47 protein-coding genes are annotated in these 57,671 nt (G+C 59.5%); 30 read left to right on the top strand and 17 right to left on the bottom strand.

The genetic code is table 11. The annotated features are described in order from the left end of the window. Positions 1–2 precede the first annotated feature (2 nt). The 6 genes from cydB to AKG12_RS18205 all read right to left on the bottom strand — a co-directional run bounded on the left by cydB (position 3) and on the right by AKG12_RS18205 (position 8,205). Positions 3–1,160 carry a cytochrome d ubiquinol oxidase subunit II gene (gene cydB / locus AKG12_RS18230; protein WP_046801703.1) on the bottom strand — a complete coding sequence of 386 codons (1,158 nt, stop codon included), beginning with the start codon at positions 1,158–1,160 and terminating at the stop codon, positions 3–5. A 6-nt stretch (positions 1,161–1,166) separates the two neighbouring features. After that, a complete protein-coding gene (locus AKG12_RS18225) occupies positions 1,167–2,744 on the bottom strand; it encodes a cytochrome ubiquinol oxidase subunit I (RefSeq protein WP_052819960.1) in 1,578 nt (525 codons plus the stop codon). 65 nt (positions 2,745–2,809) lie between these two features. Further along, entirely contained in the window at positions 2,810–4,501 is a 1,692-nt protein-coding gene (gene cydC / locus AKG12_RS18220) for a thiol reductant ABC exporter subunit CydC (protein ID WP_052819959.1), read from the bottom strand. Continuing rightward, positions 4,498–6,288 carry a thiol reductant ABC exporter subunit CydD gene (cydD, locus tag AKG12_RS18215; RefSeq protein ID WP_052819958.1) on the bottom strand — a complete coding sequence of 597 codons (1,791 nt, stop codon included), beginning with the start codon at positions 6,286–6,288 and terminating at the stop codon, positions 4,498–4,500. Before cydD ends, cydC begins: the two co-directional genes overlap by 4 nt. Before the next feature lie 17 nt (positions 6,289–6,305). Further along, complete coding sequence (locus AKG12_RS18210; protein WP_046801699.1) at positions 6,306–6,884, bottom strand: GbsR/MarR family transcriptional regulator; 579 nt, start codon at positions 6,882–6,884, stop codon at positions 6,306–6,308. Between the two features lie 289 nt (positions 6,885–7,173). After that, on the bottom strand, positions 7,174–8,205 hold the full coding sequence (locus tag AKG12_RS18205; protein ID WP_052819957.1) for an L-idonate 5-dehydrogenase: 1,032 nt from the start codon (positions 8,203–8,205) through the stop codon (positions 7,174–7,176). Positions 8,206–8,422: 217 nt separating this feature from the next. Here AKG12_RS18205 and AKG12_RS18195 point away from each other — a divergent pair, with 217 nt between their 5' ends. The 3 genes from AKG12_RS18195 to AKG12_RS18185 all read left to right on the top strand — a co-directional run bounded on the left by AKG12_RS18195 (position 8,423) and on the right by AKG12_RS18185 (position 11,305). Further along, entirely contained in the window at positions 8,423–9,178 is a 756-nt protein-coding gene (locus tag AKG12_RS18195; protein WP_052819956.1) for an SDR family oxidoreductase, read from the top strand. A gap of 88 nt (positions 9,179–9,266) precedes the next feature. Beyond that, positions 9,267–10,160, top strand: coding sequence for an NAD(P)-dependent oxidoreductase (locus AKG12_RS18190; protein ID WP_052819955.1), 894 nt, complete (start codon positions 9,267–9,269; stop codon positions 10,158–10,160). A 158-nt stretch (positions 10,161–10,318) separates the two neighbouring features. After that, positions 10,319–11,305, top strand: coding sequence for an aldose 1-epimerase (locus tag AKG12_RS18185; RefSeq protein ID WP_052819954.1), 987 nt, complete (start codon positions 10,319–10,321; stop codon positions 11,303–11,305). A gap of 18 nt (positions 11,306–11,323) precedes the next feature. On the opposite strand, the gene AKG12_RS18180 is transcribed toward AKG12_RS18185, so the two are convergent. Continuing rightward, positions 11,324–11,785 (bottom strand): Lrp/AsnC family transcriptional regulator, encoded by a 462-nt coding sequence (locus AKG12_RS18180; protein ID WP_046801735.1) that lies wholly within the window; start codon positions 11,783–11,785, stop codon positions 11,324–11,326. Between the two features lie 167 nt (positions 11,786–11,952). Between AKG12_RS18180 and AKG12_RS18175 the strand changes: the two genes are divergently transcribed. From AKG12_RS18175 to AKG12_RS18130, 10 genes are all read left to right on the top strand, one after another. Next, entirely contained in the window at positions 11,953–12,666 is a 714-nt protein-coding gene (locus AKG12_RS18175; RefSeq protein ID WP_046801694.1) for an aspartate/glutamate racemase family protein, read from the top strand. Continuing rightward, a complete protein-coding gene (locus tag AKG12_RS18170; RefSeq protein ID WP_052819953.1) occupies positions 12,667–13,437 on the top strand; it encodes a class II glutamine amidotransferase in 771 nt (256 codons plus the stop codon). A 441-nt stretch (positions 13,438–13,878) separates the two neighbouring features. Continuing rightward, entirely contained in the window at positions 13,879–16,341 is a 2,463-nt protein-coding gene (locus AKG12_RS18165) for a glycogen/starch/alpha-glucan phosphorylase (RefSeq protein WP_080842888.1), read from the top strand. After that, complete coding sequence (gene glgB / locus AKG12_RS18160) at positions 16,341–18,548, top strand: 1,4-alpha-glucan branching protein GlgB (RefSeq protein WP_052819952.1); 2,208 nt, start codon at positions 16,341–16,343, stop codon at positions 18,546–18,548. The genes AKG12_RS18165 and glgB overlap by 1 nt, the downstream gene beginning before the upstream one ends. 21 nt (positions 18,549–18,569) lie before the next feature. Beyond that, positions 18,570–19,832 carry a glucose-1-phosphate adenylyltransferase gene (gene glgC, locus AKG12_RS18155; RefSeq protein ID WP_046801691.1) on the top strand — a complete coding sequence of 421 codons (1,263 nt, stop codon included), beginning with the start codon at positions 18,570–18,572 and terminating at the stop codon, positions 19,830–19,832. 5 nt (positions 19,833–19,837) lie between these two features. Continuing rightward, positions 19,838–21,280, top strand: coding sequence for a glycogen synthase GlgA (gene glgA / locus AKG12_RS18150; protein ID WP_046801690.1), 1,443 nt, complete (start codon positions 19,838–19,840; stop codon positions 21,278–21,280). A gap of 4 nt (positions 21,281–21,284) precedes the next feature. Continuing rightward, positions 21,285–22,913 carry an alpha-D-glucose phosphate-specific phosphoglucomutase gene (locus tag AKG12_RS18145; RefSeq protein WP_052819951.1) on the top strand — a complete coding sequence of 543 codons (1,629 nt, stop codon included), beginning with the start codon at positions 21,285–21,287 and terminating at the stop codon, positions 22,911–22,913. A gap of 231 nt (positions 22,914–23,144) precedes the next feature. Then, entirely contained in the window at positions 23,145–25,100 is a 1,956-nt protein-coding gene (glgX, locus tag AKG12_RS18140; RefSeq protein ID WP_052819950.1) for a glycogen debranching protein GlgX, read from the top strand. 54 nt (positions 25,101–25,154) lie between these two features. Beyond that, positions 25,155–25,643 carry a MaoC family dehydratase gene (locus tag AKG12_RS18135; RefSeq protein ID WP_046801687.1) on the top strand — a complete coding sequence of 163 codons (489 nt, stop codon included), beginning with the start codon at positions 25,155–25,157 and terminating at the stop codon, positions 25,641–25,643. 24 nt (positions 25,644–25,667) lie between these two features. Then, a complete protein-coding gene (locus tag AKG12_RS18130; protein WP_052819949.1) occupies positions 25,668–26,720 on the top strand; it encodes a DUF2332 domain-containing protein in 1,053 nt (350 codons plus the stop codon). Here AKG12_RS18130 and AKG12_RS18125 read toward each other — a convergent pair. The 5 genes from AKG12_RS18125 to AKG12_RS18105 are packed head-to-tail and all read right to left on the bottom strand — an operon-like array spanning position 26,717 to position 32,210. Further along, positions 26,717–27,271: a sarcosine oxidase subunit gamma gene (locus AKG12_RS18125; RefSeq protein WP_052819948.1), complete on the bottom strand. Its 555-nt coding sequence runs from the start codon at positions 27,269–27,271 to the stop codon at positions 26,717–26,719. The two genes, AKG12_RS18130 and AKG12_RS18125, sit on opposite strands and share 4 nt — an antisense overlap. Next, positions 27,264–30,224 (bottom strand): sarcosine oxidase subunit alpha, encoded by a 2,961-nt coding sequence (locus AKG12_RS18120; protein ID WP_052819947.1) that lies wholly within the window; start codon positions 30,222–30,224, stop codon positions 27,264–27,266. Before AKG12_RS18120 ends, AKG12_RS18125 begins: the two co-directional genes overlap by 8 nt. After that, positions 30,221–30,535 (bottom strand): sarcosine oxidase subunit delta, encoded by a 315-nt coding sequence (locus tag AKG12_RS18115; RefSeq protein ID WP_052819946.1) that lies wholly within the window; start codon positions 30,533–30,535, stop codon positions 30,221–30,223. Before AKG12_RS18115 ends, AKG12_RS18120 begins: the two co-directional genes overlap by 4 nt. An 11-nt stretch (positions 30,536–30,546) precedes the next feature. Further along, on the bottom strand, positions 30,547–30,957 hold the full coding sequence (locus AKG12_RS18110) for a hypothetical protein (RefSeq protein WP_046801681.1): 411 nt from the start codon (positions 30,955–30,957) through the stop codon (positions 30,547–30,549). Continuing rightward, positions 30,957–32,210, bottom strand: coding sequence for a sarcosine oxidase subunit beta family protein (locus tag AKG12_RS18105; protein WP_046801680.1), 1,254 nt, complete (start codon positions 32,208–32,210; stop codon positions 30,957–30,959). The genes AKG12_RS18110 and AKG12_RS18105 overlap by 1 nt, the downstream gene beginning before the upstream one ends. 318 nt (positions 32,211–32,528) lie before the next feature. Between AKG12_RS18105 and rpsU the strand changes: the two genes are divergently transcribed. Both rpsU and AKG12_RS18095 read left to right on the top strand, forming a co-directional pair. Next, positions 32,529–32,756 (top strand): 30S ribosomal protein S21, encoded by a 228-nt coding sequence (gene rpsU / locus AKG12_RS18100; RefSeq protein ID WP_006313768.1) that lies wholly within the window; start codon positions 32,529–32,531, stop codon positions 32,754–32,756. Positions 32,757–32,891: 135 nt separating this feature from the next. After that, positions 32,892–33,788, top strand: a complete 897-nt coding sequence (locus AKG12_RS18095) for a tetratricopeptide repeat protein (RefSeq protein WP_046801679.1) — start codon at positions 32,892–32,894, stop codon at positions 33,786–33,788. 75 nt (positions 33,789–33,863) lie between these two features. Here the strand turns inward: AKG12_RS18095 and AKG12_RS18090 are convergent, their stop codons facing one another. After that, positions 33,864–34,130, bottom strand: coding sequence for a DUF6074 family protein (locus tag AKG12_RS18090; RefSeq protein WP_052819945.1), 267 nt, complete (start codon positions 34,128–34,130; stop codon positions 33,864–33,866). 339 nt (positions 34,131–34,469) lie between these two features. Between AKG12_RS18090 and AKG12_RS18085 the strand changes: the two genes are divergently transcribed. After that, positions 34,470–34,748, top strand: a complete 279-nt coding sequence (locus tag AKG12_RS18085) for an exopolysaccharide production repressor protein (RefSeq protein WP_046801677.1) — start codon at positions 34,470–34,472, stop codon at positions 34,746–34,748. A 109-nt stretch (positions 34,749–34,857) separates the two neighbouring features. After that, positions 34,858–35,850 carry a glycosyltransferase family 2 protein gene (locus tag AKG12_RS18080; protein WP_052819944.1) on the top strand — a complete coding sequence of 331 codons (993 nt, stop codon included), beginning with the start codon at positions 34,858–34,860 and terminating at the stop codon, positions 35,848–35,850. Between the two features lie 189 nt (positions 35,851–36,039). Here AKG12_RS18080 and AKG12_RS18075 read toward each other — a convergent pair whose 3' ends face one another. Both AKG12_RS18075 and AKG12_RS18070 read right to left on the bottom strand, forming a co-directional pair. After that, a complete protein-coding gene (locus AKG12_RS18075) occupies positions 36,040–37,008 on the bottom strand; it encodes a polysaccharide pyruvyl transferase family protein (RefSeq protein ID WP_052819943.1) in 969 nt (322 codons plus the stop codon). A gap of 51 nt (positions 37,009–37,059) precedes the next feature. Then, positions 37,060–38,025: a glycosyltransferase family A protein gene (locus AKG12_RS18070; protein ID WP_052819942.1), complete on the bottom strand. Its 966-nt coding sequence runs from the start codon at positions 38,023–38,025 to the stop codon at positions 37,060–37,062. Between the two features lie 119 nt (positions 38,026–38,144). Between AKG12_RS18070 and AKG12_RS18065 the strand changes: the two genes are divergently transcribed. The 10 genes from AKG12_RS18065 (at position 38,145) to AKG12_RS18020 (ending at position 50,640) form a co-directional block, all read left to right on the top strand. Then, positions 38,145–39,623 carry a lipopolysaccharide biosynthesis protein gene (locus tag AKG12_RS18065; RefSeq protein WP_052819941.1) on the top strand — a complete coding sequence of 493 codons (1,479 nt, stop codon included), beginning with the start codon at positions 38,145–38,147 and terminating at the stop codon, positions 39,621–39,623. 409 nt (positions 39,624–40,032) lie between these two features. Continuing rightward, entirely contained in the window at positions 40,033–41,142 is a 1,110-nt protein-coding gene (locus AKG12_RS18060; RefSeq protein ID WP_225244834.1) for an acyltransferase family protein, read from the top strand. Positions 41,143–41,146: 4 nt separating this feature from the next. After that, positions 41,147–41,938, top strand: a complete 792-nt coding sequence (gene exoK / locus AKG12_RS18055) for an endo-1,3-1,4-beta-glycanase ExoK (protein ID WP_052819940.1) — start codon at positions 41,147–41,149, stop codon at positions 41,936–41,938. Between the two features lie 65 nt (positions 41,939–42,003). Then, the gene (locus AKG12_RS18050; protein ID WP_052819938.1) at positions 42,004–43,185 is read left to right on the top strand and encodes a glycosyltransferase family protein; all 1,182 of its coding nucleotides are present in this window, start codon (positions 42,004–42,006) and stop codon (positions 43,183–43,185) included. 17 nt (positions 43,186–43,202) lie between these two features. Beyond that, on the top strand, positions 43,203–44,201 hold the full coding sequence (locus tag AKG12_RS18045) for a glycosyltransferase family 2 protein (protein WP_052819936.1): 999 nt from the start codon (positions 43,203–43,205) through the stop codon (positions 44,199–44,201). Then, positions 44,198–45,142 carry a glycosyltransferase family 2 protein gene (locus AKG12_RS18040; protein ID WP_052819934.1) on the top strand — a complete coding sequence of 315 codons (945 nt, stop codon included), beginning with the start codon at positions 44,198–44,200 and terminating at the stop codon, positions 45,140–45,142. Before AKG12_RS18045 ends, AKG12_RS18040 begins: the two co-directional genes overlap by 4 nt. Continuing rightward, the gene (locus tag AKG12_RS18035; protein WP_052819932.1) at positions 45,142–46,137 is read left to right on the top strand and encodes a glycosyltransferase family 2 protein; all 996 of its coding nucleotides are present in this window, start codon (positions 45,142–45,144) and stop codon (positions 46,135–46,137) included. Before AKG12_RS18040 ends, AKG12_RS18035 begins: the two co-directional genes overlap by 1 nt. Positions 46,138–46,204: 67 nt before the next feature. Further along, a complete protein-coding gene (locus AKG12_RS18030; protein WP_052819930.1) occupies positions 46,205–47,110 on the top strand; it encodes a UTP--glucose-1-phosphate uridylyltransferase in 906 nt (301 codons plus the stop codon). 108 nt (positions 47,111–47,218) lie between these two features. Beyond that, positions 47,219–49,567 carry a polysaccharide biosynthesis tyrosine autokinase gene (locus AKG12_RS18025; protein WP_046801666.1) on the top strand — a complete coding sequence of 783 codons (2,349 nt, stop codon included), beginning with the start codon at positions 47,219–47,221 and terminating at the stop codon, positions 49,565–49,567. A 128-nt stretch (positions 49,568–49,695) separates the two neighbouring features. Further along, positions 49,696–50,640, top strand: coding sequence for a 2-hydroxyacid dehydrogenase (locus AKG12_RS18020; RefSeq protein ID WP_052819927.1), 945 nt, complete (start codon positions 49,696–49,698; stop codon positions 50,638–50,640). 22 nt (positions 50,641–50,662) lie between these two features. On the opposite strand, the gene AKG12_RS18015 is transcribed toward AKG12_RS18020, so the two are convergent. Continuing rightward, positions 50,663–53,638: a PAS domain S-box protein gene (locus AKG12_RS18015; protein WP_052819925.1), complete on the bottom strand. Its 2,976-nt coding sequence runs from the start codon at positions 53,636–53,638 to the stop codon at positions 50,663–50,665. A gap of 354 nt (positions 53,639–53,992) precedes the next feature. Between AKG12_RS18015 and AKG12_RS18010 the strand changes: the two genes are divergently transcribed. The 3 genes from AKG12_RS18010 to AKG12_RS18000 all read left to right on the top strand — a co-directional run bounded on the left by AKG12_RS18010 (position 53,993) and on the right by AKG12_RS18000 (position 57,160). Continuing rightward, positions 53,993–54,991, top strand: a complete 999-nt coding sequence (locus AKG12_RS18010) for an ABC transporter substrate-binding protein (protein ID WP_046801663.1) — start codon at positions 53,993–53,995, stop codon at positions 54,989–54,991. Between the two features lie 227 nt (positions 54,992–55,218). Beyond that, positions 55,219–56,106, top strand: coding sequence for an ABC transporter permease (locus tag AKG12_RS18005; RefSeq protein ID WP_046801662.1), 888 nt, complete (start codon positions 55,219–55,221; stop codon positions 56,104–56,106). Further along, on the top strand, positions 56,099–57,160 hold the full coding sequence (locus AKG12_RS18000) for a quaternary amine ABC transporter ATP-binding protein (RefSeq protein WP_052819923.1): 1,062 nt from the start codon (positions 56,099–56,101) through the stop codon (positions 57,158–57,160). The genes AKG12_RS18005 and AKG12_RS18000 overlap by 8 nt, the downstream gene beginning before the upstream one ends. On the opposite strand, the gene AKG12_RS31075 is transcribed toward AKG12_RS18000, so the two are convergent. Then, the coding region (locus tag AKG12_RS31075; protein ID WP_285277762.1) for an NAD(P)/FAD-dependent oxidoreductase at positions 57,157–57,671 on the bottom strand (515 nt) is incomplete at its 5' end. The two genes, AKG12_RS18000 and AKG12_RS31075, sit on opposite strands and share 4 nt — an antisense overlap.

The raw sequence follows: 57,671 nt of genomic DNA, 5'->3' as shown, positions 1-57,671 counted from the left end.
TATCAATAAGCATGGCCGCTGTCGTCGCGGATCGCCTTTTCATCCACCTTGCCCCACAAGACGCGATAGACCCATGAGGTATAAGCGACGATGATCGGAACGAAGATGAGGGTGACGACCAGCATGTTGAACAGCGTCATATGGCTGGACGAAGCATCCCACACCGTCAGGCTCGACTTCGGATCGACCGAAGACGGCAGGATGAAGGGAAACATCGAAAGCCCGACGGTGGCGATGATGCCGAAAATGGCAAGCGAGCTGGCAAGCAGCGCCATCACCTCCCTGCGCAGTCTCAGCAATATGAAGGCGACCAGCGGGAAGGCCAGACCGAGTGCCGGCGCCAGCATCGTCCATGGATGCGCCGCGTAATTGGAGAACCAGACGCCGGTTGCGACCTCTACCGTCTTTGCCAAAGGATTGGACGGCCCGTCGGTCACGACTTCCGAGGTGAAACGATAACCATCGACACCAAACCACAGCAGAATGCCGCCGAGTGCGAAAAGAACGGTGGTGGCGAGTGCCGCGATGCTGCCGAAATTGCGGGCGCGGGTGGCAACCGGACCTTCGGTTTTCAGCACCAGCCAGGCCGCCCCATGCATCACCAGCATGGCGACGGAAACGAGGCCGCAGAGGATAGCGTAGGGGTTCAGAAGCTCAAACAGCGTCGTGCCGTCGTAAAAAATCCTGAGGTCGTCATTAAAATAGAACGGGACGCCCTGCAGCACATTGCCGATGGCCACGCCGAAGATCAGCGCCGGCACAAAGCCGCCAACGAACAAGGCCCAGTCCCAGCCGCTGCGCCATGCCGTGCTCTCGCGCTTGGAGCGGTATTTGAAACCGACAGGCCGCAGGATCAATGCAAACATGATGGCGGCCATCGCCAGGTAAAACCCTGAAAACGACACCGCATAGAGCGGCGGCCAGGCGGCGAAGATCGCACCCGCGCCGAGGATGAGCCAGACCTGGTTTCCTTCCCAGACCGGGCCGATGGAGTTGATGACGACACGCCGCTCAATATCCGTTTTCGCGACGAAGGGTAGTAGCGCGCCGGTGCCGAGATCGAAACCACCCGTTACGGCAAAGCCGATAAGCAATACGCCGAGCAGCAGCCACCAGATGATGCGAAGGATTTCATAGTCGATGAGTTGGTGCAGGATCATGATCGTTTACTCCGCAGCGACGAGTTTTTCAGGAACGAGCGGCGCTTCCGGATCATGGTCCGGATCAGGCCCCTTGCGGATTGCCTTCAGCATCAGCCCCATCTCGACGATGAACAGCACCGTGTAGATGGCGATGAAACACAGAAGCGTAATCAGAACCGTCGAGGCGCTGAGGCTCGAAACGGCTGCCGCCGTTGGCAGCACACCCTCGATGATCCACGGCTGACGCCCGAATTCGGCCACCACCCAGCCCATTTCGGCGGCAATCCACGGCAGCGGAATGGCGAAGACGGCCACCTTCAGCAACAGCGGATAACGGTCCAGCCGCCGGCGGGCCGAAAGATAAAAGAAGGTCGCCGTCAGAAGGATGAAGAACATGCCGAGACCGACCATGATACGGAAGGCCCAGAACAGGGTCGGCACATGCGGGATCGTATCAGCCGCCGCCTTGGCGATCTGCTCTTCTGTCGCCTGACGCGGATCGTCGACATAACGTTTCAGCAACAGGGCGTAACCAAGCTCGTGGCCGAGTTCGGCAAAGGTGCCGTTCACCTCTTCGGGCAGCTGCGCGCCCTTGCCGCTGGCGCGTATCTGCATCAGCGCATCATAGGCCTTGATACCGTCGCGGATACGGGTCTTCGCCTGTTCCACCAGATCGTTGATGCCGGGAATTTCCGTATCGAGCGAACGGGTGCCTATAAGTCCCATTACCCACGGAATCTTCACCGCGAAATGCGTCTCGCGCGCTTCCTGATCGGGAAAACCTATTGCCGTGAAGGGCGCCGGTGCCGGTTCCGTTTCCCACATGGCCTCGATGGAGGCGAGCTTCATCTTCTGGTGTTCCGTGGAGAGGTAACCGCTTTCGTCCCCCAGCACGACGACCGAAAGGGCTGACGCGAGACCGAAAGAGGCGGCAACCGTCATCGACCGTTTGGCGAGATCGACATGGCGACCCTTCAGTACATACCAGGCGGAAACGCCGAGCACGAAGATGGAGGCCGTGACATAACCTGCGGAAACCGTGTGAACGAATTTCGCCTGCGCGACCGGGTTGAACAGGACCGCGGCGAAATCCGTCACTTCCATGCGCATTGTCTGCGGGTTGAAAGCCGAGCCCGTCGGGTTCTGCATCCAGCCATTGGCGATCAATATCCACAGCGCCGAGAAGTTCGAGCCGATCGCCACGCACCATGTCGCAACGAGATGACCGAGTTTCGACAGCTTGTCCCAGCCGAAAAAGAACAGACCGACGAAGGTGGCTTCCAGAAAGAAGGCCATCATGCCCTCGATAGCCAGCGGTGCGCCGAAAATATCACCGACATAGTGGCTGTAATAACTCCAGTTCATGCCGAACTGAAATTCCATGACGATGCCTGTCGAAACACCCAGCACAAAGTTGATGCCGAACAGCGTGCCCCAGAATTTCGTCATCTGCCGCCAGATCACCCGGCCGGTCATGACATAGACCGTTTCCATGATGGCGATGACCACCGACAGCCCGATCGTCAGGGGAACGAACAGAAAGTGATATAAAGCGGTAACCGCGAATTGCAGGCGCGACAGCGCCACGATGTCGAGTTCCATGTTTTTACCCCACCTTTATGGAAAGCCGGCCTTCTGTTACGAAATGACGCCGGCCCCGAAAATACTCAGTCCCGACGTAATGTTTGCAGCACTACGTCGTATTCCGGCGTCCCGCTTTGACATTCATCAAATTGGCGCCCGTCTTTCAGCACGATGATGCGGTCAGTGAATTCCGCCTCGCGGCGATTATGGGTGATCATCACGACAGTCTTGTCTTCGGCCCTCGCAAACAGCCGGCTGAGCACGTCGCGGGCCGTCTCGCCGTCCAGTCCCTCCGTCACCTCATCCAGAAGCCAGAGCGGCTTGTCGATGAGCAGGAAACGGGCAAGCGCCAGCCGGCGCGACTGGCCACCGGAGAGCCCCTGCCCCGCCTCTCCAAGCCTCGTCTCCAGCCCGGCGGGCAGTGTTTTGACGTGTTCGGCAAGGCCTGCGGCGTCAAGGACGTCCCACAATTCACGCTCGGTCGCAGCGGGTTTCGCCAGCCTCAGATTATCGGCAATGCTATCGCGGAAAAGCTGGCTCCGCTGTGTCATGAGCGAAGAGGGCAAGGCGCGCACTGTACCTGCCGATGGCTGCAATTCACCCGCCAGAAGCTGGATGAGGCTGGTCTTGCCCGCACCGCTCGGGCCGATGATTGCGACCTTTTCGCCAGCGGCAATGGCAAGATTGATATTCGTCAGGACCGGCTTGTCGTTGCCGTGCCGCTCCAGACGCACGCCTTCAAGCCCGGCAGCCACGTCGCTGGCGGGCAAAGCAGGACAACGGACCTCAGCCGGCGCTGAAAGGCGCGGCGCGATGCGCCTTGCGGAAAACAACGTACGGCCAAGTTCCATCGCGCCGCGCCGCAGCGTCGTGAAAGGCTCCAGCGCGGCAAAACAGACGAGCAGCCCGAGTGCGGCGGCCGGGGCACTCACCGTTCCCTGTTCCGCCAGCCAGGCCATGCCGAGCAGAGCCGCGCTCAGAAGGACCGCCGTTGCAAGACCGAAGGAAAAACCGGCATTCGTTTCGATGCGGTTCAAGGCCTCGTCGCAGGAAAGCAGGTAGTCATCGGCGCGCTTCACCGCTAAGAGCTGGGCGGAAAGGCGACCTGCCGTGAGCAATTCCGTCTGCCCGTTGACGAGATCTGCCGTGCGGGCGCGCAGCGCTTCAAGCCCGACCGCCCGCCGGCGCGAGAATTTCTCTGCCCGCAGGGCGGAGCGCACCGAAATGCTGAGCCCTGCCGTAATGAGAAAGAGCGCCGCCAGAATGCCCGCAAGCGGATTGAGGAATGCAAGCCCGATGCCGGTTGCGACAGCCGCAAGGACCGCGACGGCGGCAGGCACCAGCACGCGCAGATACAGCGAATCCAGCGCGTCAATATCCGCGGTCAACCGGTTCAGCAGGCGGGCGGGCCTCGCTTCCAGATTTTGCGCCGCCTGCGGCGCTGCAAAGCCCCGAAACAGCTTTTCGCGTAACGCCGCAAGCACGGAGAGCGTGGCTTCATGGGTGGTCATGCGCTCGCCATAACGGGCGGCGGTACGCGACAGCGCCAGAAGACGAATGGCCGCCGAGGGCGCAAAAACATCAAACGCATAGGCCGTTGCCGGAAGCAGACCGGCAATGGCGGTGGCGGTGATAAACCAGCCGGACACACCCAGAAGGCCGATGCCAGCCAGCACCGTGGTGGCCGCCAGAACCGCACCGGCAAGCAGCATGCCGCGACGCGCCGACCAGAAAAGTGCGATAACCGGTTTCAATATGGCAAAACGCGCAATCATGACCGATCCCCCGAACGGATCGCCGCCATATCCACGACCCTGTCCATGCGCGCGGCCAGCACCGGATCATGGGTTGCGACGATCAAAGTCCTGCCTTTTGCCAGATGCAACAGATTTTCCGTGATGAGAGCGGCGGTTTCCCGGTCCAGATGCGCCGTCGGCTCGTCGGCCAGAATGAGACGTGTCGCGGAATCGGCGAAAGCGCGCACAATGGCCAGCCGCACCGCTTCACCACCGGAAATGCCATGGCCGCCATCACCGACGAGCAGATGTTGCCGGGCGGACGACAGTCTTTCGAGACCCGTCTGCTCCAGCGCTGTCTCGACCATATCCTGCGTGATGCCGGGGCGGCCGAAACGGATATTTGCCGCAAGCGAACCGGCAAAAAAGAACGGCTTCTGGCCGATCCAGCCAATGGATGTTCGCAGGGTATCAGCCGTCTTGTCATCAAGGGCGACGCCGCCGATTTTTATCGTACCGCTTCCGGCAGAAGCCAGCCCGGCGATCAGCGACAGGACCGTGGATTTGCCGCAACCCGATGGCCCGAGAAGCGCGACCGTTTCGCCCGCTCGAATGCTGAGGTTGAAATCGCGGAGCACGGGGGGCGAGGCAGGATAGGCAAAGGACAAATCATCCACCTCTACCGCACCGGGGCTGGGCAATGCACCCAACGCCGCATCCCTGCCCTCACCCGCAATGGCCGCACCGCCCTGCGTCAACTTGTCGAGCGCACCGAGCGCGGCTTCGCCCGCCGCCCGGTCGTGCCAGACCGCGGATAATTCTCGCAGCGGCTCGAAAAAGGCCGGGGCCAGAAGCAGGATGAACAGACCCTCGGCAAGTGTCAGCTTCTGTCCCCACGCGCCGAAATCAAGAAAACCGAGCAGATGAAAACCGATGTAAACGGCAGTCATGGCAACGCCGAGCGCGGCGAAAAGCTCCAGCACCGCCGAAGACAGAAAGGCGATCCTCAGAACCGCCATCGTCCGCGTCTTGAGGTTCTGCGCATCGGCGCTGAGGCGCCCGGCAGTCAGATCGACGGCTTCCAGCGCGCGGATCGTTTCCAGCCCGCGCAGGCGATCCAGCAGGAACGCATTCATATTGCCGGTCTCCGCCAGCTGCTTTTCGCTGGCCGCCTTGGCCTGCCAGCCGATCAGCGCCATGAAAAGCGGGATGGTCGGCATGGAAAGCAACAGCACCAGCGCCGCAATCCAGGTAAAGGGCAGGATCGCCAGCACAAAAACCAGGGGAATGATGGTGGCCTTCATCCGGGCCGGCTGGAAACGGGAAAGATAGGGCACCAGCGATTCCGCCGCCTCGGCCACGACACTTGCCGCCTCGCCGGAAGCCGTACGCGACAGATCGAGCGGTGAAACCTTCGCCACTGCCTGAAGCGCTTCCAGCCGACGTTGTGACAATGCCGCACGCGCAGCACGAAACGATAGTCTCGCGGCGATTTTCTCCAGCCACGCCTTCAGGAGACCCAAAATGAGAACCGCAACGGCAACTGGAACAATCGCTGTCATCGGCTCGCCATCGGCGATTTTTCCGACTGAAAAGGCAAGGAGGCCTGCCTGCGGCAACCAGATAAGGGCCGCCAGAACATGCAACAGGGCAACGGATCTACCTACCGCCGGTGCGCGCGTCGTTTTCACTGCGGTCTTGTCGCGGGAGGACTTGCGGCTGGCGGTGCCGAAGAAGCGCCGCCTCGGTGTTTCAGGTGAGACCGCAACCGGCACAGGACAGTCTGCGCCATTGCTATCGGCCGACTGGCGGATTTGTGCGGACATGTTCACGACCGATCTCCTCACCTGTCCTTCTTCGCGCCGCGGGGTCTGGCGAGAGAAACGATCTTGTCCTTCGCCTCCAGCAGCTTCGTGACTTTTGAGCCGAGCGCCAGAAGTGAAGCCAACCTCTCCGTCTCCAGCCGCTTCACATCGTCATACCAGCCGGTGAGCTGCTCGATCAGCGTCTTCATCTCGTCTATGCGCTTTTGCGCATGCCGCTCATCTTCGTTCTCCGGCGTCTCCATCAGAATTTCGCGCAGTACGCTCAGGGTAGGATCAATTTCGCGCTTCTTGCGCTCTTCGGCAAGCGTGCGGAGAATTTGCCAGACATCCTCCGGCGTCGTGAAAAAATCGCGCCGGTCGCCCGGGAAATGCTTGAGAATTGCAAGGTTCCACGCCTGAAGCTCTTTCAAGCTCATCGAGACGTTGGAACGGGAAATGCCAAGCGCCTCAACAATGTCGTCCGCGCAGAGCGGCTGCGGCGATATGTAAAGCAAAGCATAGACTTGGCCGACCGTGCGGTTGATGCCCCAGCGGCTGCCCATCTCACCAAAATGCAGCACGAAGGACTGAACGAGCGGTGACAGGCTGGTCGGCATTTCTTTGTTTCCTGAATTTTCAGTAATTTCTGAAATTTCGATAACGCAAAAAATGGCAGGCGGCAAATCACCTTTTTGACCTGCGTCAAAATGTGCAGTTCGACGGGGGATAAGTCAGCAGATGCAGAGCCGGACAGCCGGGGAGGAACAGGAAGCCTCTCGCAGAGAATTGATGATACCGATAACATCAATGATGGTCTGCTAAGGCTGAAATCTCTCGATGAAAAACCGGCGGTGGAACCATCCACCGCCGGTTAAAGCGCCCGCGCGAAAATATGCGGAAAAGGGCTTAAGAAAAAGCGATCTGGACTTTCATGGCCCGACTGCGGTCGGAGGCGAATTCAAAGGCCGAGATGGCGTCGTCGAGATCGACGGTCTGGGTGATGAATGGCTTGACGTCGATCAGGCCCTTGCGCATCAGCTCGACGCCGGTGGCGAATTCCTCGTGGAAGCGGAAGGAGCCGCGCAGATCGAGTTCTTTGGCGGTAATCGCCATCATCGGCAGGCTCATATCACCACCCAGCCCGAGCTGGACGATGATGCCGCGCGGCCGGAGCGCAGCGATGCCGCCGGCAAGCGCTACGGCAGCGCCAGAGCATTCATAGAGAACGTCGAAAGTCCCCTTGTTCACACCATAAGCGGCAAGCGCGTCGGGCTCATCCTTGCTGTTGATGACACGATCCGCACCCGCTTCGCGCGCCTTGGCGAGCGTGAAATCGGAAAGGTCGGTCGCGACGATTTCGGCAGCACCCGCCCGGCGCGCAGCGAGGATGGACAGGATGCCGATGGGGCCGCAACCCGTCACCAATACGCGTTTTCCCAGCAAATCACCGGCGCGGCGGGTGGCATGCAGCGTCACCGCCAGCGGCTCCGCCATGGCAGCCTCGCCAGCGCTCAGACCGTCAGCCGGCACGCATTGCAGGGCATCTGCAACCAGAACCTCCCGGAAAGCGCCCTGAATATGTGGGAAAGGCATGGCGCTGCCATAAAAGCGCATATTGAGGCACTGGTTGTGCAGGCCTTCCTGGCAAAACCGGCAGGTTCGGCATGGGCGGGAAGGCGAAACCGCGACCAGACCGCCAAGCTTCAGGCCTTCCACGCCTTCACCCAGTTCCTCGACAATGGCCGACACCTCGTGCCCCAGCACCATCGGTTCACGGAGGCGTACCGCGCCGAAACCACCATGGTTGTAATAGTGCAGATCGCTGCCACAAATCCCGCCACGGACCAGACGAAGCCGCACTTCTCCCGGCCCCGGCGCTTCCTCCGGCCGCTCCTCAATGCGCACATCCTTTGCCCCGTGGGCGACAATCGCTCTCATCAATAACTCCGTTCAACCGCGCGCCACTGCGGCGCGCAAAAATTTCCGCATCCAGATCGCGGCCGCAAGACCATATTTACCGGCCTGCAGCCTCCTCCCGCGCCGGATCCGTACCGAAACCGGGCGTTTAAGCCTTGACATCCACGCCTGAAAGGGCTGAATGTTATCGATAACATAAACCTGCACAGATACAATGTCGAGAGACTGGAGGAACACAGTGGGCCTTAATTTGTTCGATCTTTCCGGCCGCCGCGCCCTGATCACGGGTTCATCCCAGGGCATCGGCTTCGCGCTGGCGCAAGGGCTGGCGGAAGCCGGAGCGGAAGTGGTGCTGAACGGGCGCGACGAAGCCAAGCTGAAAGCCGCCGCCGCCGGCATCAAGGGTGCGAAAACGCTTGCCTTCGACGCCACCGATCATGAAGCAGTGCGCAAGGCTATCGACGGTTTCGAGGCGGAAATCGGTCCCATCGATATTCTGGTCAACAATGCCGGCATGCAGCATCGCACGCCGCTGGAGGATTTTCCGGCGGATGCCTTCGAGCGCCTGCTGCAGACCAACATCGCCTCGGTGTTCCACGCCGGACAGGCGGCGGCACGCCATATGATCAGCCGCGGCCGTGGCAAGATCATCAACATCGCCAGCGTTCAGACCGCTCTTGCCCGCCCCGGCATCGCGCCCTACACCGCCACCAAGGGTGCTGTCGGCAATCTGACGAAAGGCATGGCGACGGACTGGGCGAAATACGGCCTGCAATGCAATGCCATTGCGCCGGGCTATTTCGACACACCTCTCAATGCGGCGCTGGTGGCCGACGAGACCTTCTCCGCATGGCTTGAAAAGCGCACGCCCGCCGGTCGCTGGGGCAAGGTCGAAGAGCTTGTCGGCGCCTGCATTTTCCTGTCGTCCGACGCCTCGTCATTCGTGAACGGCCATATTCTCTACGTCGACGGCGGCATCACCGCCTCGCTTTGAAAAACATCATTCCGGATGGCAGGCTGCGGCCGCCATCCGGAATCGGACCGACGACACCACGACACTTTGGGAGGAGGCCGTGAACACCATGACCGAGAAGAACAAAGTCGCCCTCATCGGCGCAGGCGCGATGGGTGGGGCAATCGGCACGCGGCTGATCGAAACCGGCAATCAACTGACGGTTTTCGATCTGGATGCGGAGAAGGTGGCGGCGCTGACCGGCCTCGGCGCGCGAAGCACCGGCACCGCGGCGGAAGCGGCATCCGCCTCCGATGTCGTGATCCTCAGCCTCAATTCGCCGAAGATCGTCCGTATCGCCGTTTTCGGCAAGGATGGCGTGGCGGTGGGTGCAAAACCCGGCACGCTGATCATCGACATGTCCTCCATCGATCCGGAGGCGACAAAGGAACTGGCGGCCGAAGCCGCAGAAAAGGGGCTGCGCTGGGTAGATAGCCCGCTCTCCGGCGGCGCGCCCAAGGCGCTCATCGGGCAGTTGACGCTGATGGCAGGCGGCAGCGAAAAAGACGTGGCCGATGCCCATCGCGTGCTTCAACATGTGGCCAGCAATTTTACCCATATGGGACCCTGCGGCGCAGGCCAGACAACCAAGCTCATCAATCAGGTTCTCTGCGGCCTGAACTTCCTGGCCGTGGCGGAAGCAACGCAGCTTGCGCTCGATGCCGGCGTCGATGCCGCCAAGATACCGCAGGCGCTGAAGGGCGGCCGGGCGGACAGTGCCATCCTGCAGGAATATATGCCGCGTTATGTGGCCAAGGACTACCGTCGTACCGGTCGTATCGACAATATGGTGAAAGACCTGAACGGCGCGCAGGATCTGGCCCGACGCACCAACACGGCCATGCCCTTGACGGCGCTTTGCGCCGAGGTGCACCGAATGCTGACGGCAGCGGGACTGGGCGGTGAGGATCAAGCCGCCCTGATGGAATTTTTCAGCGGCGCGAAACGGACCTTTCCGGACTGAGTTCCATCACAGGGGCGGCCAAGCCTCGAAATAACGGAAGTCGCGCTTGCTGCGACCTCTTCCAGCCATTGCGAAATATTGGCACAGCGAAGATTATCTGCGAATCGGGGCAGTCGTCCCGATGATCGCAAACATATGCATCAAAGGACAATTTCCCGATGACCACCTCCGCGACAGGCACGGGGATTGCCGCTGTTACGGTTTCCGGCGAGAGCTTCAGCGCCGAGATCGCTTATGAGGGCGCTACGCTTTTGAGCTGGCGACCGCGGCTTGCGGATGGCTGCGAAGGCGAAAACCTTGTCGACGGCTACTTGACGCCGGCGGAGCTACACTCACAGAACGGCGTGAGAAACGGGATTCTTGCGCCCTTCGCCAACCGCATTCCCAACGGCCAATATGACTTCGGCGGGAAGATGCACCACATCAAGCCGGTTCTTGCCCACGAGGCCTTGGTCTTCCACGGATTTGCCAGAGCCCTGCCCTTTGCCCTCGAACAATCTTTCGAGAAAAACGGCGCGCATGTGCTCATTTTTCGCAGCGAAATATCGCCGTCCGATTTCAGGGGCTATCCCTATCGGCTCATCATCGAGGTAGAATATCGCTTTGACGGCCAGGCGGTCAGCATCGACATACGCGGCGTCAATCACGGCGACCAGCCTTTGCCCTTCGCAGCCGGCTGGCATCCCTATTTCCGCCTGCCAGGCCCGTCATCCATTGACGATCTCCATCTGACGCTACCATCGCGAACGGCCATCGTGACCGACGATCATCTAATCCCACTGCATGACGGGCAGGCAGAAATTATCAAACGCGACGACAGCCGCTTTCTAGTCGCAACGCCAATCGCCGACCATGTGCTGGATCTTTGCTTCACCGACCTCATCGCGTCCGAAAACGGGCTTTTCGAGACCCGGCTCGAAAACCGGCACGATGGTTCGAGCCTTACGGTTTGGCAGGAGCGGGGCCACATGCATGTCTTCACCGGCGACACGCTGGCCCGTGACAGGCGAAAATCAATCGCGCTAGAACCGGTAGAGATGCCCACCAATGCCTTCAACCACCCGGAACTGACGGCAGCAGTGACACTTCAACCGGGCGAGACACGAAGCTTCCGTTTCGGCGTCCATTTCGAGGCGGCGCGCTGAGAAGGGCCCAATGATCCCTCAAATATGCGTTGTCGGCAGGGAAGACGACAGCTTCACCGTCTCCATGGAGATATAGGCGGACATGTCATAAAGCTGGACGCGGCGCAGGATCTGTTTGTAGACCGTATCGTAATATTCGACATTCGGCAGCACCAGCTTCAGAATATAATCGAAATTGCCGGTGAGCCGGTGAACCTCGACGATTTCAGGTATTGTGCTGACGGCGGCATGGAACTGGTCCAGCCAGTCTTCCGCATGCAGGCCGGTTCTCACCAGCAGGAAAACCGTGGTCGGCAGGTTGATCTTTCGCCGGTCAAGCAGCGCCATCGTGCCCGTCACATAACCTTCCGCACGCAGGCGCGTAATGCGCCGCGAGCAGGCGGATAGCGACAACGAAACCTCCTCAGCTATATCGGAGAGCGGCGTTTCGGCATTCTCCTGGAGAATCGCAAGGATTCGGCGGTCACGGTCATCAATCATCGCCAAACAATGCACTGGTTAACGCAATGACGCAATAAATTTGCACATCGGACCTATATAGCGCCTGATATTTGCATAAGCACATCTAAATCCCTGAAAAAACGCATGCCGTTTTCGTCCTTGCGATGGCATTCTTGTCTTCAATCAAACTTGATAAGGGAACTCTTATGAAACGCATCGGTCTGATCGGCGGCATGAGCTGGGAATCCACCGCAACCTATTACCGCATGATCAATGAAGCCGTGCGCGACAGCCGCGGCGGGCTGGTCTCTGCCGATATCGTCATGCATTCGCTTGATTTTTCCGAAGTCGTCGCCCTTCAAAAGGCCGATCGCTGGGATGAGGCCGGTGCACTTCTGGGCGCCGCCGGCGCACGCCTTGCCAATGCCGGTGCCGATTGTGTGCTCATCTGCACCAACACCATGCACCTCGTCGCAGAAACGGTCGAGAAGATGTCGGGCGTCGCCCTCATCGACATCATCGACGAAACCGCCGCAGCCTTGAAGGCGGATGGACGCCGCAAGCCGCTGCTTCTCGCCACCCGCTACACGATGGAACATGGCTTCTACACCGACCGCATGCGCCGCCACGGTGTTGATGTGGTTGTGCCCGATGCGGAAGACCGGGCCGCGATCCATGACATTATTTTCGGTGAACTCTGCCAGGGCGAGATCAAGTCCTGCTCGCGCGAACGTTATCTCGCGGTCATCGAGAAGGCCCGTGCACTCGGTGTCGATTCCGTCATTCTCGGCTGCACCGAGATTTCGCTGCTGATCGACCCCGATGCCCTGCCGCTGCCGGGTTACGATTCGACCGCCATTCACGCGAAGGCCGCCGTCGGTTTCGCGCTCGGAAACAAGGCCTTCAACAGAGCCGCATGAATGTGTCGCCTCTTTGCCTATTCCGGTAAACCGGTCTGGCTCGACAGCCTGCTGATCGAGCCGGAAGCATCGCTGGTCAGCCAGTCCATGGCCGCACGGGAAGCGAAAACCGTCGTCAACGGCGATGGTTGTGGTCTTGGATGGTATGGTGAACGCGGAACGCCCGGCGTTTTTCGCGACACCAGACCCGCCTGGTCCGACGCCAATCTCGCGGCACTTTGCCACCAGCTGCGCTCGGGCATGTTCATGGCGCATGTTCGCTCCGCCACGTCAGGCGAGGTTTCCCGCGCCAATTGCCACCCCTTCGCACATGGGCAATATCTGTTCATGCATAACGGCCAGATCGGCGGTTACGAGCAGATAAGACGCGACATCGATTCCCTCATACCCGACGATATCTATGCGTCGCGACGCGGCACCGGCGACAGCGAAGCAATCTTCCTGATCGCCGCCGGCCACGGCCTTGTCATCGACCCCATCCGCGCCATTTCAACCGCGCTGCGCCTCTGTCAGGAAAAGATGATCGCTGCGGGCGTTTCCTCCGCGCTGCGGTTCAGCGCCGTGCTGATGGATGGCGATTGTCTGCATGCTTTCCGATGGTCCAGCGATGACAAGCCGCCGACGCTTTACTGGCGCGGGCTGGATGAGGGAATTGCACTGAGTTCGGAACCGTTTTCCTTCGATTGCACCCCGTGGTGCGCCGTTCCGCCGAATACGAGAGTGACGATCCGCGCCGGCGAGATGACGACGGAACCTTTTTTCCTGTCATAAATACCGGTTTTTGCGACGATCAGGGCCTTTTTCCGCGCTCGCCACCCAGAGCGAGCGCCGTCACGACGCCGTCTCGTTTATTTTCATTGAATTTTCCAGGCCGCGAAGGCTAGTGTGTGATCCGATAGACCGAAACAGATTTCAGGGCCGGTGAACCACTTCAGAAATTATTGCAGCCTCTCTCCCTTTTTTGAACGATGCCCGGCATCGCAACGACCACGCAAACCCGTTCAAGAACGGCGCATAAAGAGCGCGCAATGCCTTTGGCGATCCTCGGGATGCTGAAGGAAAAGTCTTATTTTTCATAATATTAAGCCCTCCAACTTTCCGCGAAAATTGCTGTTGCCACGCCTCCATATCGATGCATAAACTGGCGTCAGTAAAGGCAAACCGGATCGACCTCATCAGACCCTCTCCTCCCACCAAGGTGCTGACCGACCAATGATCAATAATCTCAACGCCGCCGATCTTCCCCGCCCCGCCCCGCGCAGTTCCAATCCGGAAATCATGGCGGCGGAAATCATCGAGCGACTGACTTACCGTATCGGCAAGGACGTCAAGGTAGCCAAGCCGCATGACTGGCTGACCGCAACCATTCTCGTCGTTCGCGACCGCATCATCGACAAATGGATGGAATCCACCCGCAAGGCCTACGCCAACAATTCCAAGCGCGTTTATTATCTGTCGCTGGAGTTCCTGATTGGCCGCCTCATGCGCGACGCCATTTCCAATATCGGCCTCATGCACGAAATCCGCGATGCGCTGTCCTCGCTCGGTGTCGACCTCGACGTCATTGCCGGGCTGGAGCCGGATGCCGCACTCGGCAATGGCGGCCTTGGCCGTCTCGCCGCCTGCTTCATGGAATCCATGGCAACTGTCGATATTCCCGCCTATGGCTACGGCATTCGTTACGTGCACGGCCTCTTTCGCCAGCAGATGGCGGATGGCTGGCAGGTGGAACTGCCGGAGACCTGGCTGGCGCACGGCAACCCCTGGGAATTCGAACGCCGCGAAAGCTCCTATGAGGTCGGCTTCGGCGGATCGGTGGAAACCATCGGCGGCTATGAAGACCCGCAGCGTTTCGTCTGGAAGCCGGCCGAACGCGTCATCGCCATGGCTTATGACACGCCGGTCGTCGGCTGGCGCGGCACCCGCGTCAACACGCTGCGCCTGTGGTCGGCACAGCCGATCGACCCCATTCTGCTCGCCGCTTTCAATGCTGGCGACCATATCGGCGCATTGCGCGAGAGCAACAAGGCGGAAAGCCTGACACGCGTTCTCTACCCTGCGGATGCAACGCCGGCGGGCCAGGAACTGCGCCTGCGGCAGGAGTTCTTCTTCTCCTCCGCCTCGTTGCAGGACATTCTGCGCCGTCATCTGCAGCAATATCCTGATTTCACTTCGCTGCCGGACAAGGTTTCGATCCAGCTCAACGATACGCATCCGGCCATTTCCATCTGCGAAATGATGCGCCTGCTCTGCGATGTGCATGGCCTTGAATTCGACGAGGCCTGGAAGATCACACAGGGGACTTTCTCCTACACCAACCACACGCTTCTGCCGGAAGCACTGGAAAGCTGGCCGGTGCCGCTGCTCGAGCGTCTTCTGCCAAGACATATGCAGATCGTCTATGCGATCAACGCCAATACGCTGGTCTATGCCCGCAAGGAAAAGAAGATGGCGGATCAGCAGATCCGTTCGATCTCTCTCATTGATGAAGGCGGCGAACGCCGCGTGCGCATGGGCAACCTCGCCTTCATCGGCTCGCATTCGATCAACGGCGTTTCCGCCCTTCATACGGAGCTGATGAAGGAAACGGTGTTTGCCGACCTGCACGGCCTTTACCCTGAGCGTATCAACAACAAAACCAACGGCATCACGCCACGCCGCTGGCTGATGCAATGCAATCCGGGCCTGACAGGGCTGGTGCGCGAAGCGATCGGCGACGACTTCCTCGACGATGCGGAAAAACTCACCGCGCTCGACCGCTTTGCCGACGATGCCGGTTTCCGCGAAAAATTCGCCGAAGTGAAGCGTCTGAACAAGGTGCGCCTTGCCAATACTGTGGCGCAGCGCATGGGCATCCGCGTCGATCCTTCGGCCATGTTCGACATTCAGATCAAGCGCATCCACGAATATAAGCGTCAGCTTCTGAACCTTATCGAAACGGTGGCGCTTTACGACCAGATCCGTTCCCATCCGGAACTGGAATGGGTACCGCGCGTTAAGTTCTTCGCAGGCAAGGCGGCGCCGAGTTATCACAACGCAAAGCTGATCATCAAGCTTGCCAATGATATTGCCAGGGTCATCAATAACGATCCGGCCGTGCGCGGGCTTCTGAAAGTGGTGTTTATTCCGAACTATAACGTCTCGCTTGCGGAAATCATGGTTCCCGCCGCCGATCTCTCGGAACAGATCTCGACCGCCGGCATGGAAGCGTCGGGCACGGGCAACATGAAATTCGCGCTGAACGGCGCGCTCACCATCGGCACGCTCGATGGCGCAAATGTCGAAATGCTCGAACATGTCGGCAGTGACAACATCGTCATCTTCGGCATGACGGCGGAAGAAGTCGCAAACGCGCGTGCCGAAGGTCACAATCCCCGTGCGATCATCGAACAATCCACGGAATTGTCGCAGGCGCTGTCGTCCATTGCGTCAGGCGTGTTCTCGCCCGATGACCGCTCGCGTTTTGCCGGCCTCATCGACGGTATATACAATAGCGACTGGTTCATGGTCGCCGCCGATTTCGACGCCTATGCCGACGCGCAGCGCAAGGTGGATGCGATCTGGAGCGATCAGGATAGCTGGAACACCAAGACAGTGCGCAACACGGCGCGTATGGGCTGGTTCTCGTCCGACAGGACGATCCGGCAATATGCCACCGAGATCTGGAGAGCCTGATGAAAAAACCGCTCAATTCGGCCGAAGAGAAAAAGACTGGCGAAATCACGAAGGCTGAAATCGAGGCGATCAAGAGCGGTTTGCATTCCAACCCCTTTGCCCTTCTCGGCGTTCATGAAACGCCGGAAGGGTTTTCCGCCCGCTGTTTCATTCCGGGCGCCGAGGAAGTGTCCGTCCTCACGCTGGACGGGAACTTCATCGGCGAGTTAAAGCGGCTCGATCCGGAGGGCTTTTTCGAAGGTCCGGTCGAGCTTGCATCGCGCCAGCCGGTGCGTTACCGCGCCGGCCGCGACGATGCCGAATGGGCGGTGACCGACCCCTACAGCTTCGGCCCGGTTCTTGGACCGATGGACGATTATTTCGTCCGTGAAGGCTCGCATCTGCGGCTCTTCGACAGGATGGGCGCACATCCTCTGAAGCTTGAGGGCGTCGAGGGTTTCCACTTTGCCGTCTGGGCACCCAATGCACGGCGCGTTTCTGTGGTCGGCGATTTCAACAATTGGGATGGACGCCGGCATGTCATGCGTTTCCGCAAGGATACCGGCATCTGGGAAATCTTCGCGCCTGACGTCTATGCAGGTTGCGCTTATAAATTCGAAATTCTCGGTGCCAATGGCGAGCTTCTGCCGCTGAAGGCCGACCCTTATGCCCGGCGCGGCGAGTTGCGGCCAAAAAACGCCTCCGTCACCGCGCCGGAACTGGCTCAGAAATGGGAAGACCAGGCTCACCGCGAACATTGGGCGCAGGTGGACCAGCGCCGCCAGCCGATCAGCATTTACGAGGTGCACGCCGGCTCCTGGCAGCGCCGCGAGGATGGCACGTTCCTCAGCTGGGATGAACTGGCCGCCCAGCTCATTCCTTACTGCACGGATATGGGCTTCACCCATATCGAGTTCCTGCCGATTACCGAACATCCCTATGACCCCTCCTGGGGTTACCAGACGACCGGTCTTTATGCCCCGACCGCCCGCTTCGGCGATCCGGAAGGCTTTGCGCGTTTCGTCAACGGCGCTCACAAGGTCGGCATCGGGGTGATCCTCGACTGGGTTCCGGCGCATTTTCCAACCGACGAGCACGGCCTGCGCTGGTTCGACGGCACCGCGCTTTACGAACATGCCGATCCACGTCAGGGTTTTCATCCCGACTGGAACACGGCCATCTATAATTTCGGCCGTGTTGAGGTTATGTCCTACCTCATCAACAATGCGCTTTACTGGGCCGAGAAATTCCATCTCGACGGCCTGCGCGTCGATGCGGTCGCCTCGATGCTTTATCTCGATTATTCCCGCAAGGAAGGCGAGTGGATTCCCAACGAATATGGCGGGCGAGAAAATCTCGAATCCGTCCGCTTCCTGCAGAAGATGAATTCTCTCGTTTATGGCACCCATCCCGGCGTCATGACCATTGCGGAGGAATCCACCTCCTGGCCGAAAGTTTCCCAGCCCGTTCATGAAGGCGGTCTCGGTTTCGGCTTCAAATGGAACATGGGCTTCATGCACGACACGCTGAGCTATTTCTCGCGTGAGCCGGTGCATCGCAAGTTCCACCATCAGGAACTGACCTTCGGTCTGCTTTACGCCTTCACCGAGAATTTCGTGCTGCCGCTTTCCCATGACGAAGTGGTGCACGGCAAGGGATCGCTGATCGCCAAGATGTCCGGCGACGACTGGCAAAAATTCGCCAACTTGCGATCCTATTACGGTTTCATGTGGGGTTATCCCGGCAAGAAGCTTCTGTTCATGGGCCAGGAGTTCGCCCAATGGAGCGAATGGAGCGAAAAGGGCGCTCTCGACTGGAACCTGCGCCAATATCCGATGCATGAGGGCATGCGCCGCCTCGTGCGCGATCTTAACCTCACCTATCGTTCAAAACCCGCTTTGCACGCCCGCGACTGCGAGCCGGAAGGTTTCCGCTGGCTGGTGGTCGAGGACCACGACAATTCCGTCTTTGCCTGGTTGCGCATGGCGCCTGGTGAAAAACCGGTGGCAGTCATCTGCAATCTCACCCCGGTCTACCGGGAAAGTTATTATGTGCCGCTGCCCCAGGCGGGGCGGTGGCGGGAGATTCTCAACACCGACGCCGAAATCTATGGCGGCAGCGGCAAGGGAAATGGCGGACGCGTTCAGGCGGTCGATGCCGGCGGAGAAATCGGGGCGATGCTCGTCCTGCCGCCGCTCGCGACGATCATGCTTGAGCCGGAAAACTGACAGACAGAGAGGGAGGACACCATGTCGGAAAAAAGAGTTCAGCCACTGGCGCGTGATGCAATGGCCTATGTCCTCGCAGGCGGCAGAGGAAGCCGCCTGAAGGAGCTGACGGACCGCCGGGCAAAACCCGCCGTTTATTTCGGCGGCAAGGCGCGCATCATCGATTTTGCGCTCTCCAACGCGCTCAATTCCGGCATTCGCCGCATCGGCGTCGCCACGCAATACAAGGCGCATTCGCTCATCCGCCACCTGCAGCGCGGCTGGGACTTTTTCCGCCCCGAACGTAATGAAAGCTTCGACATTCTGCCGGCCTCGCAGCGCGTGTCCGAAACGCAATGGTATGAAGGCACCGCCGATGCCGTTTACCAGAACATCGACATCATCGAGCCCTATGCGCCGGAATATATGGTCATTCTCGCCGGCGATCACATCTACAAGATGGATTACGAATACATGCTGCAACAGCATGTCGATTCCGGTGCGGATGTGACGATCGGCTGCCTCGAAGTACCACGCATGGAAGCGACCGGCTTCGGTGTGATGCATGTGAACGAAAAAGACGAGATCATCGACTTCATCGAAAAACCGGCCGATCCGCCCGGCATTCCCGGCAATGAGGGCTTCGCGCTCGCCTCCATGGGCATTTATGTCTTCCACACCAAATTCCTGATGGAAGCGCTGCGCCGCGATGCCGCCGACCCGACCTCCAGCCGCGATTTCGGCAAGGACATCATTCCCTATATCGTCAAGCACGGCAAAGCCGTCGCCCATCGCTTCGCGGATTCCTGCGTGCGCTCGGATTTCGAACACGGGCCGTACTGGCGCGATGTCGGCACCATCGATGCCTATTGGCAGGCCAATATCGACCTGACGGATGTGGTGCCCGACCTCGATATCTACGACAAATCCTGGCCGATCTGGACTTACGCGGAAATCACCCCGCCGGCGAAATTCGTGCATGATGACGAGGATCGTCGCGGTTCGGCCGTGTCGTCGGTCGTCTCGGGCGATTGCATCATTTCCGGTGCGGCCCTCACGCGCAGCCTTCTGTTCACAGGCGTGCGCGCCAATTCATACTCCCGCCTTGAGAATGCCGTAGTACTGCCGAGTGTGAAGATCGGGCGTCATGCCCAGCTCAGCAATGTCGTCATCGACCATGGCGTGGTCATTCCGGAAGGACTGATTGTAGGAGAAGACCCAGAACTGGATGCCAAACGTTTCCGCCGCACTGAAAATGGCATTTGCCTTATCACCCAATCGATGATCGACAAGCTGGACCTGTAGAGCCCATGAATGTCCTTTCGGTTTCATCCGAAATCTATCCCCTGATCAAGACCGGAGGGCTCGCCGACGTTGTCGGCGCGCTGCCCATCGCGCTCGAAGCCCATGGCGTCAGAACGCGAACATTGATACCCGGCTATCCGGCGGTGAAAGCCGCCGTGACGGACCCCGTCAAATGTTTCGAATTTTCCGATCTGCTCGGTGAAAAAGCCGAGGTGCTCGAGGTGCGGCACGAAGGGTTGGATCTCCTCATTCTCGATGCACCCGCTTATTACGAACGGTCCGGTGGCCCTTATCTCAATCAGGCCGGCAAGGATTATCCTGATAATTGGAAACGTTTTGCGGCGTTGTCGCTGGCGGCGGCCCGTATTGCCGCCGGTGTGCTTCCCGGCTGGCGGCCGGATATGGTGCACGCCCATGACTGGCAGGCCGCCATGACACCGGTCTATATGCGTTATGCCGAAACGCCTGAGATTCCGAGCCTTCTCACCATCCACAACATCGCCTTCCAGGGCCAGTTCGGTGCCAACATCTTCAGCCGCCTGGCACTACCTGCCCATGCCTTCGGCATGGAGGGCATCGAATATTATAATGATGTCAGTTTCCTCAAGGGCGGCCTGCAGACTGCGACGGCGCTCAGCACCGTCAGCCCGTCTTACGCAGAGGAAATCCTGACCCCGCAATTCGGCATGGGGCTGGAGGGAGTGATCAGCAGCCGCGCCCATGTGCTGCACGGCATCGTCAACGGCATCGACGCCGATGTCTGGAACCCGGCCACCGACCATCTGATCCACGACAATTATTCCGCCGCCAATCTCAAGAACCGCGCGCTGAACAAGAAGGCGGTCGCTGAGCATTTCCGCATCGATGATGACGACAGCCCGCTTTTCTGCATCATTTCCCGCCTCACCTGGCAGAAGGGCATCGACCTCATGGCGGAAGCCGTGGACGAGATCGTTGCCCTCGGCGGTCGTCTCGTCGTGCTCGGCGCGGGCGAAGTGGCGCTGGAAGGCGCGCTTCTGGCGGCCGCATCCCGCCACCACGGCCGTGTCGGCGTTGCCATCGGTTATAACGAACCCCTGTCGCATCTGATGCAGGCGGGCTGCGATGCGATCATCATTCCCTCGCGCTTCGAACCCTGCGGCCTCACGCAGCTTTACGCACTGCGTTACGGCTGTATTCCGGTGGTTGCCCGCACCGGCGGCCTTGCCGACACCGTGATCGACGCCAATCACGCCGCCCTTGCCAGCAAGGCAGCGACCGGCGTGCAATTTTCCCCCGTCACGCTCGATGGTCTCAAACAGGCGATCCGCCGGACCGTGCGTTATTACCACGACCCGAAACTATGGACACAAATGCAGAAACTCGGAATGAAATCCGATGTTTCCTGGGAAAAAAGCGCCGGTCTTTACGCCGCGCTTTACAGCCAGCTTATTTCGAAAGGCCATTGAAACAATGATCAAGACTATCAAGACCAAGCCCTATCAGGACCAGAAGCCGGGCACTTCCGGCCTGCGCAAGAAGGTGCCAGTCTTCGCCCAGGAAAATTACGCCGAGAATTTCATCCAGTCGATCTTCGACGCACTGGAAGGTTTTCAGGGCCAGACGCTGGTGATCGGCGGCGACGGCCGTTATTACAACCGGGAAGTTATCCAGAAGGCGATCAAGATGGCCGCCGCTGCCGGTTTCGGCAAGGTTCTGGTCGGTCAGGGCGGCATTCTTTCCACGCCGGCCGCCTCCAACATTATCCGCAAATACAAGGCCTTTGGCGGCATCGTTCTTTCCGCCAGCCACAATCCCGGCGGCCCGAACGAAGATTTCGGCATCAAATACAATATCGGCAATGGCGGCCCGGCACCGGAAAAGATCACCGACGCGATCTATGCCCGTTCCAAGGTCATCGACAGCTACAGGATTTCCGATGCCGCCGATATCGATCTCGACAAGGTGGGCAGCTTCAAAGTCGATGAGCTGACGGTGGAGGTGATCGATCCGGTCACCGATTACGCCGCCCTGATGGAAGAGCTCTTCGATTTCGATGCGATCCGTGCGCTGATTGCCGGCGGCTTCAAGGTCGTGGTCGATTCCATGAGCGCCGTTACCGGCCCTTATGCCGTGGACATCATCGAAAAGCGCCTCGGCGCGCCAAAAGGCTCTGTCCGCAACGCAACGCCGCTGCCGGATTTCGGCGGACACCATCCAGACCCCAACCTTGTCCACGCCAAGGAGCTTTATGACGATGTCATGAGCCCGCAGGGACCGGATTTCGGTGCGGCTTCCGATGGCGATGGCGACCGCAACATGGTTGTCGGCAAGGGCATGTTCGTCACCCCCTCCGACAGCCTCGCCATCATCGCGGCCAATGCCAAACTGGCGCCCGGTTATGCCGCCGGCATTTCCGGCATTGCCCGCTCCATGCCAACAAGTGCCGCAGCGGACCGTGTCGCCGAAAAGCTCGGGCTTGGCATGTATGAGACGCCGACCGGCTGGAAATTCTTCGGCAACCTCATGGACGCCGGCAAGGTAACGATCTGTGGCGAGGAAAGTTTTGGCACCGGCTCCAACCATGTGCGTGAAAAGGATGGCCTCTGGGCCGTGCTGTTCTGGCTGAACATCGTCGCCGCCCGCAAGGAAAGCGTAAAAGACATCGTCACCAGGCACTGGGCCGAATATGGCCGCAACTATTATTCCCGCCATGACTATGAAGAAGTTGATTCAGACGCCGCCAACACGCTGGTCGCCACGCTGCGCGAAAAACTCGCCACACTTCCCGGCACCAGCTACGGCAATCTGAAGGTCGCGGCTGCGGATGATTTTGCCTATCACGATCCTGTCGATCAGTCGGTGAGCAAAAATCAGGGCATCCGCATCCTGTTCGAGGGCGGTTCGCGCATCGTGCTGCGCCTTTCCGGCACCGGCACGGCAGGCGCGACGCTGAGGCTTTACGTTGAGCGTTACGAGGCGGATGCGGCCCGCCACGGCATAGAAACCCAGGAGGCGCTGGCCGACCTGATTGCCGTTGCCGATACGATCGCCGGTATCAAGGCCCATACTGGCCGCAACGAACCGAGCGTTATTACGTGAAATTGCCACGGCGCGCGTCTCTTCCGGGAGCGCGCGCCGCGCAATAGGCATCTGGCAAGGCAGCTTATCGGGGTGACACACCCTTCGCCACATTCGGCGTCATCCTCGGGGTTGACCCGAGGATGACGGAAGAGAGGTTTCAGCCCTTTTGAGTTTGGGGTGAGAGCATAAGCCTCCTCCAATCCAGCCGATGCCTTTGAGAAAAAACATCATCCCCATCGGAGGCGATCCATGCAGAACCCACCCGTTTTCCCCAAAGGCGCAATCCAGACGGAAAACGGAACGGAATTCACGGTCTATTCCCGGCACGCTTCCCAGATCGATCTTTGCCTTTTCGATGCAGCCGGTGAAAAGGAGACCGCCCGTCTGCCAATGAAGCGCGGAGAGGATGATATTCACCGTTTGACGGTGACGGACACCGGTTCCGGCACGCGATACGGTTACCGCGCCCACGGAATTTACGCCCCCGAACACGGCCTGTGGTTCGATCCATCAAAACTGCTGCTCGACCCCTATGCCACGGAGATCGACCGCCCCTTCCGGCACGATCCGGCGCTATACGCTTTTGGCGAAGACACGGGCGGCATCATGCCCAAGGCGATCCTTTCACAATACGAACCGCCCAAACGCCAGGCGCCGCTTTTTGTCGAAGGCGGGCTGATTTACGAACTTGCGATCAAATCCTTCAGCAAATTGCATCCCGAAGTGCCGGAAAACATAAGGGGCACCGTCGCGGCGCTGGCTCATCCCGCCATCATCGCGCACCTGAAAAAAATCGGCGTGGATGCCGTGGAACTGATGCCGATCACTGCCTGGATCGACGAGCGGCACCTGCCGCCGCTCGGCCTTTCCAATGCCTGGGGCTACAACCCGGTCGGCTTCATGGCGCTCGATCCGCGCCTCTGCCCCGGCGGCGTGCGGGAATTACGCGATACGGTAGCCGCGCTGCATGCGGAAGGTATAGGCGTCATTCTCGATCTGGTCTTCAACCATACCGGTGAGAGCGACATTGAAGGGTCGGTTTTGTCGTTGCGTGGCCTCGACAATCTCACCGCCTTTCGACACCCGCCCGGAGAACCGGGCTTGCTCATTAATGATACCGGCACCGGCAATACGGTCGCCTGCGATCATCCCTATGTGCGCCAGCTCATCATCGATGCGCTCAGGCATTTTGTCGTGAATGCTGGTGTGGACGGCTTCCGTTTCGATCTGGCACCCGTGCTCGGTCGAACGGCCAATGGCTTCGATATGGCCAGCGAAACGCTTGATGCCATGCATTCGGACGCAGTGCTTCACGACCGTGTGCTGATCGCCGAACCATGGGATATCGGCCCCGGCGGTTACCAGCTCGGCAATTTCCCCGAAAGCTTTCTGGAATGGAACGACCGTGCCCGTGACGATATGCGCCGGTTCTGGCGCGGTGATGCGGGAACCACCGGGGCGCTCGCCGATGCACTATCCGGTTCGTCGCCGATCTTTTCACGCCATGGCCGCTCAAGAAGCCGCAGCGTCAATTTCCTTGCCGCCCATGACGGCTTCACGCTGTTCGATCTCGTCAGCCACGAACACAAGCACAATGAAAAAAACGGCGAAAACAATCGCGACGGCCACAATGAAAACCATTCCTGGAACAATGGCGTAGAAGGCCCAAGCGATGATCCCGCCATTGTCGCTGCGCGCCTTGCTGATGTGAAGGCGCTGCTTTCCACGCTTTTCGTCAGCCGCGGCGCATTGATGCTCACCGCTGGCGATGAGGGCGGCCGCAGCCAGCAGGGCAACAACAACGCCTATTGTCAGGACAATGAGATCAACTGGGTCGACTGGTCATCGCTTTCCCCGGAACTGATCGATCACACCGCGTTTCTTTCCGCACTGCGCAAACGCTTCAGCGTGTTTTCGCAAACCGCATTTTTCTCCGGCAAGGACGATGTGGCGTGGCTTGCTCCCGGCGGCGAACCCATGACGGTTTCGGACTGGGAAAGACCGGACGGACCGGCCTTCGCCATGGTACTTTCCACCTCCGATCACGAGAGGGGAAACGAGGTCGAACTCGCGGTGCTCATCAACCGCAGCCGCGAGATTGTGCCCTTTACCTTGCCCGGCAATGGCTGGAGAGCTATCGGCACAGATTTCGGTAATCCCGCTTTCCTGCCTGCCCGTTCGGTGGTGTTTTATCTGCGCGGTTGATCGCCTGGCACCGGCACCTTTATATGGCGTGCGACGCAACCGGAAAGAGACATTATGGCAAAGGACATAGGGCTGGCGGAGATTAAAAGTCTCGTCGGCACGGAAATGGGCGTTTCCGACTGGATCATCGTGGATCAGACGATGATTGACGCCTTCGCAAAAGCAACTTTGGACGAACAGTTCATCCACACGGACCCGGAGCGCGCCAAAGCGGAAAGCCCCTTCGGCGGTACTATCGCGCATGGGTTCCTGACGCTGTCTTTGCTTTCGGCGCTGTATTACGACGCCGTGCCCCCTATTCGCGAGCAGATCATGGGCCTCAATTACGGCTTCGACGCCGTGCGTTTCGTCGCGCCGGTTAAAAGTGGTGCGCGGGTGCGCGGCCGGTTCATCCTGGCGGAAGCCCGCTTTCGCGGCGCCGCCATGCTGATGACGACCTATGACGTGACAGTGGAGATTGAAAACGAAAGAAAGCCGGCGCTCACCGCCCGCTGGACGACAATCACCCAGTTCAATCCGGAGGACAGGCCGGACGATATCTGACCCACGGACCAAGGGAGAGACCGCATGCATGATGAAGCCGTAAGAAATGCGTTTCTCGTTCAGGCGAGGGCTTGCGACAGCCTCGGCTCGCCCTTTACCGCAAGGCTTTGCCGCGCAGTCTCGGCGCGGCTGGACCGCCAGACGGAAGTGGGCCAGAAAATCCTGTCCTGGCCGGGCGATGTCGGCCCCTCCGGCGATTCCGTTCCCTTGCGGCTGGCGGGCGCCCTGCACGCGCTTGCCATTGAGGACAAGATCACGCCGCTTGTCGATATCGCACCCGAAAACGACGATACGCTGTGGCAGGCCTGCGCAGATGCGTTGCGCTTTCATGCAGCCTTTATCCTCGAGAGGTTGAAATCACCACCGCAGACCAACGAAGTGCGGCGTTCCGCAGTGCTGCTGCCGGGGTTTCTGACGATTGCAGCGCTCGCCGGCAAGCCGCTGGCGCTTTCGGAAGTTGGCGCCAGCGCCGGGCTGAACCTGCAATTTGACCGTTACCAGTATCGACTGGGCGACCTCGCATGGGGTGACAAGTCGGATGTCTTTCTTTCGCCGGAATGGCGCGGAAACGCATCGCCGCCCGATCGTCGGATTGAGGTCATCGAGCGCGCCGGCTGCGATCTCAACCCGCTCGACCCGTCATCCGCCGAGGATCGCCTGCGCTTGATGTCCTATGTCTGGGCTGACCAGACCGACAGGCTGGAGCGAACGGCAGCGGCTCTACAGATTGCTGTGGAGAACGGCTTACACGTCGAAAAGGCCGATGCGATCGACTGGCTGAAACGACGCCTTGCCACACCGCATTCGGGCGCCACCCATGTCATCTACCATTCCGTCGCCTGGCAATATCTGCCGGATGCCTTGAAGCAGACCGGAGAAGCCTTGATTGCGGAGGCAGGCGCCCGCGCAACGCCGGAGGCTCCGCTTGCCCGCCTGCAGATGGAAGCGGACCAGACGCCGGGCAGCGCCGCGATTACCCTGCAAATCTGGCCGACTGGCGAGAAACAGGAAATCGGCCGAGCCGATTTTCACGGGCGTTGGGTGGAATGGCACGGCTGGAAAAACCAGCGGATTTAAACCGCCACATCCTCAGCCGCCTCCTGCAGCAGCCCGCCGACATAGTCGGCGAAGGAACGCCAGCATTCCACCCGGAACGTATCGTCGGTCACGCGTAGCAGAACCACTTCCGCCTTGCCGAAAACCGTGCGCGAGCAGGCGCCGACCGGGAATCGTGTCAGAGACAGATCCTGCGGGCAACCGGCATTGAGTGCGGCCTCCGCACCGGGGCCGGAGACGATGATAGCCGTATTACGGTGAGAAATGTCGGTTGCCGAAAACAGGCCGGAGACGCCGGAGAGCACTGCCATCAGGTCGCTTTCGCTCTGATCGATCACCAGCCATTCATCCGGGCCGAGCCAGAGAGCAGAGCGCAGACCCGAGGTGACGGCGCTTTTCGGGCTGGTGGGCAAGGAAAGACCAAGCGCTTCCGAAAGGGCCGGCACAGCGCTTTCCCGCGCGCGCAGCGACAGCCGCGATGCGGAAGCGGCAGGTTTCAGCGAGACGAAGGGCGAGCCACCATGGAAATCCTCAAGCACGGATTTGCGTTTTGCGTGAAGCATATCAGCCATTGAGACGGGCCCCTTCCTTGTCGAGAAAGACCATGTCGGTCACTTCGACGGCAATGGTTTTATCGGCGAGCGGGATATAGAGTGTTTCGCCCAAACGCGCCCTGCCATCCGCCACCAGCGCAAAGGCGATGGAATGGCCGAGATTTGCCGACCAGTAGGCGGATGTCACATGGCCGAGCATGGTCATGGGTTTCGGCTGGTTCGGATCGACAACGATCTGGCCGCCCTCTTCCGGAACGGTCAGCCTGTCCTTCGTCTTCAGACCCACCAGCTGCTTGCGGCCGGAGCGCGTGAGATCAAGGCGCTTAAGACCGCGAATACCGACGAAATCCGTCTTCTTCTTGGAAACCGCCCAGCTGAGCCCGGCATCGTCAGGCGTCACCGTGCCGTCGGTATCCTGCCCGACGATGATATAGCCCTTTTCGGCACGCAGGATATGCATGGTTTCGGTGCCATAAAGGCAACCGCCAACGGCTTCGGCCCTTTCCCGGATGGCAGACCAGACGGCTGCGCCGTAATCGGCCGGAACGTTGATTTCGAAACCAAGCTCGCCGGTGAAAGAGACGCGAAAAAGCCGCGTCGGCACGCCGCAGAACTTGCCCTCGGCCACCGCCATATGCGGGAAGGCTTCCGGTGAAAGGTCGATACCCTCGACGAAGGGAGCGATTACCTCCCGCGCCTTCGGCCCCTGCACGGCAATGACAGCCCATTGTTCGGTGGCCGAGGTCAGCCAGACATTGAGATCGGGGAATTCGGTCTGGAGATAATCCTCCATGTGCTGCAGAACACGCGGCGCGCCGCCCGTCGTCGTCGTCACGTGGAAGCGGTCCTCGGCAAGACGCCCGACGACGCCGTCATCGTAAACGAAGCCGTCTTCACGGGTCATGATACCATAACGGCAGCGGCCGGGTTTCAGCGTATCCCAGGCATTGGTGTAGATAAGGTTGAGAAACTTCGCCGCGTCAGGGCCGACCACCTCGATCTTGCCGAGCGTCGAGGCATCGAAGACGCCAACGCTGTCTCGCACCATCTTGCACTCGCGGTTGATTGCTTCGTGCATGTCCTCGCCCGCACGCGGGAAGAACCAGGCGCGCTTCCAGTTTCCGACATCCTCGAACACCGCACCTGCCGCCGCCTCTTCGTCGTGCATCGGCGTCTTGCGGGCCGGATCGAACAATGCGCCGCGCGAATGGTTGATCAGCGTACCGAAGGTAACCGGCGTATAGGGCTGACGGAACGTGGTGAGGCCGACCTTGGGCAAATCCCGACCCAGCGCTTCGGATGCAATGGCGAGACCGTGCATATTGGACATCTTGCCCTGATCCGACGCCATGCCATTGGTGGTGAAGCGTTTGATGTGCTCGACGGAATGCATGCCCTCACGCACGGCAAGGCGGATATCCTTGGCGCAGACATCATGCTGGAAGTCGATGAAAGCCTTGACGCCGGTGCCCTCACCCGCGCCTTCGGCAGCGCCGATCATACCGCCGGTCCAGCCACGGGCATTCTCGCCGGAAAACTCCACAGCGGAACCGCCAGCAGCGGCCGCTTCGGCAATCACCGCCGCAAGGTCGTCCGTGCCGTTGCAGGTGCCGACGGAAACACAGTCCTGAACGTGGATATCGGGCAGGAAGCGTTGGTTAGCCGCGTCAAACTTCAGCTTGCCGCGTGATTGCGAAAAGAGATGTACCGACGGCGTCCAGCCGGCGGAAACGACTAGCGCATCAATGGCGATCTTGCGTTTGTTGGAGCCACCATTGCGGCCAACGGTCATGGACGACACGCGCAGACGCCCGGCCGTATTATAAACGCTGTGGCCCGCCAACACTTCGATGCCGAGCGCCCGCGCCTCATCCAGCAACCGCCGATCCGGGTTCTCGCGGCAATCGACGATGGCGGCGATCTTCACGCCGGCCTTCTTCAGGTCGAAAGCCGTTTCATAGGCTGAATCATGGGCGGTGTAGACACCGACATTGTGGCCGACAGCCACCCCGTAGTGATTGAGATATGTGCGTGCCGCCGATGCCAGCATGATGCCCGGACGGTCATTATTGGCGAAGACCATGTGGCGCTCGATCGCGCCCGCCGCCAGAACGACTTTTTTGGCGCGCACCTGCCACAGCCGCTCGCGCGGCTGGTGTCTGGCGGGCGTGGCGAGGTGATCGGTCACGCGCTCTGCCAGCGCCACGAAATTGTGGTTGTAATAACCGAAGGCTGTCGTGCGGGTCAGAACCCGGACGTTAGGCAGGGACTTCAGTTCGGCGAGAACCTTCTGCGCCCACTCATAGCCGGGCAGGCCATCGATAACCGCTCCCGTGTCGAAGCGCAGCGCGCCGCCGATTTCGGCATTCTCATCCACCAGAATGACGCTGGCGCCGGTATTCGCCGCAGCCAGCGCTGCCGTCAGACCGGCAACACCACCACCGGCCACCAGCAGGTCACAATGGGCATAACGGCCGGAATAATGATCCGCATCGGGTTCGCGCGGCACCTTGCCGAGACCGGCAGCGCGGCGGATGATCGGTTCATAGATCTTGTGCCAGGCGGCCTTCGGCCACATGAAAGTCTTGTAGTAGAAGCCAGCTGCAAACATCGGCGAAAGGAAGTCGTTGATCGCGCTGATATCGAAGGACAGCGACGGAAAGCGGTTCTGCGAGGCGATGATTGCACCGTCGAACACATCCTGCACCGTTGCGCGCACATTCGGCTGCTTGCGCATGCTATCGCGTGAGACGTCGATCAGCGCATTCGGCTCTTCCGGCCCTGCAGACAGGAAACCACGCGGCCGGTGATATTTAAACGAGCGGCCGATCAAATGCACGCCGTTTGCGAGAAGCGCTGAGGCAACCGTGTCGCCTTCCAGCGCGGAATAAATCTTGCCGTCGAAGGTGAAACGCGCCGTTCTGGCCGGCGTCAGGCGGCCAGCGCCCTTTATACGGTAATCGCCGCTCATTGCCCGGCTCCCTTTTCTCCAGACAGGACAGTCTCGACATCCGGCTTCGGCTCGCCGGCCCTGTAGGTCATCAGGAATTTATCGCTGACGGAATCGCGGGCGGCGTTAAAGAACCGGCCGCAGCCATGGATATGCCGCCAGCGCTCAAAAACGAGACCCTTGTCATTGTCGCGGATGAAGAAATATTCGGCGAAAGCCTCGTCCGAGATATCGGCGATGTTTTCCGGCCGAGCGATATGGGCTTCGCCCGCCCAGCGGAATTCCAGTTCGGAACGGTCTTCCCCGCAATAGGGGCAATGGATCAGAAGCATCGTCGCTCCACCTAGAGAGAATTTTCCGGAAGGACGCTTCCGGCGGGTTGGTCACATAGCCGCTTTCCCATCGCAACAAAGGGGGAAAGCCGCGTCAGAAGCTGCGCGAAATTATCGAAGGGGCGTAGCGCCGAGGCCCGGCCCATATTGACGATGGCAACCGCCATCATGTCGGTATCGATTGCGAAGGGATAGTCCTGCTCGCCATCCTCCTTCTCGCCGACGAAATAGACCATCTTGTCCGCGAGACTTGGAGCACACAGCAGCAGGCCTTTTTCCGCCACGAAAGGCCAGTCTTTCTCACCCTGCATCTTCGCAATTTTTTGACTGCGAAAATCCTCGGCCTCGGGAATGATGCTGCCGACGGGCACGACCGCGACCGCGCCAGATATATTGATCGCGAGCACAGCCGCCGCCAGCATCAATGCGCCACCGCGGCAGCGGCGGCCTCATCGATGAGCCGGCCGGTGCGGAACCGGTCGAGTGTCAGCCCGGCGGCAAGGCGATGCGGCTCACCGCGGGCGATGAGATGGGCAAAGAGATTGGCCGAACCCGGCGTCGCCTTGAAACCACCCGTACCCCAGCCGCAATTGACAAAGAGGTTCGGCACCGGCGTCACGCTCTGGATGGCCGAACGGTCGGGCGTGTTGTCGGTAATGCCGCCCCATTGGCGCATCATCTTGACACGACGGAAGATCGGGAACAGCTCGCAGATGGCATCGAGCGTATGGGTGATGATCTGCAGGCCGCCGGTCTGGGAATAGGAATTATACTGGTCCGTGCCAGCGCCGATGACCAGTTCCCCCTTGTCGGACTGCGAAATATAGGCGTGCACCGTGTTGGACATCACGACGCAAGGGAAGATCGGCTTCAGCGGCTCTGACACCAGCGCCTGCAGCGGGTTGGAATGCAGGGGCACCCGCACATCCGCCATCTTCATGAGAACCGAGGAGTGGCCGGCGGCGGAAACGCCGATCTTCTTGGCGCCGATGAAACCGCGATTGGTTTCTACACCCGTCACTGCCCCGTCCGGCCCGCGCCTGATGGCCGTGACCTCGCAATTCTGGATGATGTGCACACCGCGATCGGAGGCGGCGCGGGCATAACCCCAGGCCACCGCATCGTGGCGCGCCGTGCCGCCACGGCGCTGGAGTGCTGCGCCATTGATCGGATAACGCGCATTGCCGGAAATATCGAGCGGCGGACAATAGGCTTTGGCCTGTTCGGGCGTCAGCCACTCATTGTCGATACCATAGAGACGGTTGGCATTGATGTGCCGGCTGAAGGACTGCCGGTCGTGAATATTGTGCGACAACATCATCACGCCACGCGCTGAATACATGACGTTGTAATTGAGATCCTGGCTCAGGCCTTCCCACAGTTTGAGGGAATGCTCGTAAATATCCATGCTCTCTTCATAGAGATAGTTGGAACGGATGATGGTGGTGTTGCGGCCGGTATTGCCGCCGCCAAGCCAGCCCTTTTCCAGCACCGCGACATTGGTGATGCCGTGTTCCTTGGCAAGATAATAGGCCGCCCCCAGACCGTGGCCGCCGCCGCCGATGATGATGACGTCATAATCCTTGCGCGGCTCGGGTGATGCCCATTGCGCATCCCAGCCTTTATGACCCCTGAGCGCCTCACGCGCCACGGCAAAAACGGAATATTTGCGCATTCGCAATCTGCTCCTCAAGAACCGGCCAGAAACCGGAAGCATAGTTCCGGCCCGCATCATACACATGGCAAATCGGGATGGGAGGCAATATCCATTTTGCGACGCCGCAATGCTTTTGTTTCGACATGACCGCGAGAATGGCGGAGGGGTCGCATTTTAGCTGTTGTTTGCGGGTTATCGGCTGGACTTGGCGTAAATGATCTGATAATGCACGACACCAATCGCACGGCTAAAAAGGCCAAGCGAACGATTTTGTGTTTGCGTGCGAATGCCTTTATTCGCACAGCAAGATAACCAAACTAAAGGAACGGGTTTAACGTGCAGGTACTAGTCCGCGACAATAACGTTGATCAGGCGCTTCGCGCCCTCAAGAAAAAGATGCAGCGCGAAGGCATTTTCCGTGAAATGAAAATGCGCGATTATTACGAAAAGCCCTCCCAGAAGCGCGCCCGCGAAAAGGCTGAAGCCGTTCGCCGCGTTCGCAAGCTGGCACGCAAGCGCGCACAGCGCGAAGGTCTGATTGCGGCCCCGCGCGCGAGCCGTTAATAGGCCGTCTTTTGGACGTTTTTGAATGCTTGTTGGGCGGGGGCGATCAATTCGCCGCCGCTCTTTGTGTTTGTGGTCGGAGACAAATCGTGGGACAACGATTATGAGACCGGCCTGCGAGGGAACCCACACCGAATGATCGCTGTCGATGCCTGTGTTGTGAAAAACTCCGATGCCTCCACGCGGCGGGTGCCATTGAAAAACAACAGAGGGTTTCGTGCTTCTCTGGTCGTCTGCACCGTGCTCGCCGGTCTTTCCGGTTGCGCGACATCCAACCAGACGGAAGACGTGTTCAGGATCGACCGCGCCCAGGGCTCGCAGGAAAACATCGCCTCGCTCACCTCGGTCATCAACGCCAATCCGCAGGATCCGGAAGGCTACAATGTCCGTGGCTCGGCTTACGGCCGCGCGGGTGATTCCCGCCGCGCCATCGAAGACTTCAACAAGGCATTGCAGCTGAACCCGCGCTTCTATCAGGCTTACGCCAACCGCGCGCTCGTTTATCGCAACTCCGGTCAGCAGCAGCAGGCCCTGCAGGATTATAACGCCGCCCTGCAGATCAATGCGAGCTATGATGTGGCGCTGATCGGCCGTGGCAATCTTTACCGCCAGTCGGGACGGGTCAACGAAGCGTTCGACGATTTCTCCCGCGCCATCCAGCTTGAAACCACGGATGGACGCGCATGGCACAATCGCGGCTTGATCTACCAGCTGCGCAACCAGCACGCCCAGGCCATCGAGGACTTCTCCAAGGCGATTTCCCTGTCTTCCACCTCGCCGGAACCCTATAACGGCCGTGGCCTCTCCTATGTCGCCTTGAACGACGACGAAAACGCATTCGCGGATTTCAATCACGCTATTTCGCTTGATGGCAATGTCGCCGAATCCTGGGCCAACCAGGCGTTGGTCTATGAGCGGCGCGGCGAGATGGCCAAGGCCGCCAAGTCCTATTCCCACGCGGCGCGGCTCGATCCGAAATACAAGCCGGCGCTCGATGGTGTTGCCCGCACACGCGGCGCCAGCGCCTCCTGAAGCCAAGGCGGACGCCAACAAAAAAGCCGGCGGTGCAAAGCAGACGCCGGCTTTTTTATGAGAAAACTTAAAGCCTCAATGGCTATCGCGACGAGCCTCGGGGGCAGCATCGCCGGACCACAATTCGGCCTGCACCGCGTTTTGAAATTCCATCACCTCGCGCCGCATGGCAGCGTCTTCATAGCCCAATCCCGTCAGATAGGCGGCCAGTTCACGGCACTCCCTGCGCCAGAAATCATTCGCCTCCACACCATGCAGACGGTCAAGCATGGTTGCACACCGTTTTACGTCGGCAATGCGGTTCTTTGCCGGAAAGGCGATTACTTCTGAACTCGTCGTCACGCGGGCACCCTGCTCTTCGAGGAATCAATACCGACTTTTTAAAGGCGAGATGGTTAACGAAGTCTGCAGGGCGGCGCAGACAACCCGCAATAGCCGATCAAAGAGCGATTCTATGCCTGTCCGAAGCCAGAAACCGGGTTTCAAAACAGACCCGAGAGAGGGAAAACATCGATTACCAAGGAATTTACCAATCAAGATTACCGAAATTTCATGCTGCGCCAGATAGAAGAAGTATATGTGTGTTGAAACAACACCAGTCTCATCGTATATTTCTTGCAAAGAAAAAAAATGCCGCAGCGCAGCCAAAAACGGAGAAATCGTTCTCGGGAGGAGAGCACCATGTATGCACCTCGTGTTTTTTTCAGCATGATCGGTGCGTTGCTTACCTTTGCGGTTGCTACATATTTCATTCACGGGTCGTTCTATACGGCGTTCATCCAGACCCTCATCTGCGCCGTCCTTCTGCAAGTCGGTTATTTTATTGCAATTCTGGTTCTGGTCGCCCGCGAAAAGCGCCGGTTGCGTGAGACATTCGCACATGATCGCAGCGCTGAAACCATGACGGCCGAAACAGCCAAAAGCGCCCCGCCGCATGGCGCGAAACTCACCGATATGTAAGCTTTCAAGCATCGGCTTTTATTGCGTCGCAAAAAAATCGCTTGCATCCACATCCCTGACACTTTCTGCTGGCCAAATCCTGACGGTCGTCAAAGCAAAAGGACATCCCATGGTGAGTGGTTCACAGCCCATTTGCGTCATCATCGCTGCGAAAAATGCATCCGAAACGATCGATATCGCCATCCGCTCCGCGCTTGTGGAACCGGAGGTCGGCGAAGTGGTGGTGATCGACGATGGTTCCACCGATACGACAAGCGATGTCGCGCATGCGGCAGATGACGGTAGCGGTCGCTTGCGGGTGGTGCGATTCGACGTCAACCGCGGGCCTTCCGCTGCCCGCAACCATGCGATCTCAATTTCATCTGCGCCGCTTATCAGCATTCTCGATGCGGATGACTTCTTTTTCAGGGGCCGTTTCACCGCCATGCTGGCCGATGACGACTGGGATCTGGTCGCCGACAATATCGCCTTCATCCAGCAATCGGTTCCGGGCGCATCCTCCATGCAGCCGGCCCGCTTCGAACCTGAGGCCCGGTTTCTGTCGCTTGCGGAATTCGTGGAAGGCAATATTTCCAGGCCCGGCGTGGAGCGCGGAGAGACAGGTTTCCTGAAACCGGTGATACGCCGCGACTTTCTCGACAAACATGCGCTGCGCTACGACGAGGCCCTGCGGCTGGGCGAAGATTACGAGCTTTACGTTCGCGCTCTTGCCGCCGGCGCCCGCTACAAGGTCATCCGCCATTGCGGTTACGGCGCAATCGTGCGCGGCAATTCGCTGAGCGGGCGTCACAGCACCGAGGACCTTCGCCGCTTATACGAGGCGGACAGGTCCATCCTCGCCGGCTGCAGGCTGTCCGCCAACGAGGCGGCGATCCTTCGAGAACATGAAAAACATATCCGCGCCAAATTCGAGCTTCGCCATTTTCTCGATGCGAAAAAGCAGAAAGGCATGGGCGGCGCGCTAACCCACGCACTTGCACGCCTGCCCGCCCTGCCCGCCATCACGCGCGGTATCCTGACCGACAAGACCGCGCGTTTCCGCAAGCCGTCGCAGCCCGTACGGGATGTTCGATATCTTCTGGAGGGGACGCCGGTTTCGTAAGGAGAAAGACAACCTCGGCCAATTCTCCGCCGTCATCCTCGGGCTTGTCCCGAGGATCTACGCACGTATCGTATAATCGGTCGGTTGCAGATGCTCGGGACAGGCCCGAGCATGACGATGGAGACGTTAGAGGATGGCATCCTCAAGCAAATGCGGCAGAAAATTCTCTGCCGCATCCGCTCTTCACCCTCAAAGATAATCGCGCTTGATCGTTTCCAGAACGGCGGAAAAACGCTCCTTGCGCTCTTCCAGCCTGCCATCCGGGCTGAGACGTGGTTCCGCCCGGCTTGCCTGCCAGAGCGCGAGCGTGGAAGGTGCAGCCAGCACCTGCTTGGCCAGCTTGCGCAACGACGTTGACTGGCTTTCCTGCGGCCTGACCAGCACATCGCCTTCATGCGCCGGGCCCCCATGCGCCGAAACGGAGCCGGCCTCGGCAATGACGGGGGCTGGCGGCGGCGGAAAATTCATGCCCCAGAAGCGCGAGCCCTTTTTTGCCGCCTCGGCACGGGTGGAAACAGGCACGTAACGCGGCTGATATTCCACGCCGACGGTGCCTGCCCAATCACTCCATTTGAAGCTGTTGATCGAGGGGGATGTGCTGACTGCGACCCATGGCACGCGGAACGCATCGGCAAGGATTGCGCCATGCATGGATTCGGCGACGATGAATTCCGATTGGGCAATGGCGCGGATGACCGATTTCGCCTCGCCGCGCGGGTCTAGATAGGTCAGCCCCGCCGGTTCGCAGACCGTTTCCCACATGCCAAATTCCGCCGACTCCCAATGGGGAACGAAGGTCTTCTTGTGGAGTTTCGGCAGGCCTTTGAAGTCCGGCATCTCGGTGACCATGACGGCGGGATCGACGATGCCCATTTCCGGCGCAAGCCCGAGCTTGGCGGCGGTTTTTTCGCCGCGCACACAGCGAATATCCCAGAACCCGGTGCCCGTATCCGGCACCGCGCCATAGCCATAACCGCTGCCGATGACCAGCTTACGCTGTTTTGCCGGCAGCAGGGTGTCGTTCAGCACGGTGCCGACGCCGACAAGCATGACGTCGTCATGCACGTCGCGCAGGCCTGGAAGCAGAAAATCCCACAGCCACAGATTGAGATCGTCACCGAAATTGCCGTGATGCGATTCCCAGTGGTAAGGTTTCATGAGGTCACTCCTGGGTGAAAAACATATAAATTCTTGCGGGCAAGAATTCGCTCATCTTGTACGAACGATTTTTCCTGCGCCGAGCTCAAAAGCGGCGCGCAGCAGTGCGGGATCGCGCATTGCCCATTTCAAGAGCAGCCCGAATTCGGGAATTTTACGCCGTTTCAGATTGCCCGCCTGGCTCCACAGCGCCTGTTTGCGGGCCGTGTTTTTATAGGAAGCGATCGATGCCACATCGGCCGGCCGGCGGGAAAAACGTCCCTCCAGAGTGTCGAGCGCCACCCAGGTATTGAACTGCTGACGCAGGAATTCCGGCGAGGCATTATCGATGCTGTGGAAGATATTGACCCCCATGCCGCGCATCGCACCGGCATCGTCACAGAGCAGCGTCCGCTTCGATGCAAGGATGGAATCGCAGAAAAACAGTACATCTTCCGCAGCCAATCTCAGCGCCGGATCGAAGCGTATCTTTTCAAACAGCGGGCGGCCAATCACCATGCAGGAGAGGTGCAGGAAACTCCAGTTCCGCAGCATGACGCTTGCGAGATCCGGGAGTTCGATCACCAGCGGCTTCTTGGAAAGCCTTGCCGCACCTTCGTTCTTTTCCAATTCTGAAATGGCGAAATGGTAATAAAATTCGTCACTTGCCTGCATCGACGCCCAATAGCACTCGCCGCCATAGGTCTCTAGCGCGAAGGCGGCATTGCGCAGATGATCGGGTGTCCAGATATCGTCCGAATCGAGAAAAGCTACGTAATCGCTACCATCGGGCACATTGTCGAGACCGGTATTGCGCGCGCCGCCAGGCCCGCCATTGGCCTGCTTAATGACAAGAATCCGGTCTTTCTCACCCTGCGAAAGTTCCGCAAGTTCGCTTTCGATCGGATATGGCGATTCGTCATCGACGATGACAAGATCGAAATCCTGGTAAGTCTGCGCAAAAACCGATGCGAGTGCACGTCCAAGAATTCCGTGCTGCTTTTGGTAATAGGGAATGACGACAGTAAATCTTGCCATTGTTTCGCCCCTTGCGTTGATCAAGAAGTGTCGGGCCCGATCCTAAAAGCGGCCCCGATGGTATCGGCAACTCCCAACCGGCGATCCTCCCCGCCGGCCTCCAGAAACAGGATGCTTGTATGCCCCCAGCTCCAAATGTAAAGACCATCACCACCAATGTGGGGTGGAGCGTCCTGTCAAAAACAGGGACATTCGGGCTTAAGTTTGTCACGGTCCCCATTCTTGCAAGACTGCTTTCCCCGGAAGAATTCGGCGTGGTTGCGGTAGGACTTACGGTTGTACAGTTTCTGACCATGATTGCCGGCGCGGGGCTGACCTCTGCGCTGATCGTCGAAAAGGAAGAGGATATGGATACGATCCATACCGTCTTCTGGGCCAATCTGGCGATTTCCTGCACCATGGCCGCCGTTCTCTACATCTTCGCGGAATTTTTCGGCGGTCTGCTGGGCGCAGTGGAGAGCGCTTACCTGCTGCGCATCATGGCCTTCCTCATTCCGCTGCAGCTCGCGGGCGATGTCGCCTATTCGCTCTTGGCCCGACGCATGAACTTCAGCAAGGACGCGCTCTGGAGCATGGCGTCAGAAAGCATTGCGGCGGTGGTCGCCGTGGCTTTGGCGCTTCTCGGCTTCGGGGTCTGGGCGCTCATCATCCAGCTTTTTGCGGCGGCCCTCATCCGGCTTGTCGGGCTTTATGCCGTTTCGCGCTATTGCCCGCGCTTCGTCATGAAACCGCGCCGTCTGGTGCCGCTTCTCGGCTTCAGCTCCGGGCTGATGGGCTCGGAAATCGCCAATTTCGTCACCTTCCAGTCACCGATGGTGGTCATCGCCCGGCATCTTGGCCTTGCCGATGCCGGCGCCTATTCCGCCTCCAACCGCTTTGCCAGCATTCCCAACCAGGTGGTGCTCTCGGCGGTCATGGGCGTGTTGTTTCCCGCCTTCAGCCGCATGATGGACGATCCGCAACGTCGTCGCGATGCGCTGATGTTCAGCACGCAGGTGCTGACCGTGCTGCTGGCGCCGATGATGTTCGGCCTCTGGGCCGTGGCCGAACCGGCCATGCTGGTCATCTTCGGGCAGAACTGGGCCTATGCCTGGCCGGTTCTCGGGCTTCTGGCTCTGTCAAAAGCCATTCTGACGCCGTGCAGCACCTTCATCCCCTATTTGAAGGGCGCGGGGTACGGCCGTGTGCTGTTCTGGTCGGCGACGATCCGCGCCATCGTCACTACCGTCGCGGTCTGGCTCGCCGCGATTTATGGCACGCTGATCGATGCCATGGTGTGGCTCTGCATCGTCAATGCGGTAACGCTGGTCGCCTATTCCTGGGCGGTGTTCAAGGCGAGCGACACGCCGTTTCTCCGCGGCCTTTATGTCAGCAGCAGGCCAATGATCGCAGCGTTGATCATGGCTGTTTCGGTGCGTTATCTGCTTCATATGCTTGCAGACCGTGTGCCAAGCGCCACCCTTCAGGTTCTCGTCGGTGCTGCCGTCGGCGGCGTCATCTATGCGGTGCTGATCCTGTTGACGGAACGCGCGCTGCTGGGGAAAATCTTCGGAATGGTGAAAACGCGGCGCATGCGGGATACTGCAACCCAAGGTTAGAAAATTCGCGGAAAAACGCGCCTCATTTCCGCCGTTAAGCGACCTTGCCGCGGTGATTTCATTCACTGCGACAAGGCAGCACCCCCTCTCTTTTTGCGGCGCAGCATCACGACAAATGACAAATTCACACGCTTCAGCGATTTTTAACGATGCGTGATTTTAGAAAAAATCTATTAATTTCAGTTATTTGATTTTTTAAGATCGCGGAAATGGCGCTGACGCCAGACAATCACCCGCAAAATCTAATCTTGTGTTTTTCCCGCGTCGCCACATTTTATCCCAAAGTCGAAACCAGACTTTCCAGTGCGGGCTTAAGTTCGCTCTGGTTGCAACGCGGCGTGGGGAGACGCCGCCAATAGGGGTGACTGATGTGACTGTCGATCAGAACCTATCCTCCCGTATCAATTTGATGCGCATATTGTTGATTTCAGGAATCGTGTTCGTCCATGTGCCGCACGATGCCGAAACCAGCCCATTTCTTGGCCTTTATGGCTTCTTCGACTGGCTGCGGGTTTTTCTGGGCGATGCGCTGTTTCGCATCGGCGTGCCCTGTCTCAGCGCCATTTCCGGTTACCTGCTGTTTCGCCGCGGCATGAGTGGTTTCGATTATCCGGCGACGATCCGTTCCAAGTCTAAAACCGTGCTACTGCCCTTCCTTCTGTGGAATGGTGCGCTGTTTGCCGCCGTGTTGCTCATCCAGCTCTTCGATCTGGGCGTAGGGTATTTCCCTGATCTGTGGAATGCCAGCCCGCGTGAAATCATCAGCCACGGTACGGCGCTCGAAGAGCTGCCGGTGAATGTACCGCTGTATTTCCTGCGTGACCTTTTCGTCTGCATCCTGCTGTCGCCGGTGCTCGCCTTTCTGATGCGCCGTTTCGCGCTGCCGACGCTCGCGATCCTGCTCTTCATCACCGCCATGCCGGACCTGACGATCTTCATCGTCCAGAAGAAATCCATCCTTTTCAGTTTTTCGCTCGGCATTGCGCTTGCGCTGCACCGTGTCGATGTCAAGGCTCTCGATCCCTATGCCGTGCCGATCATGGCGCTGACCTTTGCGGCTTCGGCCATGCTGGCCACCGGCCTTTATTTCACCGGCCCGGAATTCACCTTCTGGCTCAACATGTCACGCAATCTTTTGGCCGTCTTCGGCGCGCTCGGCTTCTGGGTTTCCTCCGCTATCCTGATCCGCAGCCGGCTTGGCCAGCGGCTTGCCGAAACCGGCAGCCTGAGCTTCTGGATTTTCTGCGCCCATTACCCCCTGCTCGTCATCATGTGGATGGTGTGGAACAAGGGCGGACCGGATTTCTACCCCGCTTTTTATATCAGCGCGACGCTTTCAGCCTTCGTCATTCTGGTGATTAGCAATGCCCAGACCCGCAAATACCTGCCGGCCGTCTATGGCGTACTGACCGGAAGCCGCAGCGGCAAATCAAAACCGAAAGCCGATTTTACGGCAAAACGGGGCGCCATCATCGGCCCGCCCACATCCGAAACACTTTATTCGCAACGACAGAGGTGAACCAATGACAACATTTGTCACCCGCGTTCAGACACGCATCTTTCTTGCCGCAGCCCTTTCGGCCACAGCTTTTGCAGCGCCGGTCGATGCGCAGGAAGGCAACGGCACGTCCTTCATAGAAAACTTCGATTCCATGGACAGGTCCTTCTGGTACGTTTCCGACGGCTGGAACAATGGCGCGCATCAGAACTGCACCTGGTCGAAGAAACTGGCGACGGTGGAAAACGGCCAGCTGACACTCGGTTTTGAAGAAGCCAAGGCGGGCGAACGCAACTTCGCCTGCGGTGAAATCCAGACCAAGGGGCGGTATCGCTACGGCACCTATGAAGCACGCATGAAGGCCGCCACCGGCTCGGGTCTGAACTCGGCCTTCTTCACCTATATCGGCCCGACCGACAAGAAACCGCACGATGAAATCGATTTCGAGGTGCTGGGCAAGAATACGGGCAAAGTGCAGCTCAACCAGTATATCTCCGCCAAGGGCGGTAACGAAAAACTGGTACCGGTGGAAGGCGGAGCCGATGCCGGCTTTAACGATTACGCCTTCGTCTGGGAGCCTCAGCGCCTGCGTTATTACGTCAACGGCAAGCTCGTCCATGAAGTGACAGACGAGTCGAAAATTCCCCAGAATGCCCAGAAAATTTTCTTCAGCCTGTGGGGCACCGATACGCTGAAGGACTGGATGGGCGCCTTTTCCTATTCCGGCGCAACGCAAATGATCGTTGACCGGTTTGCCTTCACGGCGCTCGGCGACAAATGCCAGTTCCCGGAATCCATCGCCTGCGCCCTCAACTGACTATTTTTTGAACCGAAACGTAGGCCGCAGCGTCTTCGACGCATGAAAGCAACCGGAACCCCTGCATGACCCATGTCCTTTATCTCGCGCATGATCTGTCGGACCCCGCCATTCGCCGGCGGGTGCTGACCTTGCTTGCGGGTGGGGCGCGGGTGACGCTGGCCGGCTTCCGGCGCGGAAATAACCGGCTTGCGGGCATCGACGGCCTCATGCCCGTCGTGCTTGGGGAAACCGCCGACGGGCAGTTTCTGCAGCGCATGGCGGCGGTGGCGAAAGCCAGCCTCTCGCTTGGCAAGACCTTGGGCGGCATTCCGGTTCCCGATGTCATTCTTGCCAGAAACCTGGAAATGCTGGCGCTGGCAAAGCGGGCCATGTCGATCTATGCCGGGCAACCGGCGTTGGTTTATGAATGTCTCGATATTCACCGCCTGCTTCTCAACAAGGGCAAGCCCGGACAGCTGCTGAATGCGGCCCAGCGTTATTTCGCACGCGATGCCAAGCTGCTGGTGACGAGTTCCCCGGCCTTCGTGGAGCACTATTTCAAACCGGTCTCGGGCCTCAACCTTCCGGTACTGCTTCAGGAAAACAAGGTTCTGGCGCTGGACGCCACCGTTGCCGCCACACCGCAACCACGCGCTCCCGCGCCCGGCGAACCATGGAAGATCGGCTGGTTCGGCGCGCTTCGCTGCCGCAAATCGCTCGAAATCCTCGCTGAATTTGCCCGCCAAAAGGAGGGCAAGGTCGAAATCATCCTGCGCGGCCGGCCAGCCTATTCGGAATTTGCCGATTTCGACGGCTTCGTTGCCGCTGCCCCGCACGTGCATTTCCATGGGCCTTACAAGAACCCCGAAGACCTTGCCGCCATCTATAACGAGGTGCAGTTCACCTGGGCGATCGACTTTTTCGAGGAAGGCCAGAATTCCAGCTGGCTGCTGCCCAACCGGCTTTATGAGGGCTGCCTTTACGGCACCTTGCCAATTGCGCTTGCCGGCACGGAAACCGCCCGTTTCATCGAAAAGCGCGATATCGGCTTCGTTCTGAACAAAGCGCAACCGGACGATCTGGCTACCCTGTTCGGCCAGATGGACCCGCAAACCTATACGAACGCCTTCAACACCCTCTCGGCGACAGACAGGAAACAATGGCTGACCGACCGCGACGATTGCCGTCTGCTGGTGCAGCAATTGTCCTCTCTTGCCAAATCCGCTTCCGGCCATGCCCGTGAAGCGCAGTTTTCACCCGTGTAGTGCGTAGGGGGCAAATCATGGAAGGTCTTGGTCATTCCGGCATCAGAACGCTGATCGTCATACCCTGCCTCAATGAGGCGAAGACGATCGAGGGACTGCTTGTCAAATTCACCGGCGCGATGCAGGGGCGTCTTTTCCGCATCGTGGTTGCCGATGGCGGCAGCACGGACGGAACCCGCGATATCGTTTCCGCCTTCGCCGCAAAGGATGATCGCGTCACGCTTCTCGCCAATCCGAAGCGCATCCAGAGCGCTGGCATCAACCTTGCCGTTGCCACGTTCGGCCAAGAATTCGACTATATGATCCGCATCGACGCCCATGGCGATTATCCGGATGATTATTGCCAGCGGCTGATCGAGGATGCGGAACGCACCGGCGCGGATTCCGTCGTCGTCGCCATGGATACGGTCGGCCACGGCCTGTTTCAGAAGGCGACGGCCATCGCCCAGAATTCCAAGCTCGGCAATGGCGGCTCCAAGCACCGCGAAGGCGCCAAAGGCCACTGGATCGACCACGGCCACCACGCGCTGATGCGGATTGCCGCTTTCGATGCCGTGGGCGGTTATGACGAGAGCTTCAGCCACAATGAGGATGCCGAGCTGGACTTCCGCCTGCGCAAATCCGGCTTCCGCATCTGGATGACCGACAAGACCCGCATGACCTATTATCCACGCGCGAGTGTCATGCCGCTGTTCCGGCAATACCTCGCCTATGGCCGCGGCCGGGCGAAGAACCTTTTGAAACATCGCTCGATCCCGAAAATCCGCCAGATGATCCCGCTCGCCGTGCTGCCGGTTTTCATCCTCGCGCTGCTGTCGCTTGTGCATTGGGTGGCACTTATTCCGCTCGGCCTCTGGATCGCCGCATGTGTGGGGTATGGCTTGTGGATGGCAATAGGTCAGAAAAACCCATACGGCCCGCTCGCCGCCTTTTCGGCGATGGTGATGCACCTGGCCTGGTCCACCGGCTTCTGGCTGGAACTCCTGAAATTCCGGGGAAGAAAGGCTGTCTCATGACCGACAACACCGTCACCCGCCCGCATGATTCGAAAACCGTCGATATCGGCATCTGCACCTACAGACGCCCGGCGCTCGTCGCCACACTTCTGTCACTCTTCGAGCTGGAGGTGCCGGAAGGCGTGACGGTTCGGCTGATTGTCGCCGATAATGACGAGGAGCCGAGCGCCAAGGCGAGTGTCGATCGCCTGCGCGAAAATGCGCCCTTCGAGATCACCTATGTGCATTGCCCGAAATCGAATATTTCGATTGCCCGCAACGCCTGCCTGTCAGAATGCCGGGCGGATTATCTCGCCTTCATCGACGATGACGAGACCGCCCCGCCGCATTGGCTCGCCGCCCTTCTGGAAAAGGCCGATGAAACCGGCGCGGAAACCGTTCTCGGGCCCGTAACAGCGGTTTACCGGGACAATGCGCCGGGCTGGATGAAACGCGGCGACTTTCACTCGACAGTCCCCGTCTGGGTCAATGGCGAGATCATCACCGGCTATACCTGCAATACGCTGCTCAAGATGGATGCACCCTCGGTGAAGGGTCGGCGCTTCGCGCTGGCGCTCGGCCAGAGCGGCGGCGAAGACACCCATTTCTTCTCGCATCTTCACGCCGCCGGCGGCCGCATCGTTTTTGCGGAAGACGCCGTCTTGTCCGAACCGGTGCCGGAAAATCGCGCAAGCTTCATGTGGCTTGCCAAACGCCGCTTCCGCTCCGGCCAGACCCATGGCCGTGTGCTGGCTGAAAAGAAGCCCGGCGCACGCCGCGTGGTGCAGGTGCTGAAGGCTGGCTCGAAAGTGCTGTATTGCGGCGTATTTACAGCCTTGAGCGGCTTCAACGCCGTGCGCCGTAACCGCTATGCACTGCGTGCCGCATTGCATATGGGTTCGATGAGCGGCGCCTTCGGCGTGCGTGAAATCCGCCAGTACGGCGCGGTGGAGGCGACCTGATGGAAAACCTTTCCTCGCCGCCCGATATCACCTTCGTCATCGCCGCCTATAATGCCGCCGATACGATTGAAGCCGCCGTTCAAAGCGCGCTCGACCAGCAGGGTGTGACGCTGGAAGTCGTCGTCGTGGATGACCGTTCCGCCGATGACACCATCCCCTTCGTTGAGGCGATCGCCGCCATCGATCCGCGTGTCCGTCTGCTTGCTCTCGCAGAAAATCTCGGTCCGGGCGGGGCACGCAATGCCGGGATCGAAGCCGCGACCGGACGCTGGATCGCCGTGCTCGATTCCGACGATGTCATCCGCCCGGAGCGTTCCGCCTGCATGATGTGCCGGGCGGAAGCCGCCAATGCGGCAATTGCGGTCGATAATCTCGATGTCGTCTATACCGACGGCAGGCCCATGGAGACGATGTTTCCGGAAGAATTTCTGGAGGAACGGCCGGTTCTCACGCTCGAGGACTTCATCTCCTCCAACATTCTTTTCCGCGCCACCTTCAACTTCGGCTACATGAAGCCGATGTTCCGGCGCGATTTCCTCAATAGCGAGGGCCTGCGCTTCCGCGAGGATATCCGCATCGGCGAGGATTATATCCTGCTCGCCTCGGCGCTCGCCGCCGGCGGTCTTTGCGTCATCGAACCGAAGCCGGGTTATGTCTACAATATCCGCGAAGGCTCGATTTCGCGCGTGCTCGAACTTCATCACGTCGAAGCGATGATGCGGGCGGACCAGGAGTTCCTGAGCCATTACACTTTGCTGCCCGCCGCCATGGATGCGCAGCAGGCGAGAGCCCGCAGCCTGCGGCTGGCGCATAATTTTTTGACTTTGGTGGAAAACATCAAGAGCCGCTCGGTACTCGGCGCCTTGAAGACCACGATCAGGGATCCCGCCGTGCTGGGGCACTTAAGAATGCCCATTGCGGTGCGGCTGAGGAGGCTGCGGGACGCCATGTTTGCGCCCGCGGCGAATACAGGGGTGAAAAGACAGATTTCGTGAAATTGACGCGTGGACGAAATCTGCGCGGGGACTGGGGACAGATCAAACCTTGATGAAGGAGAACGCGATGGACCTGAACAAAACTGTCAGAAAAGCCGTCATTCCCGTAGCTGGCAACGGCACACGGTTTTTGCCCGCCACCAAGGCGATGCCGAAGGAAATGCTGACGATCGTCGATCGTCCAGTCGTGCAATATGCCGTTGACGAAGCCATGCAGGCCGGCATCGAACATATTATTTTCGTGACAAGCCGCAACAAGACCGCCATCGAAGACTATTTCGACAGCGCGCCTGAGCTCATCAACACGCTCACCCGCTCCGGTAAGACCGTGCAGGTGCTGCAGCTGGAAAAGATGCTGCCGGTTGCCGGCACCGTCAGCTATACGCGCCAGCAGGTGCCGCTCGGTCTCGGCCACGCCGTCTGGTGTGCGCGTGAACTGGTTGACAAGGAGCCTTTTGCCCTGCTTCTGCCTGACATGGTGTCTTACGGCGCGCGCGGCTGCATTGCCGGGCTGATGGAGCTTTACGACGAAGTCGGCGGCAATATTCTCGGCGTCGAAGAATGCCTGCCCGAAGAAGTGTCGTCCTATGGCGTCGTCGGCGTCGGCCAGAAGGTCAATCACGGCTTTTCCGTCACCGAAATGGTCGAAAAGCCGGAACCATCCAAGGCGCCTTCGAATTATTACCTGAATGGCCGTTACATTCTGCAGCCGGAAATCTTCGATATTCTCGCCAGACAGGAACGCGGCGCGGGCAATGAAATCCAGTTGACCGACGGCATGAAGCGGCTTGCCGAAAAGCAGGGTTTCCATGCGCAGAAATACAGTGGGCGCACTTTCGACTGCGGCAGCAAGCAGGGCTTCATCGCCGCCAATGTTGCCTTTTCGCTGATGCGCGCCGACATGGAGGCGCAGGTTCTCGCTTCCGTGAAGGAGCTGGTGGCAAACCACGAAAGCCGCGTTCGGGCGGCCTGACTTTAATCGCGCCGCCGGGGAGGCGGCTGGCGCACCAATAACGGGGGGCGGGAAGGCGAGCCAAGGCTCGGCTTCCCGCGTACCATTTTTAATTCACAAGGTAGGTCCATGCACCACAAGACCTTTAAATCCAACATCGGCTTTCCGGATTCCGGCAAGGATTCCGACACGTTTATCGACCTCGACCGCCTGTGGGCCGCCGTGGTTCGCCGTGCCAATGTCATTGCCGCTTCGGTCATCGCCGCCGTGGTTCTGGCCGGCCTTTATCTGGTGCTTGCGACCCCCGTTTACACCGCGATGACGCAGGTGCTGCTGGATGAAAGCCTTTCCCGTTATGCGGAAGAGGAATCGCCGGTGCCTGCCGCGCAGATCGTCGACAACCGCATTGCCAGCGCCGTGGAAATTCTGAAATCCAAGGAAATGGCATTGACCGTGGTGGACAAGGCCAAGCTCGATGAGAACGACATCATCGTCAATCCGCCGATGTCGCCGGTCGAGCTCGTCAAATCCTCCGTGCGCGGCGTCCTCGATCTTGTCCTGCCCGGCGATCCACCCGCCTCCGAAGCCGCAATCCGCGCTGGACGTCGTGAAAAGGCGGCCGCAATTCTGCAGCAGTCGCTGACGGTGGAGCGTGTCGGCCGCAGTTCCGTCATCGCCATCTCCACCCGCTCGACCGACCGGCAGCTGGCCGCGCAGATCGCCAAGACCTATGCGCAGGCCTACCTCACCGAACAGCTGAACGCCAATTTCGACGCCAGCGAACGCGCATCGGTTTGGTTGCAGGAGCGCATGACCGACCTCAACCAGCGCGCCCAGGCGGCTGAGCTTGCGGTGCAGAAATTCAAGTCGGACAATAATATCGTCTCCTCGCGCGGCGAGTTGATGTCGGAAGGCCAGCTTGCCGATCTCAACGGCCAGTTGATTGCGGCTCAGGCGGATGCCGCAACGGCCTCTGCCCGCTATAACCAGTATAAGTCGATCATCGACCGCGGACCTGACGTGGCTGTCGATAACGCTGTCGTTTCGGCACGCGACACCGACAATTCGGTCATTCAGGATCTTCGCAAACGCTACATCACCATTTCCGACCGGCAGCAGGGCATCGTCCAGCAATTCGGCGCCGATCACCCGCAGGCAATCGCACTGGATGCCGAAAAGAAAGAGGTTTCGCGGCAGATCTATCAGGAACTGCAACAGCTGACCGGCAGTCTGAAGAATGAATTCGACGTCGCCAATTCCCGTGTGCAGTCGTTGCGAGACAATATTGAAGGCGTTGCAGGCCGCAATTCGCAGGCCAATATCACCATGGTGCAATTGCGCGAGCTCGAGCAACGGGCAACCGCGCTGCGAACCCTCTACCAGTCCTATCTCGGTCGTTTCGAGGAGGCCTCGCAGAAACAGTCGCTGCCGATCGCCAAGGCCCGCATCATCTCTGAAGCCGGTCTGCCGACAGCCCCTTCCAGCCCGAAAAAGACCATGACCATGGCGCTTTCGGTCATTCTCGGCCTGATGCTGGGCGGCGGTATTGCTGCACTTCTCGAGTTCCGCGACCGGTTTTTCCACACCGGCAACGATGTGCGCGACAATCTGCGCATGCGCTTTCTGGGCTACCTGCCGTTTATCGGCGAAAGGGGCGTGGAAACGGCAAAACCGGGCACCAGCGCCGCCACCCCCGGCGGCGAGAATGCCACGCTTGATGAAAGCGGTCAGGTCTCGTTCCAGAAGATGCTGCGTCTTGCGGTCGACAGCCCGCGCTCCAGCTTTGCGGAGACGCTGCGCAACGTGAAACTGACGGCGGATGTCGTCATTCAGGAGCGCCAGTGCCGGGTCATTGGCGTCATTTCCTGCCTGCCGAACGAGGGCAAGTCGGTCGTGGCGCTCAATCTGGCCGGGCTGATTGCCTCCACCGGCAAACGCACGCTGGTGGTGGATGCCGATATCCGCAATCCCGGCCTCAGCCGCATGCTGACCACACGGCAATCCGCCGGTCTGGTGGAAGTCGTTCTCGACGAAATTCCATGGACCCAGGCGGTGAAGGTCGATACGCGCACAAAGATGGGCATTCTGCCGGTTTCCACCAGCAACCAGTTCGCCCATTCCAGCGAATTGCTGGCTTCCTCCGGCATGCGCAAATTCATCGATCAGGCACGCGAGGCCTGCGATTACATCATCGTCGACCTTGCACCGGTGGTCCCCGTCATCGACGCCAAGGCCTTTGCGCCGCAGGTGGACGGCTTCGTTTTCGTCACCGAATGGGGCAAGACGCCGATCCAGATGGTGCAGAACCTGATGGCTAACGAACCGCAGATCGCCAACAAGACGCTGGGCATCGTGCTCAACAAGACCGACATGACGGAATTGCAGCGTTATGCCGGCCCGGGTGGTTCGGAGCATTATCACGAGAGCTTCTCGGCCTACTACGGCGATGCCAAGCCGCCGGTGAAGGAAAATGCCTGATAACAGAACGGCCCGGGAAACCGGGCCGTTTTCATTCTATTGAAGTTTAAACCGACAGGCCTATGGCATTACCCCACAAAACTGCGCATTGATGGCGGCACCGTCATAATCAAGCAGGACCTGTTTTCATGTCATCACCCATCGCCTTTGTTTCGCGGATGAATGCGGAAACGGAAGCCGTCTGGAAGCACGCGCTTCGTGCCGCCATGCCGCAGGAAGAAATCCTCTCCTTTTCCGAATTGACCAACGAGCAGAGACGGGCCGTGAATTTCGCCATCGTCGCCAATCCCGATCCGGCCGATATTGCCGCATTGCCGGGCCTGACGTGGATTCACAGTCTCTGGGCGGGCGTCGAGCGGCTGGTGCTGGAACTGGGCGACAAGGCTCCGCCCATCGTCCGGCTGAAGGATCCGGAGCTTTCACGCGTCATGGCCGAAGCCGCGCTGGCCTGGACTTATTATCTGCAACGCGACATGCCAGCCTATCGCGACAACCAGCAGAAGACACTCTGGCAGGAGTTCGATTACCGCCATCCGCGCGAGATGACCATCGGCCTCCTTGGCCTCGGCGCACTTGGCACGGCCGCGGCCGAACGCTTGCGCCACGCCGGCTTCAACGTTGCCGGCTGGAGCCGCTCCGCCAAGGCGATCGGCGGCGTGGAAACGCTGACCGGGGATGACGGGCTGCAAACATTGCTGGAAAAGAGCGACATTCTCGTCTGTCTCGTGCCGCTCACCGATGCGACACGCGGTCTTCTCGATGCCGGCCGTCTCGCCGCGATGAAAAACGGCGCAGCACTCATCAACTTCGCCCGTGGCGCGGTCATCATTGCCGAGGATCTGATTGCGGCACTCGATTCCGGGAGGCTTTCGCATGCCGTTCTCGATGTCTTCGAGCAGGAGCCATTGCCCGTCTCTTCCGCCTTCTGGCAGCACCCGAAGGTCACCGTCCTGCCGCATATTTCCGCGCCGACAAGCCGCGAAAGCTCAGCCCGGATTGTCGCCGGGAATGTTTACACATGGCGCGAAACAGGTACGCTCCCGGAAACGGTCGATATGGCGCGCGGTTACTGACCCTGCAAAAATGGCAGGCGGCCTATTCGGCCGCCACCGTTCCGCCTGCATGGGCCAATTCGACAGCGGAGATGATCTGCTGTTCGTCATAGGGCTTGGTCAACAGTACCGCATTTTCTGGCGCACCTTCGGGCAGATGGCTATCACCAGTCGCAAAGACGACGGCCATGCCCGGCTTTCGGCGCAGGGCCTCCACTGCCAGTTCACCGCCCTTCATGTCAGGCAGGCCGATATCGGTCACGAGAACATCGATATGTTCCGCCTCGACCACCTTCAGCGCCTGTGCCGCATTTCCGGCTTCGACGACAATAAAGCCGCAATCGGACAGCATCTCCGTCGAATTCATCCGGATCAACTCGTCATCCTCCACCAGAAGGACGCGTATCGTGCTGTTTTCGTTTTCCGAGGGCCGCGCGGCTTCTGCTGGCTTTGAATGACCCGATGCCGATGCCGGCCGTGCCTTCGACAACGAAACCTGCTTGCGGTTGGCGATGACGTGGCGAATGCGCCGCGCCAGCGCTTCCCGCGTATAGGGCTTGGAGAGAAGTTCCACCCCGGCATCCAGCTTGCCGCCGTGCACGATGGAATTTTCCGTATAACCCGAGGTGAAGAGGACGGCGAGATTGGGCAGTCGTTCCTGTGCTCGGCGCGCCATTTCTCGGCTTTTCAAAGGCCCCGGCATCACCACATCGGTGAAGACGACATCGATCGGGACGCCGCTTTCCACCACCGTCAGACCCGCCTGCGCATCGCGGGCGGTGAGTACGCGGTAACCGAGATCGCTCAGCGTCTCGACAACGGTGCTGCGCACCTCTTCGTCATCTTCAACGACAAGTATGGTTTCCGTTCCGCCCTCAACGGGGCCGGTATGCACCACCACTTCACGATCTTCGTCGGCAGCCGAGCGCGGCAGATACATCTTGACCGTCGTGCCCTGCCCTGGCTCACTGTAGATATTGACGTGGCCACTGGACTGTTTCGCGAAACCATAGACCATAGAAAGGCCAAGGCCAGTGCCCTTGCCCTCCGGTTTGGTCGAAAAGAACGGCTCGAAGACCTTTTCCAGAATTTCCGGAGACATGCCGGAGCCGGTGTCGGTAACGGCGAGCATGACATATTGCCCCGCCGAAACCTCGGAATGTTTGCGGGCATAATCACGGTCGAGAACCGCATTGCCGACCTCAATCGTCAGCTTGCCGTGTCCTTCCATGGCATCGCGCGCATTGATCGCCAGATTGAGCAGCGCATTTTCCACCTGGTTGGGGTCGGCATAAGTGTTCCACAGTCCGCCGGAGGTGATGACCTCCACCTCGATCGCCTCGCCGAGTGAACGGCGCAGCAGATCATCCATGCCGGTGACAAAACGGGCGATGTTGATGACACGCGGCTCCAGCGCCTGACGCCGCCCGAAGGCCAGAAGCTGGCTGGCGAGCTTTGCGCCGCGATGGACGCCGGCAAGCGCGTTTTCCAGCCGCCGCTCGGCCCGCTCATTGCCGATCACATCCTTCGACAGCAATTGCAGATTCCCGGCAATCACCTGGAGGAGATTATTGAAATCATGCGCCACGCCGCCGGTCAGCTGACCGATGGATTCCATTTTCTGCGCCTGCTGCAAGGCTCTTTCGGTCTGGCGGCGTTCGGCCATTTCCGTCTCGACGCGGGCTTCAAGGCCTTCGTTCAACTGGCGAAGCTGCTCTTCCGCCCGGATACGGTGACGAATCTCGCGCTCGAGATTGCTCGCATGGTCCTTGAGGGTGTTTTCCGCCCGGCGCTGTTCGGTGACGTCGGTATGGACACCGACCCATTCCGCAATGACGCCGGCCTTGTCGAAAATCGGTACGCCACGGATCGCAAAGGTGCGGTATACACCGTCATGACGACGCACGCGATGTTCCCACACATAGGTCGCCCTGGCGGAAACCGCCTTTTTCCAGCTTTCGAGCGAATGCTCGCGGTCGTCAGGATGAACCGCCTCAACCCAGCCGGCCCCCTGATATTCCTCAAAGCTCTGGCCGGTCAGCGCGCCCCAGGCGGGTTGCTCTCCCAGCATCCTGCCATCGGCGCTGTTGGTCCACAGCACGCCATGCACGGCATCCACCGCCGCACGGAACCGATTGTTGCTGAGCAGTATTTCCTGCTCGGACCGTTTTCTATCCTCGATATCGATGATCAGCACATAAATGCCGTCGATGGAGCCATCGGCGATGTAGCGCGGAACATAACGGATTTCAGCGGCGCGAGTGGTCCCGTCCGGTCTCTGGATCACGGTATCGGAAACGATCTTTTCACCGCCGAGTGCGCGGTCGAGATAGGCCCGCCGGGCCTCGAAAAACGTCTCACCGACAATCTCGGGAACACTGCGGCCGATCACCTCGTTGGCGCTGCGACCGAACCATTCCAGATAACCGTCATTAGCAAACTTATAAACGTAGTCGCGATCGACATATCCCACCAGGATCGGCAGGGCGTTGGTAAGCCGGCTCAGTTCCTTACGGCTCTGCTCCAGCGCCTCCACCGCCTTCACCTTGTCGGTGTTTTCAAGGACGGTGCACAAGACACCATCCACGGTTCCGCCATCATTGTAGATCGGCGTGTAAAACAGGTCGAAGATGACCTCTTCCGGCAGGCCATTGCGCATCAGCGTCATCGGCTGGTCGCGATAGGCCATGACCTCGCCGCGAAAACCCGCCTCCAGAATGCGGCTGTTCCAGTCCCAGATTTCCGGCCAGATACCGGGCACCGTGCCGCCCAGCGCCCGGGGATGATAATTACCGGCTATCTCCGCATAACCGTCATTATAGATCATCACGTGATCCGCACCCCACATCAGCACCTGCGGAATGGGAGAATTAACGACGGAATTGGCCTTCTGCCTCAGGTTTTGCGGCCATTCGTTAATCGAACCGAGCGACGTCTTCGACCAGTCGAAAACGCGCACGAGCTCACCCGTTTCACCGCCACCGATCGGCCATACCGGGGCAGCACGAAGATTGGTCATTCAATATCACCACAAAAACAGAGACGAAATTTCCCGTAATACAGAACCGGATAAAAGTCCAAGAAAACAGAAGCTTCCGTTTATTGTTCCCGGCTTTTCGCAATTTCGGAAAAGTTCCATTTTTTTGCAGGACGTCCGCAGGGGCATCCGGCAAGGTTAAGGAACATCACCGCCCCAATGTCGCAAATTGTGCACCCTCACCCGTAATGGTGGGCAATTGCCATCCTCAATACGCCAGAAATTGCCGCAAACGGAATGGCAACAAGGGAATTATTAACGCTCAATACGGGCGCTGACGGTCGCGGTGCCGTCCGCACCCGGGTCTTCGCCACACCGCGACCAGAGGGAACAACAATGAAAATACTTTTGGGTGCCACAATCTTGTCCGCCGGCTTCGCCTTTTCAGGCGGCACAGCCTTCGCCGCCGACTGCGGAAACGTGACCATTGCCAGCATGAATTGGCAATCCGCCGAAGTCGCCGCCAATCTCGACAAATTCATTCTTGAAAACGGCTATGGATGTTCCGCCGAAATCGTCACCGGCGACACCGTACCAACCCTGACCTCCATGGCCGAAAAGGGCCAGCCGGACATCGCTCCCGAAGCCTGGGTCAGCCTGCAGCCGGAAATCGTCAAACAGGGGCTGGAAGGCGGCAAAGTCGTCACGGCCGCCAAGATCCTGTCGGATGGCGCCGTTCAGGGCTGGTGGATTCCGAAATATGTCGCCGACGCAAATCCCGATCTCAAGACCATTCCCGACCTCTTCAAGCACCCCGAACTCTTCCCCTCCCCCGAGGACAAGGCGAAGGGCGCCGTCTTTAACGGCCCGCAGGGCTGGGGTGGCACGGTCGTCACCGCGCAATTGTTCAAGGCGTTCGGTGGTGAAAAAGCCGGCTTCACCCTCGTCGATACCGGTTCTGCAGCGGGTCTCGACGGCTCCGTCGCCAAGGCTTACGAGGCAAAGCAGCCGTGGGTCGGTTATTACTGGGCGCCCACCTCGCTGCTCGGCAAATATGAGATGGTAAAGCTCGGCTTCGGCACCGAATATGATGCGGCTGAATGGAAGCGCTGTACATCGGTTGCCGATTGCGCCGATCCGAAGCCGAACGCGTGGCCGATCGACGACGTGCAGACGCTGGTCAGCAAGACCTTTGCCGACCGTGCCGGCCCGGCCATGGACTATCTGAACAAGCGCGCCTGGACCAACGACACCGTCAACAAGCTGATTGCCTGGATGACAGACAATCAGGCGACCGGCGAAGATGGTGCCAAACAATTCCTGAAGGAAAACGAAGCGCTCTGGACGGGCTGGGTGTCTCCTGAAGTCGCACAAAAGGTCAAGGCCGCCCTTTAAGGCCGGCCCGGCATATCTGCCCGGCAACCGGCGTCCGCCAGAGGCGGCGCCGAGCCGCATCGATGCCCGAAAACCAGCCGGTTCTCAAAAAAGCACGATGCGCCGGTTCAACAGGAATAGAGCGTCCCGCCTGGCGTCACCGAAGACGCGGCGGCGCTCTGGCGATTTTACTCCCGGAGCGCAGCGGATATCGATCCCCGCCTCCGGTTCGTCATGGAGAACAGGATATGGAATGGCTTTTCAAATTTCCGGCCATGAATGACGATGCCCTGCGTGCGCTGAAGAAAGTCATCGATGAAGGGTTTCGGGCATTTACCCGAACCTATGGCAGCGCAATAGAGGGGCTGTTCACGCCCCTTCAGAGCTTTCTCATCTGGGCGGAAAGGCTTTTGATCGGCGCGCCCTGGCCGGTCGTTATTCTTATTGTCGCCGTGCTCGCCTGGCTCGCCAGCCGCAGCGCCACCATTGTTGCCCTCTGTTGCGGCATTCTCTTCGCCATCGGCTGGTTCGGCATGTGGGAAGACACGATGAAGACGATTTCGATGATCTTCGTCTGCGCCGTGCTGTCCATCGTCATCGGCCTGCCGATCGGCATCGCCATGGCGCGCTCCAACCGCCTGCAGAGCGTGGTCAATCCCGTTCTCGACGTGATGCAGACGATGCCGAGTTTCGTCTATCTCATTCCCGTCGTCATGCTGCTCGGCATCGGCCGCGTGCCCGGCGTCATCGCCGTCGTGATCTACGCCATTCCGCCGATGATCCGGCTCACCAATCTCGGCATCCGCATGGTCGACCGTGACGTGCTGGAAGCTGCCGATGCCTTCGGCTCTTCGAAGCGCCAGAAGCTCTTCAAGGTGCAGCTGCCGCTGGCGCTGCCCACCATCATGGCCGGCATCAACCAGACCATCATGATGGCGCTTGCCATGGTCGTCATCGCCTCCATGATCGGCGTGCAAGGCCTTGGCCAGCCGGTGCTGAAGGCCATCGCCAACCAGTATTTCACGCTCGGCGTGTTCAACGGGCTTGCCATTGTCGGCATCGCCATCATCTTCGACCGCATCAGCCAGGCCTATGGCCTTCGCCTGCAAAAACACCGGGAAGTGGCGCATGGCTAGTCAATCGATCGAAATTCGCAGCCTCTACAAGATTTTTGGCTCCAAGGCGGCAGATTTTGTCGAACCTGTCAAAGCCGGCATGTCCAAGACGGAACTCAACGCCAAACATGGCCATGTGCTCGGCCTGCGGGATATCAACATCACCATGCCGGGCGGGCAGATCACCGTCATCATGGGCCTTTCCGGTTCCGGAAAATCGACGCTGATCCGCCACGTCAACCGGCTGATCGACCCGACCGCCGGCGAAATCCTCTATGGCGGCACCGATGTCTGTCGCCTCAGCGAAGCCGACCTTCTGGAATTCCGCCGCCACAAGACGGCGATGGTGTTCCAGAAATTCGGGCTGCTGCCACATCGCAACGTGCTGCAAAATGTCGTCTACGGCCTTGAGGTGCAGGGCATCGACAAGCGCGAGCGGGAGGAAAGGGCCGAAGTCTGGATCCGGCGCGTAGGGCTGGAGGGCTTCTCCAGCCACTATCCGAACCAACTTTCCGGCGGCATGCAGCAGCGTGTGGGTCTCGCCCGCGCACTGACCAACAATGCCGAAATCCTGTTGATGGACGAAGCCTATTCGGCGCTCGATCCGCTCATCCGTGTCGATATGCAGACGGTGCTTTTGGAGTTGCAGAAGGAGTTGAAAAAGACCGTGGTCTTCATCACCCATGATCTGGATGAGGCGCTGCGGCTGGGCGACAAGATCGCCATCTTACGCGACGGCGAGATCATTCAGCAGGGTACGGCGGCCGAAATCGTCATGTCGCCGGCCGACAGCTATATCGAAGCCTTCGTGGAAGAGGTCAATCGCGGGAGGGTCATCCGTCTCGGCGCCATTGTCCAGCCAGAATTTTCCGGCCAGTCGCGGCTTCAGCTCGATGCGGATATGACGGTTGAAGAAGGCCTGCGCGCACTCGTGCGGGAAAATGTCGGCAACGCTGTGGTCGTGGGGGAAAACGGCAAGGTGCTTGGCTCAGTTACCACGGATGCCATCATGCGCTGCCTCGTCAGGACCGCGCATAGTGAGGAAGCTGGGGCCGCTGAACGCCTGTTAGGTTAGCCTTCAAGCCATTTGGCCATTCCGTTCGCCGCCGCCTTACCGGTGGCGAAACAGGCAGTCAGCAGATAACCTCCGGTCGGCGCTTCCCAGTCCAGCATTTCCCCGGCAGCGAATATGCCGGGGAGTTTTTTCAGCATGTAGTTTTCATCGAGACCGCTCCACGCGATACCACCTGCCGATGAAATTGCCTCGGCGATCGGCCTCGGCCTGAGAAGCGGTATTTCCGCATGTTTCATCCTCGCTGCGACGAAATCATCCGGCATGGCCGCTATGTCGGGGAAGATTTCCCGCAGCAGTCCGATCTTGACGGCGGAAAGGCCGGCGGCCTTGCGCATGCGGTTCGCAAAACTCTCCTTCCGTCCAAGCTTCGCCAGATCGCGGCTGAGGCGTTCCACCGTGCGTCCCGGGGCAAGATCAACGGTGAGCGAGGCCTTGCCCGTAAGTTCCAGCCGGTCGCGCAACGCGGCGGAATGGGCATAAACCACGCTGCCCTCAATGCCATGTTTCGTGA

This window comes from Agrobacterium sp. SUL3, assembly GCF_001263295.1.
Lineage (GTDB): Bacteria > Pseudomonadota > Alphaproteobacteria > Rhizobiales > Rhizobiaceae > Agrobacterium > Agrobacterium tomkonis.
Note: the sequence above shows the minus strand (reverse complement) of the source record. Positions and strands in the feature narration are given on the sequence as shown.

Coding starts and splice junctions, on each gene's coding strand:
- AKG12_RS18065 (WP_052819941.1), top strand. CDS start 38,145: ATGCCCCCAGCTCCAAATGTAAAGACCATCACCACCAATGTGGGGTGG.
- AKG12_RS18135 (WP_046801687.1), top strand. CDS start 25,155: ATGGCAAAGGACATAGGGCTGGCGGAGATTAAAAGTCTCGTCGGCACG.
- glgB (WP_052819952.1), top strand. CDS start 16,341: ATGAAAAAACCGCTCAATTCGGCCGAAGAGAAAAAGACTGGCGAAATC.
- cydC (WP_052819959.1), bottom strand. CDS start 4,501: ATGATTGCGCGTTTTGCCATATTGAAACCGGTTATCGCACTTTTCTGG.
- AKG12_RS18015 (WP_052819925.1), bottom strand. CDS start 53,638: ATGACCAATCTTCGTGCTGCCCCGGTATGGCCGATCGGTGGCGGTGAA.
- AKG12_RS18105 (WP_046801680.1), bottom strand. CDS start 32,210: ATGCGCAAATATTCCGTTTTTGCCGTGGCGCGTGAGGCGCTCAGGGGT.
- AKG12_RS18190 (WP_052819955.1), top strand. CDS start 9,267: ATGACCGAGAAGAACAAAGTCGCCCTCATCGGCGCAGGCGCGATGGGT.
- cydB (WP_046801703.1), bottom strand. CDS start 1,160: ATGATCCTGCACCAACTCATCGACTATGAAATCCTTCGCATCATCTGG.
- AKG12_RS18165 (WP_080842888.1), top strand. CDS start 13,879: ATGATCAATAATCTCAACGCCGCCGATCTTCCCCGCCCCGCCCCGCGC.
- AKG12_RS18080 (WP_052819944.1), top strand. CDS start 34,858: ATGGTGAGTGGTTCACAGCCCATTTGCGTCATCATCGCTGCGAAAAAT.
- AKG12_RS18130 (WP_052819949.1), top strand. CDS start 25,668: ATGCATGATGAAGCCGTAAGAAATGCGTTTCTCGTTCAGGCGAGGGCT.
- AKG12_RS18185 (WP_052819954.1), top strand. CDS start 10,319: ATGACCACCTCCGCGACAGGCACGGGGATTGCCGCTGTTACGGTTTCC.
- AKG12_RS18075 (WP_052819943.1), bottom strand. CDS start 37,008: ATGAAACCTTACCACTGGGAATCGCATCACGGCAATTTCGGTGACGAT.
- cydD (WP_052819958.1), bottom strand. CDS start 6,288: ATGTCCGCACAAATCCGCCAGTCGGCCGATAGCAATGGCGCAGACTGT.
- AKG12_RS18110 (WP_046801681.1), bottom strand. CDS start 30,957: ATGCTGGCGGCGGCTGTGCTCGCGATCAATATATCTGGCGCGGTCGCG.
- AKG12_RS18225 (WP_052819960.1), bottom strand. CDS start 2,744: ATGGAACTCGACATCGTGGCGCTGTCGCGCCTGCAATTCGCGGTTACC.
- AKG12_RS18020 (WP_052819927.1), top strand. CDS start 49,696: ATGTCATCACCCATCGCCTTTGTTTCGCGGATGAATGCGGAAACGGAA.
- AKG12_RS18005 (WP_046801662.1), top strand. CDS start 55,219: ATGGAATGGCTTTTCAAATTTCCGGCCATGAATGACGATGCCCTGCGT.
- glgC (WP_046801691.1), top strand. CDS start 18,570: ATGTCGGAAAAAAGAGTTCAGCCACTGGCGCGTGATGCAATGGCCTAT.
- AKG12_RS18045 (WP_052819936.1), top strand. CDS start 43,203: ATGGAAGGTCTTGGTCATTCCGGCATCAGAACGCTGATCGTCATACCC.
- AKG12_RS18060 (WP_225244834.1), top strand. CDS start 40,033: ATGCGCATATTGTTGATTTCAGGAATCGTGTTCGTCCATGTGCCGCAC.
- AKG12_RS18205 (WP_052819957.1), bottom strand. CDS start 8,205: ATGAGAGCGATTGTCGCCCACGGGGCAAAGGATGTGCGCATTGAGGAG.
- AKG12_RS18025 (WP_046801666.1), top strand. CDS start 47,219: ATGCACCACAAGACCTTTAAATCCAACATCGGCTTTCCGGATTCCGGC.
- AKG12_RS18010 (WP_046801663.1), top strand. CDS start 53,993: ATGAAAATACTTTTGGGTGCCACAATCTTGTCCGCCGGCTTCGCCTTT.
- AKG12_RS18175 (WP_046801694.1), top strand. CDS start 11,953: ATGAAACGCATCGGTCTGATCGGCGGCATGAGCTGGGAATCCACCGCA.
- AKG12_RS18120 (WP_052819947.1), bottom strand. CDS start 30,224: ATGAGCGGCGATTACCGTATAAAGGGCGCTGGCCGCCTGACGCCGGCC.
- AKG12_RS18210 (WP_046801699.1), bottom strand. CDS start 6,884: ATGCCGACCAGCCTGTCACCGCTCGTTCAGTCCTTCGTGCTGCATTTT.
- glgX (WP_052819950.1), top strand. CDS start 23,145: ATGCAGAACCCACCCGTTTTCCCCAAAGGCGCAATCCAGACGGAAAAC.
- AKG12_RS18085 (WP_046801677.1), top strand. CDS start 34,470: ATGTATGCACCTCGTGTTTTTTTCAGCATGATCGGTGCGTTGCTTACC.
- AKG12_RS18035 (WP_052819932.1), top strand. CDS start 45,142: ATGGAAAACCTTTCCTCGCCGCCCGATATCACCTTCGTCATCGCCGCC.
- AKG12_RS18115 (WP_052819946.1), bottom strand. CDS start 30,535: ATGCTTCTGATCCATTGCCCCTATTGCGGGGAAGACCGTTCCGAACTG.
- AKG12_RS18030 (WP_052819930.1), top strand. CDS start 46,205: ATGGACCTGAACAAAACTGTCAGAAAAGCCGTCATTCCCGTAGCTGGC.
- AKG12_RS18050 (WP_052819938.1), top strand. CDS start 42,004: ATGACCCATGTCCTTTATCTCGCGCATGATCTGTCGGACCCCGCCATT.
- AKG12_RS18095 (WP_046801679.1), top strand. CDS start 32,892: ATGATCGCTGTCGATGCCTGTGTTGTGAAAAACTCCGATGCCTCCACG.
- exoK (WP_052819940.1), top strand. CDS start 41,147: ATGACAACATTTGTCACCCGCGTTCAGACACGCATCTTTCTTGCCGCA.
- AKG12_RS18040 (WP_052819934.1), top strand. CDS start 44,198: ATGACCGACAACACCGTCACCCGCCCGCATGATTCGAAAACCGTCGAT.
- AKG12_RS18180 (WP_046801735.1), bottom strand. CDS start 11,785: ATGATTGATGACCGTGACCGCCGAATCCTTGCGATTCTCCAGGAGAAT.
- AKG12_RS18125 (WP_052819948.1), bottom strand. CDS start 27,271: ATGGCTGATATGCTTCACGCAAAACGCAAATCCGTGCTTGAGGATTTC.
- AKG12_RS18170 (WP_052819953.1), top strand. CDS start 12,667: ATGTGTCGCCTCTTTGCCTATTCCGGTAAACCGGTCTGGCTCGACAGC.
- AKG12_RS18000 (WP_052819923.1), top strand. CDS start 56,099: ATGGCTAGTCAATCGATCGAAATTCGCAGCCTCTACAAGATTTTTGGC.
- AKG12_RS18070 (WP_052819942.1), bottom strand. CDS start 38,025: ATGGCAAGATTTACTGTCGTCATTCCCTATTACCAAAAGCAGCACGGA.
- glgA (WP_046801690.1), top strand. CDS start 19,838: ATGAATGTCCTTTCGGTTTCATCCGAAATCTATCCCCTGATCAAGACC.
- AKG12_RS18145 (WP_052819951.1), top strand. CDS start 21,285: ATGATCAAGACTATCAAGACCAAGCCCTATCAGGACCAGAAGCCGGGC.